Genomic DNA, 57,514 nt, shown 5'->3' with positions numbered 1-57,514 from the left:
GCTCATGTTGATTTACCCTGCAACACTCCTGCTCTGGTCTGCTGTGTCCGGTAAGGTCGCGCGACCCCTCAAACAGCACAAATTTCAGAAGGAGTAGCGGCCGTGTCCCGTACCCGGTTCACCCGTCGTCTCCCGGCCGCCATGGCGGCGGTCGGCCTCACGCTTGCCGTCTCGGCGTGCGGCGGTGAGTCGTCGACCAGCTCAGAAGGCGCGGCCGTGGCGGCGGCCGACCAGCTCAAGCCGAACGCGGACCTGTCGCAGCAGACACTCCAGATCACGGTCTGGGACGGCTACACGCCCAAGGAGCTGCCCCAGAGGGTCAAGGAGAAGCTCAAGGTCAAGGACATGAAGGTCGCGCTGCACGCCACCAACGAGGAGGCGATGACCAAGCTCACCGCCCCCGGTGACAGCGGCGTCGACGTGGCGTTCGTGTCGGGCCAGTACGCCCAGGCGCTCAACGCGGCCGGCCTGCTGGAGCCGATCCACCCCGAGCTGATCCCCAACCTGGCCAACCTCTACCCGGAGGCCACCCAGCTCTCCTACGACAAGGGCAACAAGTACTCGGTGCCCTACACCTGGGGCACGACCGGCATCTGTTACCGCAGCGACCTGGTGAAGGCCGAGCCGACGAGTTGGAACGATCTCCTCAAGCCGCCCGCCTGGGCTGACAAGAAGATCACCATGATGACCACCGAGCGCTGGCTGGCCCTGCCCGCGCTCAAGGCGCTCGGCTACTCGGTCAACACCGACAAGGACGACGAGATCGCGAAGGTCAAGGACGCCCTCCTCGCGCAGAAGCCCCACCTGCTCACCTACGACGACACCACGTTCGGCGACAAGCTGAAGTCCGGCGAGGCCGTCATGGTCGAGGCGTGGGACGGCTGGTGCCCGACCACGGACGAGAAGAACAACATCAAGTTCGTGGTGCCGAAGGAGGGCAGCGACCTCTGGGTGGACACCATGGTGATCATGAAGTCCTCCAAGAACAAGGAGGCCGCGCACGCTCTGATCAACTTCATCCTCGACCCCGAGATCCACAGCTGGGCCGCCGAGAACATCAACTACAAGGTCCCGAACAAGGCCGCCATGGAGAAGGTCACGGTCCCGAAGGGCTCGCTGCTCGGCATCAAGCCCGCCGAGCTGCTCAACGGTGAGTCGATCGTCGACCTGGGCCAGGCGTCGACCAAGTACACGCGCCTGTCGACCGAGATCACGGCACAGCAGTAACCACGGTGAAGTCTGAGGTCAAGGCCCGGCCGGTGTCCCGTTGGCGGGGGCGCCGGCTGGGTGCGTTCGTCTTCCTGTCACCCGGTGTCACCTACCTGATCGTGCTGCTGCTGGTGCCGCTGGCGCTGGTGCTCAGCAACACGGTGTTCCAGCGAGGCCGCTTCGGCGGCATCGTCTACGAGTTCACCACCGAGAACTTCGAGCGCCTGGCCGACCCGCTCTATCTGGGCGTGGTGGTCACCTCGCTGAAGCTCGCAGCGCTGACGACCCTGGTCGCGCTGCTGATCGGCTATCCGACGGCGTACGTGATCGCGCAGCTCCCGCGGAAATGGAAGACGGTGGCACTGGTCGCGATCGTGCTGCCGTTCTGGACGAACTTCATCATCCGCGTGTACGCGTGGATCATGCTGCTCAGCGGCCCCGGCCTGGTCAACTCGCTGCTGGGCACGCAGCTGGAGCTGCTGTACAAGCAGGGCACGATCGTCGCCGGGCTGCTCTACTCGTATCTGCCGCTGATGGTGCTGCCGCTGTACGCGGCGATCGAGCGGCTCGACCCGCAGCTCAGGGAGGCCTCGGCGAACCTGGGCGCCTCCGGGTTCACCACGTTCAGGAAGGTCACACTCCCGCTGACGGTGCCTGGCGTGATGACCGGGTGCCTGTTCGTCTTCGTGCCGAGCTTCGGCAACTTCGTCATCCCCGAGATCCTGGGCGGCAGCAAGTCGATCATGGTGGGCAACCTGATCCGCGACCAGTTCCTGAAGGCCCGCGACTGGCCGTTCGGCGCCACGCTCGCGCTGGCGCTCATCGCGGTGCTGATCGTGCTGCTCCTCGCGCAGGCATGGGTGGCCCGCCGTGCGTAGGTCAAAGTTCTTGTATGTCCCGTTCTGGGCCACGTACGTCTTCCTCTACCTGCCGATCGTCGTGCTGGTCGTCATGTCGTTCAACTCCGGCAAGTCGGCGTACACGTACGAGGGCTTCAGCCTCAAGTGGTACGGCGAGCTGGCCCGCGACGAGCGGGTCAGGGACGGCCTGGTCAACACGCTGATCGTGGCCGCGGGCTCCACGGTGATCGCCACGGTGCTGGGCACACTCCTTGCCGTCGGGCTGGCCAGGTACAGCAGGTCGAAGTTGCTGGACGCCATCGCGCTCATGCCGGCCGTGCTGCCCGATCTGGTGATCGCGATCGGCCTGCTGCTGTTCTACGGCGTGATCGCGCTCACGCTCGGCCTGTACTCGGTGGTGCTCGCCCACGGCCTGTTCTCGATGTCGTTCGTGGCGGCGGTGGTGCGCACGAGGCTCGCCAACTCCGACACCTCGCTGGAGGAGGCCTCGCGCGACCTGGGCGCCGGGCCGGTGGAGACGTTCATCAGGATCACGCTGCCGCAGCTCGCGCCGGGCATCGTCGCGGGCGCGCTGCTGGCGTTCACGCTGTCGCTGGACGAGTTCGTGATCGCGTTCTTCACGATCGGCAACAGCGAGCAGACGCTGCCGATCGTCATCTACTCAATGATCCGTTTCGGAGTGACCCCGAAGATCAACGCGCTGGCCGCGATCCTGCTCCTCGTGAGCTTCACGGCCGTGATCGCCGGGCAGCGTATGACCAAGATCGGTGAGGCTCGTGCTCAAGATTGATGGCATCACCCGCAGGTTCGGTGACGTCACCGCGCTCGACGACGTGTCGCTGGAGATCGGCCAGGGCGAGTTCTTCGCCCTGCTCGGCCCCTCGGGCTGCGGCAAGACCACACTGCTGCGCATCATCGCCGGGTTCGAGACGCCCGACGCGGGCTCGGTGACCCTCGACGGCGACGACCTGCTGTCCAAGCAGCCGAACCGGCGGCCGATCAGCCTCATGTTCCAGTCGTACGCGCTGTTCCCCCACATGACCGTGGCCAAGAACGTGGCCTACGGGCTTGAGCGCGAGCGGCTGCCCCGCCAGGAGATCAAGCAGCGCGTTGGTGAGGTGCTGGAGACCGTCGGGCTGTCGGCGCACGGCGGCCGCAAGCCCGCCCAGCTCTCCGGCGGCCAGCGGCAGCGGGTCGCGTTGGCCCGCTCCATCGTCAAGCGGCCCCGCCTGCTGCTGCTCGACGAGCCGCTGTCGGCCCTGGACAAGAAGGTCCGCGCCGACATGCAGCTGGAGCTCAAGCGGCTGCAGCACGAGGTCGGCATCACGTTCGTGGTCGTCACGCACGACCAGGAGGAGGCCATGTCGCTGGCCGACCGCATCGCGGTCTTCGACCGCGGCAGCGTGCGCCAGGTGGACGAGCCGGTCGCGCTCTACGAGCGGCCCCGCACGCCGTTCGTGGCCGACTTCGTCGGCGCCAACAACCTCTTCCACGGCACGGCCGGCGGGCCCGACGGGATCAACACCGACGAGTTCGGCATGCTGGCCGGCACCCCGCTGGAGGAGCTGGCAGCGGGCGCCAAGGCACTGCTGGCGGTCCGGCCCGAGAAGGTCGAGCTGGCCGACGAGAACGCCACGCGCGGCCTCAAGGGCAGCGTCCTGGACGTCAGCTTCTACGGCGGCGTGTCGCACATCTCCGTGGACGTGCCGGGCCGCGCCAAGCCGCTGCTCGTCGCCGTGCAGGGGGCGAGCTCGATGGAGGTGGGCGCCAAGGTCAAGGTGCGCTGGAACGCCGAGGACGCGGTCATCATGGCGGTCTATCCATGATGTCAGCGGGCCAGGTCGTTGCCCGTGGCCGCGCGCGCGTACGACAGGATCAGCTCGGCCGCCTCGGCCGGGCCGATGACCGGGTGCCTGGCCGTGATGCGGTAGCCGTACGCGTCCTCCAGCGCCACCAGGTTGCGTGCGATGGTCAGCGAGTCGGCGCTCAGCTTGAACACCCCGAGCGCCGCCCCGGTGTCCAGGATCGCCTGGTACATCGACACCTGGCGGTCGTAGAGCGAGGTGAGCAGCACCCCGTAGACCCGGTTGCGGCCCGCGGCCCCGCCCAGCTCGTTGAGCAGGCGCACGTCGGGGTCGAGCGGCCCGGTCGGCAGCCCCGACCTGACCGTGACGACCAGCTTCTCGACCGGGTCGGTGAGCGCGGCGAGGTGCCGCACGCGCTGCTCGTAGAAGCGCTCCATGCCCGCGTGCTGCGCCTCGACCAGCAGCTCGCTGAGGTCGGGGTAGTGGTAGAGCACCGCGCCGGAGGTGAGCCCGGCCTCCTCGGCGACGTGCGAGAGCTGTACGCCGTCGATGCCGTGGCGGATGATGGCCCTGCGCGCGGCCTCGATCAAGTCGATGCGCCGGTCACTACGGCTCTTGCGCTGTGCCACCCGCACCACCCTCACTCGTTTGGCTGCTGTTCAGTTGGCCGTGACCATAGTGCCCGTTACTTGACCTCCACGCTAGATGAGTTCTTGAATTCCTCTTCAAATCGATGAGTTCCCCCGGAGTCTCGATGTCTCTCACCATCCTGTTCATGCCGGAAAGCGCGTACGGCCCGACCAACAACTGCATAGGCATCGGCGACATCCTCCGCCGCCGCGGCCACCGCGTCGTCTTCGCCGCCGAGGCGTCGTGGAAGGGCAAGCTCGAGGCGCTCGGCTTCGAGGAGGACCTCGTGGACCTCGCCCCGCCGCCCGAGAACGCGGAGGAGCAGGACCCGGGCCAGTTCTGGAAGGACTTCATCCGGGAGACCGCGCCCGAGTACCGCAAGAGCACGCTGGAGCAGCTCGAGACCGTCACCAAGCCCATCTGGGTCGAGCTGATCGACGGCGTGAAGTACTGCGAGCCGCAGCTCAAGGCCATCATCGAGCGGGTGAACCCCGACGTCATCGTCGAGGACAACGTGATCACGTTCCCGGCGCTGCTCACCGCGGGCAAGAAGTTCGTCCGCATCGTCTCCTGCAACCCGCTCGAGGTGCGCGGCGAGAACATCGCGCCGGTCTTCTCCGGCCTGCCCGCCGACGACCGCTCCGAGTGGGACGCCTTCCGCGCCGAGTACGACCGCACCCACCGCGAGCTCTGGAGCGCCTTCAACGAGTGGTGCGTCGAGCAGGGCACCGCGCCGCTGCCCGACCTGGACTTCATCCACCAGGGCGACCTGAACCTCTACGTCTACCCGGAGGCCCTCGACTACGCCGACGCCCGCCCGCTCGGCGCGTCGTGGCACCGGCTCGACTCCTCCGTGCGCGAGACCGACGGCGAGTTCACGCTGCCCTTCAAGCGCAACGAGGGGTCGCTGGTCTACTTCTCGCTCGGCTCGCTCGGCTCCTCCGACGTGGAGCTGATGCAGCGGGTGATCGACGTCCTGGCCACCACGCCGCACCAGTACATCGTCTCCAAGGGCCCGCTGCACGGGGAGATCAAGCTGGCCGACAACATGTGGGGCGCGGAGTTCCTCCCGCAGACTAAGATCATCCCACTGTGTGACTTGGTCATCACCCACGGCGGCAACAACACGACCACAGAGGCGCTGCACTTCGGCAAGCCGATGATCCTGCTGCCGCTCTTCTGGGACCAGTACGACAACGCCCAACGGGTCGATGAACTCGGCTATGGTGTCAGGCTCTCCACCTACACCTTCACGGACGACGAACTGAAGGGGGCGGTCGAGCGGCTGCTCGGGGACACCGAGCTGCGTGCCCGGCTCGCCGTCGCGGGCGAGGATATCCGGCGTCGCGACGGCCTGCGCAAGGCCGCCGACCTGATCGAGCAACTTGGCGAGTGACATGCGTGAACTGATCAACCCCGCCACCGGTCTGCCGTGCGCCGAAATTCCGGACACGCCGGTGGAGGGAGTGGCGGCGGCCGTACGCACGGCCCGGGCGGCCTTCGAGGAGTGGTCGCAGGTCACCCCCGCCGACCGTGCCCGGCTGCTGCTGCGGGTGGCCGACCTGGTGGAGGCCGACGCCGAGGAGCTCACCAGGCTCGAGGTGGAGGAGACGGGCAAGCCCGCGGCGGTGTTCAGGGACGGCGAGCTGCCGTTCGCCGCGGACAACCTGCGCTTCTTCGCCGGGGCCGCCCGCTCGCTCGAAGGCTCGGGCGCCGGGGTGTTCAGCCCCGGCTACACCTCGGTCCTGCTGCGCCGCCCCGTCGGCGTGGTGGGCTCCATCGCGCCGTGGAACTTCCCGTTCGTCATGGCCGTCTGGAAGATCGGCCCGGCGGTGGCGGCCGGCAACGCCGTGGTGATCAAGCCGGCGCCGCAGACGCCGCGCACGACGCTGCGGCTGGCCGAGCTGTTCGCCAAGGCGGGCGCGCCCCACGGGCTCGTGCAGGCGGTCACCGGGGACGCGGAGGTCGGCCAGGCGCTGGTCACCGACCCCGGCGTGGACATGGTCAGCGTCACCGGCTCCACGGAGACGGGGCGGGCGGTGATGACCGGGGCCGCGGCCACGCTCAAGCGGGTGCACCTCGAGCTCGGCGGCAAGGCGCCGGCGCTGGTCTTCGAGGACGCGGACCTGGCGGAGATGGCCCGCGGCGTGGCCATGGGGGCGACGTACAACACCGGGCAGGACTGCACTGCCGCCACCCGCGTGTACGTCGCCCGCGAGGTGTACGCGGACGCGGTCGAGGCGCTCCGGGCAACTCTTGCCAAAATAACCGTCGGTGACCCCTGGGACCCGGCCACGGACATCGGCCCGCTGATCTCCGCCGCGCACCGGGAGCGGGTGCACGGGTTCGTCTCCAGGGCCGGCGGGCGCGTGCTGCACGGCGGCGCCGCGATCGAGGGCCCCGGCTTCTTCTACCCGCCCACGCTCGTGACCGACGTCGCGCAGGACAGCGAGATCGTGCAAGGGGAGCTTTTCGGACCGGTGCTCGTCGCGCTACCGTTCGACGGCGAGGACGAGGCGGTCAGGCTGGCCAACGACACCAGGTACGGCCTGGCCTCGTCGGTGTGGTCGCATGACGTCTCCAGGGCCATGCGCGTTTCACATCGGCTCGATGTGGGCGTGACCTGGGTGAACGACCATCTGCCCATCGCCAGCGAGGCGCCGCACGGTGGGGTGAAGGGCAGTGGGTTCGGCAAGGACATGAGCCAGGAGGCGGTCCAGGAGTACTCGGTGACGCGGCACCTGATGGTGAAGCACGCGGCGCCGGCCAACCGGGATTCTTTCCGGCCAGCCTGAAACGTGTACGGCGCTATGTTGCCCAAAGTGAACCCTTGGGCACATGTGATGAGATATGTTCGGTTGGCCGATCTGGTACGGGTTGTGTTCCAATTACCCAGCCGGACAGAATCCCATGCGCCATACGCGTGTCTGATTTTTCGAGCACGTACCGGCGAGAGGTAGCGAGAGTCAGTGAGGACGAAAGACCCCAGGCACACGAGGTCAGGGGAGTACACAGGCGGACGTTTCCGGCTGGGGAACTGGCGTGTGCGCTCCAGGCTGGTCGCGCTGATCCTCATCCCCACGGTCGTGGGTGTGCTTCTCGCCGGCGTGCAGCTGGCCGACGCCATCGGCACCAGCGCCGATTACCGCCGTCTGACCCAGGTCGCCGAGCTCGTGCAGCGCATTGGGGCGCTCAACCACGAGCTCGGCAAGGAACGCACGCTCACCGCGTGGTACGTCGCCGACCGCAGCCGCGGCCAGCGCCTCGTCCAGCTCAAGACGCAGCGGCAGGCCACTGACGCCGCCAAGAAGCAGGCGCTCAGCGCGGCCACGGCCATCGACGCCACCCACTCGGCCCGCGTCCGCGAGGGCGTCGCGAACATGCGCCGCTGGCTCGAGGGCCTCGACAGCCTCCGCACGTCGATGGTCTCGAACGTGCCGCCGCGCGCCGCCATCAGCATCTACACCACCATGATCAGCACCTTCTCCGCGATCCAGGGCGACCTGGGAGACGGTGTCAGCGACGAAACCCTCCAGCGTGAGGTGGCCTCGATCGGCGCGCTCCAGCAGGTCAAGGAGGAGATCTCGCGCCAGCAGATCATCTTGATCGTGGCGCTCGTCGGGCGCCAGCTGGACAGCGACGACCTGTCGGACCTCCTGGGCTCCTGGAACAAGCAGCAGGCCGAACTGGCCGCCTTCGAGCAGGAGGCGGACCCCGCGGACCTGAAGGCGTACCAGCAGCTCATGCGGGGCCCCGAGATCGACCTCGCCGACGCCATGCGCCAGCGCGCGCTCGCCCAGGTGCGCGCGTACAACCGGATCAAGGACCTCGACGTCACCACCCACCGTGACCTGAGCAACTGGTTCGACAGCACCAGCCTGTCCGGCAACGCCCTGCGCAAGGTCGAGGACGGCCTGGCCACCAAGATCGTGGCCAGGACCCGGGACCTGAGCGACACCGAGCAGCGCAACGCGATCATCTCCGGTGCGATGATCCTCGTCCTGCTGCTCCTCGTCCTGATCTTCACCACCCGCGTGGCCGGCTCGCTGGTCCGCCCGCTGCGCCGGCTGCGTGCCGAGGCGCTCCAGGTCGCCACGACCCGGCTGCCCGAGACCGTCCGTGTGCTGCGCGAGTCCGGTGACGGCGCGCACGTGCCCGAGGTGCCGTCGGTCGGCGTCAACACCCGCGACGAGATCGGTGAGGTGGCGCGGGCGTTCGACGAGGTCCACCGCGAGGCGATCCGGCTGGCCGGTGACGAGGCCAAGCTGCGCGCGAACGTCAACTCGATGTTCGTCAACCTCTCCCGCCGCAGCCAGACGCTGGTCGAGCGGCAGCTGCAGCTCATCGAGGGCCTGGAGCAGGGTGAAGAGGACGAGCAGCGGCTCGCGAACCTGTTCAGGCTCGACCACCTGGCCACCCGCATGCGCCGCAACAGCGAGAACCTCCTGGTCCTCGCCGGCCAGGAGGCCGCGCGTAAGTGGAGCGAGCCGGTGCCGCTGGTCGACATCGCCCGCGCCTCGCTGTCCGAGGTCGAGAACTACGAGCGGGTCCAGATCCAGATCCCGTCCGGCACGCTGATCGTCGGCCCGGCCGTCACCGACGCCGTCCACCTGCTCGCCGAGCTGATCGAGAACGCGATCTCGTTCTCCCCCCGCGAGAGCAAGGTCACGGTCACCAGCACGCCCGCCGAGGGCGGCGTGCTCGTGTCGATCAACGACATGGGCATCGGGATGAGCCCGGAGGAGTTGTCGGAGGCCAACTGGCGGCTGGCGAACCCGCCCGTCGTGGACGTTTCGGTGTCGCGGCGCATGGGCCTGTTCGTGGTCGGCCGGCTGGCCTTGCGGCACGGCATCCGCGTGCAGCTCAGCCAGCGGGAGACCGGCGGGCTGAGCGCGCTGGTCATGCTGCCCGACATGCTGATCAGCAGCGGGGTCGGCGTGCCGCAGCAGGGCGGGCAGTACGAGGCGTTCACGACGTTCGACCCGAGCATGTTCGGTGAGCCGTCGCAGAACGGGTCCCGCGCCGCCGACGGGCCCGAGCAGGTCGTCGACACGCAGTGGCCGGGGTCGCTGCCGGTGCCCGGGAGCGCGGGCTGGTCCGCGTTCGGCGAGCAGCCCGCGGCGTTCAACGAGCGGCCGGCCGATGATCGCCCGTTCGAGCAGCCCTTCGGCGAGCAGCCGTCTTTTGGCGAGCAGCCGTCTTTCGGTGAGCAGCCGTCTTTTGGCGAGCAGCCGTCTTTCGGTGAGCAGCCGTCTTTCGGTGAGCGCCAGTCGCCTTTCGCGGACCAGCCGCAGGGCACGCCGGGGGCGCAGGGCGGCGACCAGCCGCGCTGGCCGTCCTTCTCCGACGAGACGCCGCAGCCGGCCCAGCAGTCGTTCGAGGAGCCGCGCTGGCCGTCGTTCGCCGAGGAGACGCCGCAGCCCGCGCAGGAGCCGTTCGCGGAGAACCGGTGGCCGTCCTTCGCGGAGCCGCCGCCCCTGCAGGACGACGAGCCGCGCTGGCCGTCGTTCGCCACCGAGCCGCCGAAGCAGCCGCAGGAGGAGCCGCAGTGGTCGTCGTTCGCCGACCCGCAGCCGCGCAGGTCGCTGTTCGAGGCGGAGGATCGGCCGCGGTCGCAGCTCGGTGACGGGTACCGCCCGCCGTTCGCGGATGAGCCCAAGCCCGCCGACCAGTTCGAGCAGAACGGGCACTCGGACTTCGACAGGTTCGGTCCCGGCGCCTACTCCTCGCAGGACATGACCGGGCCGCTCCCCGTGGTGCGCAACTCGCCCATGGAGGAGCAGGGCGACGAGTTCCTGCCGATCTTCTCGTCGGTCGGGTCCGACTGGTTCCGCCGGCCCGATCCCGAGGTGCTGGGCGCGCGTACCGAGCAGCCACCTCCCGCGAAGGAGGAGGCGCCCGAGATCACGGCCGTGCACCCGGCCGTGCCCGCGGACGCGGCCCCTCCCACGGCCAGCGGGCTGCCCCGGCGCAAGCCTGGCGCGTCCGGGGCGGGCGCGACGTGGTCCTCGCCCGCGGACTCCGGCTTCCAGGCGGCGCAGGCCGCCGCGCAGCCCGCGCAGGGCGGTACCACGCCCTCGGGTCTGCCCCGTCGCGTCCCCAAGGCCAACCTGGTGCCCGGCACGGCCAGCCTCGCCGAGCCCCAGGCTCCGTCACCGGCGCCGCAGGTCTCGCCCGAACGGCTGCGCAGCCGGCTCTCCAGCTTCCAGCAGGGTGTCCGGCAAGGCCGAGCGTTCACCCGCGGAGAAGAGAATGAGGAGGACAAATGAGAGAAATGAGCCAGGGAGCGCGCGGCATAAGCTGGTTGATCACGGACTTCGTGAACAACGTGCCGGGTGTCGCGCACACGGTCGTGGTGTCGTCCGACGGCTTGCCGCTGGCCTTCTCTGAGGGTTTTCCCAAGGACCGGGCCGACCAGCTCGCCGCGGTGGCCTCGGGTGTGATCAGCCTGACCCAGGGCGCTGCGCGGGTCTTCGAGGGCGGTATGGTGACGCAGACCGTTATCGAAATGCAGCGTGGGCTCTTGATGATCATGTCCATCAGCGATGGGTCCTGCTTGGCCGTCCTGGCTGCTCCCGACTGTGACATGGGGTTGGTGGCGTACCAGATGACCTTGCTGGTCGAGCGGGCCGGCCAGGTGCTGACGCCGGCTGTACGCGCCGAGCTGCAAGCGGCCCGCCCCCGCTAGCGGGGCGGTGACAGGAGATCATGGTGTCAGGTCAGGGTTGGGCTGGTGATAGTACTCCGCCGCATCCGGCGGCTCCCCGTCCGCAGAAGCCGAGCTCCCTGGTACGGCCCTATGCCGTGACCGGGGGGCGTACCGCGCCGCGGATGAAGTTCGCCATGGAGGCATTGGTGTCCTCCGTGACGTCGGAATATCAAGACATTTCTCTACTTAGTCCGGAGTATCAGGCGATCATCCAGCTGACCCGGAACGTCCGGTCGGTTGCCGAGATCTCCGCCCTCTTACGGCAGCCCCTTGGCGTGGTCCGGGTGCTGATTGCCGACATGGCGTCGGAGGGCCTGATCCGTGTGCACCAGCCTGCGCTGGACGCCGGAAAGCCGGACCTGAACTTGCTCGAAAGGGTGCTCAGTGGACTTCGCAGGCTCTAGCCCCGGCCTAACTTCGACGAAGATCGTCGTGGCCGGAGGCTTCGGCGTGGGGAAGACGACGTTCGTTGGTGCGGTCTCGGAGATCCTGCCGCTCACCACCGAAGCGGTCATGACGGACGCTTCGGCACACGTGGACGACGTCTCCCTCACGCCCAACAAGACCACCACGACCGTGGCCATGGACTTCGGCCGGGTCTCCCTCGACCGTGACCTGATCCTGTACCTGTTCGGCACGCCCGGACAGCACCGCTTCTGGTTCATGTGGGACGACCTCGTACGGGGCGCCATCGGCGCGGTCGTGCTTGTGGACACGCGCCGCCTCGCCGACAGCTTCCCGGCGATCGACTACTTCGAAGAGGCGAAGCTGCCGTTCGTGATCGGCATCAACGGCTGGGACGGGCAGTTCGCGCACTCGGAGGAGGAACTCCGCGAGGCCTTGTCGATCGGTGGGCACATCCCGATCGTCCGCCTGGACGCGCGGCAGCGGGAGTCGGTGAAGGCCACCCTGATCACCCTGGTGGAACACGCCCTGACCCGCCACATGCACACCCCGGTGTAGTCTCCCGGCGGCGATGCAGGTTTCTCGGCGGCCCCCCACGCGCGTGGGGGGCCGCCTCGCGTTTCGGTGCTGATCGGCCTTCAGAGGGTCTTGACGGTGCCGCCGTCGATGACGTGGTCGGCGCCCGTGATGTTGGCGGCGACATCCGACAGAAGGAACGCGATCAGGGCGGCCACCTCCCGGGGCTCGGTGATCCGGCCGGTGGTGATGCCGAACGCCGCCGGGATCTGCTCGAGGAAGGCGGCGTGCTCGGCTCCCGCCAGAGCCGCCACCTTGCCGCCGAAGCCGTCCGGATCGTCCCAGATGGCGGTACGGACGACGCCGGGCGAGACGGTGTTGACCCGGACGCCCCGCGGCCCGAACTCCTCGGCGAGGGACTTGCCGAGCGCGGCCAGCGCGGCCTTGGCGGCGCTGTAGGCGACGGGGCCGGCGGCCGGGAGCCTGGAGTTGATGGACGAGACGTTGACCACCGATCCACGCCGCTCGATCAGGCTGGGCAGGGCGGCCCGGGTGACGCGTACGGCGCTGAGCAGGTTGATGTCGAAGATGGCGGCCCATTCGGCGTCACCGGTGTCGAGGAATCCGACGGGCTCGACGGCGTCGCCGCCGCCGACGTTGTTCACCAGCAGGTCGATGCCGCCCAGCTGGGCGAGCGCCGTCTCCATGAGGGTGGCGACCCCGTCCGCGGTGCTCAGGTCGGCCGGTACCGCGACGGCTCCCGACTTCTCCAACTCGGGGGTGACGGTGCGGGCGGCGCCGACCACGCGTACCCCCTCGGCGATCAGGGTTTGCACCGTGGCCAGCCCGATGCCCCGGCTGGCACCGGTGACGACGGCGGTCTTGGCGTGCAGGTTGAGCTCCATGAGCTGCTCCAATTCTTGAACTGCAGGTACAAAAAATAGGCATGCTGAAGGTCCCGGCATGGCGGGCGGGACTCAGAGGGAGTCGATGACCGCGTCGATCACTCTGTCGAGGCGGTCCGGCCCGTCGGCGACGCGCGCGATCAGGCGCATGCCGACGACGGTGTTCAGCAGCAGGCTCCCGAGCGCGTGAGCGTCGCGGTCGGCGGCGATCTCTCCGCCGCGCTGGCCCTCTTCGATCAGCGCGCGGAAGGCGTCCTCGGTGCGGTCGAGCATGCGGCGTACGAGTCGCGCCGCACTCTCGTCCGCCCGCCCCAGCTCCGCGGCGGTGTTGACGGCCATGCAGCCGCGCCGGTCGGGATCGGCCAGGTCCAGCTCGGCCAGCAGGCGCAGTGCCCCGCGCAGACGGTCTTTCACGGGTCCCGGCTCTTCCAGCATCTCGATCAGCGCCGCCGCCTGGCTGTCGCGGTAACGGCCCAGCGCCGCCTCGAACAGGGCGTGCTTGCTGCCGAAGGTGTTGTAGAGGCTGCCCTTGCCGATGCCGAGCGCGTCGACCAGGTCCTGTGGTGTGGTGGCGCCGTAGCCCTTACGCCAGAACACGTCCATGGCCTGGTCGACGGCCACGTCCGGATCGAACTGCTTCGGCCTTCCCATGGCCATGACCGTAGCACTTTCTTGACCTGGAGGTCAAAATCCGATCCCTTGACCTCTGCCAGGCCGGTCGGTGATGATCAACGGCGACTCCCGCCGAAAGGTGATCACGTGCGATTAATCGCAGGCGCAACCGCCGCCTTATCCGCCGCCCTGACCGCCGTCCTCCTCGTTCCCCAGCCCGCCTCGGCGGCCACCCAGCTCATCGGGAACGGCGCCTTCACCAGCTCCACCACCCCCTGGGCCGCGATCGGCCAGACGACCGTCACTGCCGAGTCCGGATGGATGAAGGTGGCCGTGAAACAGGTCGTCGCGAACCCCTGGGACGCCATGGTGGCCGCGCCCACCACCGCCGCCCTGAACCCGGGCAAGAGCTACACGCTCTCGTTCGACGCCTACTCCACCACCGCCTTCAAGGCACGTGCCACCGTGCAGTACACGGCCACCCCGAGCGCCAACCAGTTGCTGGCCACGGACGTGCAGCTCACGACGGAGAGCAAGCGCTACAGCATCCCGTTCACCGCCGCGACCGCCACCGACACGGCCGCCGAGGTGACGTTCCAACTGGGCGGGTCCGGCGGGGCCCCGACGGTCCGCTTCGACAACGTGTCGCTGCTGGAGACGCAGACGACGCGGCCGACCGCCCTCTACGTGTCCCCCCTGTCGAACCCGGCCAGGTGGGCCGGCGACCCGGCGAACGACGGCGACACCGCGAAGGCCATCGCCGCCGACATCGCGAACGAGCCGATCTTCGAGTGGTTCGGCGGCTGGTTCGGCGACATCACGAAGGCCGTGGACGACTACGTCGGCGCGGCGCAGGCCCAGGACAAGCTGCCGATGCTGGTGGCGTACAACATCCCCAACCGGGACGCGTGCGGCGGGCAGTCGGGCGGCGGCGCCGGTGACGCGACCGGGTACCACAACTGGATCACCGAGTTCGCCAAGGCGATCGGCACCAGGCACGCGATCGTCGTGCTGGAGCCCGACGCGGTCGCCGCCGCCGAATGCGTCACCAAGTTCGGCAAGGACCCCGAGGACCAGTACCGGATGCTGCTGGACGCCACCCAGGTGCTGCGCGCCCAGGCCCCCAACGCTTGGGTCTACCTGGACGCGGCCAACGCCACCTGGCACGCGCCCGACAAGATGGCGCCGCTGCTGGTCAAGTCGGGCATCGCCAACACCCGCGGCTTCTCCGTGAACGTGTCCAACTACTTCACCACCGTTGACTCCGAGACGTACTCCGTCGCGGTCAACGGCTACCTGTCTGGCACCGTGGGCACCAAGAAGTACGTGATCGACACCAGCCGCAACGGCAACGGTCCTTATGAGGACGACACGCCTGGGGACAACTGGTGCAACCCGCCCGGTCGCAAGCTCGGCACCCCTCCGATCAGGCAGTTGAGCGGCGCCGAGTACCTCTTCTGGGTCAAGGTGCCCGGTGACTCCGACGGCCAGTGCGGCATCTCCGACGAGCCGGCCGGGACGTTCGATCCCGACCTGGCGATGGCACTGATCAACGGCTGACCTGTATTCAGACGGCCGGGCCCGCTCAACGGCCCGGCCGGTTCATCGGCCCCGTTCCGCAATGTGGCGGGCCAGGAGGGCGCGGGCCGTCGCGGCCATGGCCTCGTCGACCATCTCGCCCTCGAACGTCACCGCCCCCGCTCCGCCGGCCTGGGCCGCCTCCACGGCCGCGATCAGCCGGGCGTGACGGGCCAGCTCATCGGGGGAAGGGGAGAACGCCGCGTTGATGACGGGGATGTGGGAGGGGTGGATCGCCATCATGCCCTCGTACCCGAGCGAGCGGTTCTGCTCGGCGAAGGCACGCAGCCCGTCCATGTCGCCGATGCTCGTCCACAGGCCCGCCACCGGGTTGGGCGTCCCGGCCGCGCGTACGTCCAGGAGCACCCGGGAACGCAGGCCCAGCGTGCTCTCCAGACTCCATCGGTAGCCGACGGCGCGGGCCACGTCGCCGCCGGGCGCGGTCACGGCGCCGAGGTAGGCGACGCGGGGGGCCGCCCGGGCGATCTCGTACGCCTCGCGCAGCGCGCAGGCCGTCTCCAGCAGCGGCACCAGGGCGAGGTGCCCCGGCGGCAGGCCGTGTTCGCGTTCGCACCAGCCGAGCAGCCGGTCCGCGACCCGTACGTCCTCGGGGCCGGCCACCTTGGGCAGCACGATCCCGGCGAGCCTTTCGTGCGCGACGGCACGCAGCTCCTCGGCCCCCGCCCAGCCGTCCAGCGGGTTGGCGCGGACGAACAGGGCCATGCGCCCGTCGAACGCGGCCACCGCCGCGGCCACCCGGCGACGTGCCTCGGCCTTGCCGTCCGCCGGGACCGCGTCCTCGAGGTCGAGGATCGCCGCGTCCGCCCCCGCCGCCTCCGCCTTGGCCAGCCAGTCCGTCCTCGTGCCCGGGACGAAGAGCAGGGAACGGAGGGGGAGCCGCTCAGATGACACCTTGCTGCTCCAGGTCGGCCAGCTCGTCCTCGCCGAGCCCGAGCCAGCCGTGGTAGACGAGGCGGTTGTCCTGCCCCAGCTCGGGGCCGGTGCGCCAGACCTTCCCCGGTCGGCGGTGGAAGTGGGGGATCACGCCCTGCATGCGTACGGGGCCGAGGTCGGCGTCGTCGACGGTGATGATGTCGCCGCGTTCGGCGTAGACCGGGTCGGCGACGATGTCGGCGGCCGTGAACACCCGGGAGGCCACCACCTCGGCGCGGGCGAACTCCTCCAGGCACTCGTCGGTGGTCCGCGCGGCCACCCACTCCCGCAGGCCCTTGTCCAGGGCCTCCCGGCCCGCGTGCTGCTGTGCCGAGGTGGCGAAGTCCTCCTCGGGCAGGCCGAGCAGGCTGGCCACGTTGCGTACCGAACGGAGGGTCGCGGACGTCACGGTGATCCATTCACCGTCGCGCGACCGGTAGGTGTTGATCACCGCGGCGGGCGCCACGGCCAGCTGGTTGCCCGCCCGTTCGGGCACGGCGCCGAGCTGGTCGTACGTGATGATCTGCCACTCGATCAGCCGGTACAGGGGCTCGAAGAGGGCCAGGTCGATCCACTCGCCGTCGAACTCGGGGTCGCTCGCCCGGCGGTGGAGCGCGGCGAGCACGGCGTACGCACCCATCAGCCCCGTGACCGCGTCCCCATGGGAGAACCCGGTGTGCACGGGAGGCCCGTCGGGGAACCCGGTCAGGTGCACCACCCCGCTCCTGGCCTCGCCCATCTTGCCGAAGCCCGGCTCGTTCGCGCGCGAGGAGGTCGCCCCGAACCCGGAGATCTGCAGCAGGATCGCCGCGGGGTTGATCCGGTGCACGGCCTCCCAGTCCAGCTCCCAGTCACGCAGCCGCCCGGCCCGCAGGGTCACGATCACGACGTCCGCCCAGGCGACGAGCCGGTGGGCGATCTCCCGTCCGGCCGCGTGGTGCAGGTCGAGGGTGACGGAACGCTTGTTGCGCCCGGCGACCTTGAACCACAGGGGTACGCCGTCCCGTACGGGACCCATCGCGCGGGCGGCGTCACCGGCGCCGGGGGCCTCCACGTGCACCACGTCCGCACCCTGGTCGGCGAGCATGGAGCCGGCCATCGGCCCGGCCACCACGTGCGCGAACTCCACCACCTTCAGCCCGCGCAACTGCCCCTGACCGGCCCCGCCCGTGTCCTGCCCTGTGCCTGTCACCCGCGCTCCTTCGCCTCCCGATCGCGACTGCGGTCGTTTCATCCTGCCGAGGCGGTGAAATGCGTGTCCAGCACAAGAAAGCCATCATTCAATGCGCTTTCCACATAAATCCTCACCTCGCACGCCCGCGGCGGATCACCACACTGCGCCGCCGACGCGCGCTGAGGTCCCTCGGGGGTGGTCGAGTCCGGGCGGCGGGGACGTGGGGGCGGCGTCAGTCGCGGTTCCAGGAGACGCCCAGGGGCAGGTCGCGCAGTTCGCGGCGGAACGAGTCGAGCAGGTCGAGGAACGCGCCGGTCGCCAGCGGCAGCGTGCGGCGGGCGCGGACGACGACGTCGAGGCGCCGGTCCACGACGGGATCGGCGAGCGGCCGGTACACCAGCGGCGACCCCGACCCGATCAGCGGCAGCACCAGGGCGGGCATCGCCGAGACGCCGAGCCCCGCCGCGACGAGCCCGCCCACCGTCGCCACGCTCCCCGCCTCCGCCGCGAGCGTCACGGAAGCCCCGGCCTGGGCGAAGGCCGCGTCCGTGAGCCGCCGCACACTCGACTCCGGCCCGACCGCGAGGAACGGCTCCCGCGCCAGTTCCTCCCACGTGACGTGCTCCTGCGCGGTGAGCGGGTGGTGCTCGGGCAGCACGGCATGGAAGCGGTCCCTGATCAGCGGGCGGTGTTCGAGCTGCTCGGATGCGGCGCCGACCGTGGAGATCGCGAAGTCCGCGTCTCCCGAGAGGACCCGGCCGAGCACCACCTGCTCCAGACCGTCCATGATCCGCAACGCCACCATGGGCCGCCGCCGCCGGAAGTCGGAGATCACCTGGGGCAGCAGCACCGCGGCCACCGACGGCAGCGTGGCCACCGCCACCACGCCGGACTCGCCGAGCAGGTAGCGCTCCAGCTCCTTCATGCCCGAGCGGTGGGCGGACACGATCTGCTCGGCCACCCGCAGCGTCTCCACCCCGGCCGCGGTCAGCTGCACGTTGCGGGTGTCGCGCTCCAGCAGTTGCGCGCCGAGCAGCCGCTCCAGCTCCGCCACCGCGCGGCTGAGCGACGACTGCGACACGTGCATCTCGGCCGCCGCCGCGGTGAAGCTCGACGCTCTGGCCACGGCGGCGTACGCGGCCAGGAGCCGCAGGTTCGCCTCCATGGCGGTGAGCATAGACCGACACTGTTGCGCAGAACGCATGGATAAATGTTGCTTTGATGCTGGACCTGGGTTTTCGGCGCTCGGAAACTCTTCCGTAACACTCCGGCACGTCACCCCCAGCGAGCCGGGCTAGGAAGAAGGCGAACATCGATGCTGGCAGCCCTGGGATTCACCACGATCGTTCTGTTCCTGCTGCTCACCATGACCAAGCGCGTGTCGGTCCTGATCGCTCTGGTGCTGATCCCGGTCCTGGCCGCGCTGGCCGGGGGCTTCGGCGGCGAGCTGGGGAAGATGATCCTCGACGGGCTGGGCAAGGTCGCGCCGACCGGCATCATGATCGCGTTCGCGGTCCTGTACTTCAGCCTGATGATCGACGCCGGCCTCTTCGACCCGCTCATCTGCGGCATCCTGCGCCTGGCCAAGGGCGATCCGCTGCGCATCGCGGTCGGCACCGCCGTGCTCACCATGTGCGTGGCCCTCGACGGAGACGGCGCGTCGACGTTCCTCATCACGGTCTCGGCGCTGCTGCCGGTCTACCGGCGGCTCGGCATGAGCCCGCTGGTGCTGTCGGGCGTGGTCTGCCTGGGCGCCGGGGTCATGAACCTCATCCCCTGGGGCGGACCCACCGCCCGGGCGATGGCGGCGCTGAAGCTGGACAGTTCCCAGGTGTTCACGCCGGTCCTGCCCGCGATGGCGGCGGGCATCGTGTGGGTGCTGGTGGCGTCGTACCTGATCGGGCTGCGGGAACGCCGCCGCCTCGGCAAGCTGCCGTCCGCCGACGTGCCGGAAGAGCGCCTGGTCGGCGAGGGACCCGGCACCCAGCGGGCACCCGTGCACCCGGCTCTGACCGTCTTCAACCTGGTCCTCACCGTCGCCCTGCTGGTCGGGCTCGTGCTGCAGGTGATGCCGTTGCCGGTGCTGTTCGTGGTCGGGTTCGCCATCGCGCTGCTGGTCAACCACCCGACCTGGGAACGCCAGCAGGAGCTCCTGGAGCGGCACGGCAAGAGCGTCGTCCTGGTCACCACGATGATCTTCGCGGCCGGGGTGTTCACCGGCATCCTCACCGGCACCAAGATGATCAGCCACATGGCCTCCGCGTTCGTCGGCGTCATCCCCGACTCGCTCGGCGGGCACCTGCCGGTGCTCGTGGCGATCACGGGCATGCCGCTCAGTCTGGTGTTCACGCCCGACGCGTACTACTTCGGCGTCCTGCCGGTGCTCGCCGAGACCGTCAGCGGTTTCGGGGGCACGCCCGCCGAGGTCGCCAGGGCGGCCATCCTCGGCCAGATGACCACCGGGTTCCCGCTGAGCCCGCTCACCGCCTCCACGTTCATCCTGGTCGGGATGAGCGGCGTGCAACTGGGCGAGCACCAGCGCTTCATCTTCAAGTGGGCCTTCGCCACCACGCTCGTCATGACCGCGGTCGCGCTGCTCACCGGCGCCTTCTCCCTCTGAAACACCCTCCTCCCGACCTCAGAGGATCGCACGTGAGACCTGTCAAGATCATGGCCGCGCTGTCGGCCGCCTTCACCCTGACCTGCGGCCCCGCCGCCGCCACGACCGACACGCCGCTCCCGCCCGACCCCTTCTTCTCCTACGACCGCCCCGCCGAGTACGGCGTCCACAAGGAACGCATCACCGTACCCCTGCGTGACGGCAGCCACCTGGCCTGCGACCTGCACCGCCCCGCCGCCCCCGACGGCACGCCCGCCCCGGGCCGCTTCCCCGGCATCGTCTACGACTACAACGCCTACAACCAGCTGGAGGCCCAGGGCCGGGCCGCCGCGTACTTCGTCACCAGGGGTTACGTCGCGGCCGTCTGCAACGCCCGGGGGTCGGGCGACTCGCCCGGCCACCTCGACCCGTTCAGCCCCCAGGAGCAGCGCGACAACTACGACCTCATCGAGTGGCTGGCCGCCCAGCCCTGGTCCACGGGCCGGATCGGGCAGACGGGCGTCAGCTACGGCGGCCACTCCTCCCTGCTCGTCGCCGTCAACAAACCGCCCCATCTGGCCGCCGTCATCCCCGTGGACGGCATCAGCGACTGGTACGAGAACACCATCTACCGGGGCGGCATCTATTCGGCCCGGATCCGCGACTGGCAGCGCGCCACCGCTCCCGACACCCTGGTGACCTACGCCCAGCACCCGCTCTACGACGACTTCTGGCGCGGGCGCAGCGTCAAGTCGCGGTGGCAGGACCTCGACGTCCCCGTCCTGGAGATCGCCGGCTGGTACGACCGGTACCGCCAGGGCATGGTCGAGAACTTCCAGGCGCGCGAGCGCAACGTCTGGCTGGTGTCCGGCCCCTGGGTGCACGGCTGGCCGGCCGGGCAGCCGGCCGACATCGGCAACGGCGCCTACCTCGCCTGGTGGGACCGCTGGCTGGCCCGCCGCCCCGGCGCGCCGCTGCCCGCGGCCAAGGTGACCTCGTACGAGGTGCCGGGCGCGGGCTGGCGGCAGTTCGACAGCTGGCCGCCCGCCGGGACGCGGCAGGTCCGGCTGGGCCTGTCCGCCGACGGCAGCCTGTCAGCCGTCCCGGGGGCCGCGGCGACCCGTACGTTCGAGGTCAACACCAAGCCGGCAGCGGGCGGGCCGGGCCAGCGGCTGGAGTTCGCCACGGGGCCGTTCCCGCGCGACCTGGTCCTCGCCGGTGACGTCCAGGCCAAGGTACGGGCCTCGTTCACCGCGACCGACGGCAACCTCGCGGTCGTGGTGCAGGACGTCGCCCCCGACGGCACCGCGACCCGCATCACCCAGGGCTGGCTGAAGGCGAGCCACCGCTTCGGCCACGACCGCGCCGTCCCGGTGAGCCCGGGCAAGACGTACGACCTGGAGATCCGCACCTGGCCCACCCACTACCGCGTCGCGGCCGGGCACAGCATCCGCGTCACGGTGTCCAGCGACGACTACCCGGAGATCGACTCCGACGCCCCGGCGGGCCAGGTGTCGCTGAGACTCGGCCACGGCGGCTCGAACATCCGGCTGACCACGCTCTGACCTCCGCCGCCGTCCCGGTAGCCTGAACGTGGCCATCGCCGAACAGGCACTCGCGGCCGTGCGGGCGGGGATCTTCACCGTCGTGCCGGACGGCTGGGCCACCGGGATCACGCGGCGCCAGTGGCTGGCGACCGGCACCCAGCCAGACATGCCCACCGCAGACACCCGGCCATGACGCGCTGATGACGGCTCCCCTCGCCCGCTGAGCTCATCTCCGCCGGAACATATGGCGCTACTCTCGCCTCAGAGCTGAACGCCACATCGCGCTTGACGTTTCACCTGTCGAGTGCCGCCGCCATGTGATCGAGGTCGGCGAGGAGGTCGGCGAGGCGTTCCTCCGGGACGGCATCGGTCATGCGCTGGTCGATGGCGTAGACGGCGGAGCGTGCCGCCGCGAGGCGACGGTGGCCCTCCTCGGTGAGGTGGGCGGGCAGGGCGCGACCGTGGTCGGTGGTAACCGGCCGGGTTATCAGGCCGGTGTCCTGCAGTCCGCGAAGGACGACGTTCATGGACTGCCGCGTGACGAAGGTGCCGCGGGCCAGCTCGGCGTTGGACAGGCCGGGGCGCTGGTCGAGGAGTTCGAGGCAGGCGTACTGCGGCACGGTCAGGCCGTACTCGCGTAGTGCCCTGTCCATCGCGCTGCGCAGGGTCGCGGCGGTGCGCTTGAGGCGATATCCCAGGCGCTCGGTCACGTCGGCGGCCGGGGCGTGGCTGGAGGGAGTCCCATCATGCATGTCAGGAGTTTGACATAGAAGTACGGCACCGCCTATCTTCCTGGTATGTCAAAGTCCTGACATAATGTGATCGAGGAGTACTTCATGACTATCACCGTCAGCGGGCCGGACTTCATCGCTCTCCAGGTGCGCGATGTCGAGGCGGCTGCCGCTTTCTACGAGCAGCACCTCGGGCTGCGCCGGGCGCCTGCCTCGCCGCCCCACGCCGTGGTTTTCACCACCGAGCCCGTTCCGTTCGCCGTCCGCGAGCCGCTGCCGGGAGTGGATCTCGACGCCGTCGAGCGACCCGGCCTGGGGGTCGCCCTGTGGTTCCGGACCACTGACGCGCAGGCCCTGCACGACCGGCTCCACGCCGCCGGGGTCCCCATCGTCAAGGCACCTGAGGACGGCCCGTTCGGCAGGATGTTCACATTCGTCGGCCCTGAGGGCTACGTCATCACCGCGCACGGCGGCTGACCATGACCGCCATCGCCATCACCCCACTGTCGAGGTGGATCCGGTCGTCGGGGATGCCCGGCCGGAGTGACGTGCGAGGGTCGGCGTGCTCGGTGGACGGCGGGCCCTGGACGTAGGTCATTCTGGCCGTGGGGCTCTGCTGAGCTTGCCCCGGGCCACCAGTTCCAGCGCGAGCGCGACCGCCACCGACTCCACTACCAGCAGCGCGACCAGGACGAACAGCTGCACTGCCCCGGCCAGCAGCGGTGATGCGCCGCCGAGGAGCATGCCGATGAACGCGCCGGGAAGGGTGACCAGCCCGACGGTCCTGGTCTGGTCGAGCGCAGGGATCAGTGCCCCGGCCGCCGATGGCCGGGCGATCTCCAGCCGGGCATCCCGGTCCAGAAGCCCGATGGACAGCGCTGCTTCGACCTCTCCGTGCCGTAGTTCCAGCTCCTCCAGCGAGCGCCGCCCGGCGAGCACCGTCGCGGTCAACGCGCCTCCGATGAGGATGCCGGTGACGGGGATGAGCGCGATGCCTTTGAGCGGGACCAGCCCGACGGCTATGAGCGGCAGCACGACCGGGAACACGCCCGCGCCGATCGGCACGGCAGCCCACCACCAGGTGTGGTTCTTGGTGATCCGGCGGCCGGCCGTGCGGGTCGCCACCGCGAACATCACGGCCAGGAAGGCGAAGAGCAGCGGGCGCGAGTCGAATGTCCATCGGATGACGGCGACGACGGCGGCCAACTGCACGGTCGCCCGGAGGCTGGCGGTGAGGATGGCGCGGGCATGCCCGAGCCGGGCCAGCGCCGCCACCCCGGCGCCCACGACCAACAGCGCTGCGAGCGCGACGCCCAGAGTCGGGTTCACCGGGAGCAGCGTGGATGCCGATGCGGTCATGGAATCACCCCAAGGGCTCGCAGAGACATCAAGGCTTGGTCTCCGGGTCGGGCTCGGCCCAAAACTCCGCATCGCAGAGTGATCGGCACGATGCGGCATTGACAGGCACTAAGGATAGGCTTACCTTACATCGGGTGTGATCAGCTATCTACCCTCCGAACCGGGACATCGAGCCAAGGGAGCATCGTGACTGCCGAAGCAGCCGTCGATACCGCCCATCCATCCCCCGCCTACGAGTCGGTCCGTGAGTCGGTGTTCGACTGCGTGGGAAACACCCCGGTCGTCGCGCTGCGGCGGCTCTTCCCCGAGCCCGGCGTCGAGGTGCTGGCCAAGCTGGAGTTGATGAACCCCGGCGGCAGTATGAAGGACCGGTCGGCACGCCACATCATTGAGACCGGGCTCGCCGAGGGTTCCATCCCCCCGGGGAGCACGGTGGTGGAAAGCAGCTCGGGTAACTTCGGCATCGCGCTCGCGATGGCCGCGCGCATTCGCGGGTTGCGGTTCATCTGTGTCGTCGACCCCAAGACGACCAGCGCCAACCTGGCGCTGTTGCATCAGCTCGGCGCGACGGTCGAAATAGTGTCCGAGCCGGACGAAGCGGGCGGCTACCTGCACACCCGGATCCGGCGCGTCAAGGAGCTACTGGCCGAGGTCCCCGGCGCGATCTGGATCAACCAGTACGCCAACGACCGTAACTGGCAGGCCTTCTACCATGGCACTGGCGCCGAACTCGTCGAACAGCTGGTCCGGCCCCCGTCCTACCTGTTCGCGCCGGTGAGCACCACCGGCAGCATCCTTGGCTGCTCCCGCCGGCTCCGGGAACATTTCCCCGACCTGCGCGTGATCGCGGTCGACGCGGTCGGATCGGTGATCTTCGGCAGCGCACCCGCACGCCGCGAGATCCCCGGCATCGGGTCGAGCCGCGTCCCGGAACTGTTCCGGCCCGACGAGATCGACGACGTCGTCCATGTCGACGACGTGGAGGCCGCAGAAGCCTGCCGCGATCTGCTGGCCGCTGAAGGCATTTTCGCCGGCGGGTCGAGTGGCGCGGTGGTTGCGGCCATCCGGCGCGCCCTTCCCCGGCTGACCTCGCCCAGCCGCGTGCTGGCCATCTTCCCCGACCGCGGCGACCGCTACCTCGACCTCGTCTACGACGACGACTGGCTGGAGCGGATGCGCGCCGACAGGGCCCGGGCAACCGCAGCAGCCGGCTGACCCCTCGTCACCACCGCCTCGAAACCGCGCATTACCACCCCATTGCGAGGAGAATTCCATGACCGTTTCGACGACGCAGGCAGACGCAGGCAAGCCCCGCATCCTCTACCTCAGCCGCGGAGACGTCGCCTCGGTCGGCGGCGACCGTTCCGACCTCTACGTCCAGGCCCTGAACGACGCCCTGCAACTGCACGCCGAGGGCAAGACGGTCCAGCCGCTCAAGCCGTACCTGCGGGTGAACGGCAAGGAGGGGCACATCGCCGACCGGATCATCGCGATGCCCGCCCACGTGGGCGCGCCGGGAATATCCGGCCTGAAGTGGATCGGCAGCAAGCACGACAACCCGACGCGCGTCGGCCTGGAGCGTGCCAGCGCGGTGATCGTGCTGAACGACCCCGCCACGAACTACCCGATCGCCATCCTTGAGGGCAGCCTGATCAGCGCCTTGCGGACCGCCGCGGTGACCGTGCTCGGCGCCCGGCACCTGGCGCGGAAGGACTTCACCGACGTCGCGCTGATCGGCTGTGGTGTCATCGGCACCGCCCAGATCACCGCCCTGCTGGAGCAGTTCGGCCACATCACCACGGTGCACCTGTACGACCGCCAGCGGGCGGCCGCCGACGCACTCGCGGCCCGTATCACCGCGGAGTACCCGCAGGTCACCGTGAAGGTGGCCGACAGCGCCGAGGACGCCGTGCGCGCGGGCGACGTCGTGGTCCCCTGCACCGTCACCGACCAGCCCTACATCGAGGCCGCTTGGCTCAAGCGTGGGGCCTTCCTGTCCAACGTCTCCATCATGGACGTCCACAAGGACGTCTTCCTCGCCGCGGACAAGGTCGTCGTCGACGACTGGGAGCAGAGCAACCGCGAGAAGAAGATCATCAACCAGCTCGTGCTCGAAGGGAAGTTCTCGCGCGAGGCGCTGCACGCCGAGCTCGGTGAGATCCTGGCCGGGACGCGTCCCGGCCGCGAGAACGACGACGAGCTGATCGTGCTCAACCCCATGGGCATGGCCGTCGAGGACATCGCCTGCGCCGCCGAGGTGTACCGGCGGGCGGTCGACCAGGGCGCGGGCACCTGGCTGGACCTGTACTGACCATGCAGGTACTGAGGGTGCAGGCGATGACGTCCTCCGACCCGACCGAGCTGGTCCTGCGCGACCTGGTCGACACGCTGCTGCAGGAGAACGTGGCCGGGGCCGCGGATGCGGTGACGGTCGCGGACTCCGCTTCGGTGCCCGGGGCGGAGCTGGGCGACGGCGAACTGTGGTGCCGCATGGGCGCGCTCGCCTTCCGCGGGCGTGCCGGCGGCGCGCTCCAGAGCCTTCGCCTCTCCCGTGGGCCGGTCTGGCACATCGGCGCTGACGGGCGGACGCGGGAGCTCACACCGAGCGAGGTCCTGACCACCCTCCACGCCGGCCGGGACGGAAGCGGCGTACGGACGGCCGAGGTCGCCGCCGACCTCCAGGCCGCCGTCGACCACGCGGCGATATCGCTCGGCGGTTACGCCACGCTGCCCGACCGGGCCCCGAGGCCCGGCGGGCTGCTGGCGGGCGAGCGCATCGCGGCGACCAGGAACCGGCCGTTCCATCCGACGGCGCGGGCGGCAGCCGGCTGGTCGGCCGCTGAATTGGAGCAGTACGGCCCCATGCGCCAGGCGGCGCTCGGCATGGACTGGGTCGCGGTGCGCCGTGACTGCCTTCGACTCGGTACCGGTGACGCGTCGGACGGGCTGGCCCAGCTGCTGCTGACCGACCGGGAACTGAAGGTGCTGGCCGAGGACGCGCGCCGTGCTGGCGCAGGGGTGGGGGAGTACCAGCCGGTGCCGGTCCACCCGTGGCAGTTCGAGCACGTCCTGCCGCGGGAGTTCGCCCAGGAGCTGGCGGACCGGGACATCGTACGGCTGAGCAGAGGGCTCGGCGGCTTCCACCCGACATCCTCGCTGCGCACCCTCACCACGTCCCCCGAGTCGGCCCTGCACCTCAAACTGCCCCTCGGCGTCGCCACCCTGGGCGCCGCGCGGCTCCTGCCGCCCCGCTACCTGGACAACGGCGAGCGGGCGCAGGAGTGCATGACCTCCCTGCTCCGGTCGGATTCCGACCTCGGTGCCCTGGTGCGGGTCTGCGACGAGCGGACGTGGTGCGGCTGGAGCGGTCCGGGCGTCGACGACGAGTTCGCCGACCGGCCGGGCCACCTTGCCGCCCAGATCCGCAGCTATCCCGCGGGCCTGTTCGACGACCCGGACGCGCTCGTACTGCCGATGGCTGCCCTGGCCGCTCATGAGTGGGACGTCCTCACCCCGGCGCTGACCGTGGCCGGTTTCGACACCATCGATCCGGTCGGCCTGTTCCGCACGATCGCCGAGGCCTTCTGCGCGATGGGCCTCAGGTTCCTACGGGCAGGGGTCCTGCCGGAGCTGCACGGCCAGAACGTCGTCGTCGTCCTGGCCGACGGCGCGGTACGGGAGTTCGTCCTGCGGGACCACGACACGCTGCGTCTGTGCCCGGAGCTCATGGACGCGGCCGGAACGGAGGATCCCGGGTACCGCATCAAGCCCGGCGCCCCCCAGTCCCTGAAACTGTCAGAGCCCCGCGCCCTGCTCGCGTACCTGCAGACCCTGGGCTTCCAGGTCAACCTGTACGGCATCGCCGACGCCCTCGCCCGGCACCACGGTCTCGACGAGCGGCTCCTGTGGTCCGAGTTGCGCGCGGCCGTCGCCGCCTGCCGGGACCGACTGGACCTGCCCGCGCACGTCGCCGCGCTCGTCGACGCGGAAGTGCTGGCGGCCCGGGAGTGGCCCAGCCGGGAGATCCTGGCGCCGCTACTGCGCCAGGGCCGCTCCTCCGGTGTCAGCATGCCGGCGGGCACCGGACGCGTACCCAACCCGCTGATCCCGGTCCCCGCGGCGGTGACGTGATGGCACGGACGTCAGGCATGGCCCGCTCCGCCGATCGGCGGGCTTTCCGGATCCTGTGGTTCGGTCAGTTCGCCGCCGTCGCGGGCCTGACCGTCGTGGTTCCACTCCTGCCGTTCTACCTCGCCGGCTTCGGGCTGCCGGATGGCGAGGTGGCGTGGTGGACCGGGGTCTCGCTCGCCGCGCCCGCCGTCGCCCAGCTGGTCACCGCCCCGCTGTGGGGCATGGTCGGCGATCGGTACGGACACAAGGCCATGGTGGTGCGGGCCCACGCCGGACTCGCCCTGGCCGTCGGGCTGATGGCGCTGGCCGATACACCGGCCGAGTTCCTCACCTGCCGACTGCTGCAGGGCGCCTGCGGCGGGGTCGTCGGCGCCACCGCCACGTACGCGAGCACGGTGGTCGCACCGCACCGCCGGGGGCGCGCCCTGGGCAGCCTCTTCGGCGCGACCGGCGCCGGGTCGTTGCTCGGGCCCCTGGCCGGCAGTCTGCTCGCCGACCGGTTCGGCTTCGACGCCCTGTTCGGCGGTGTGGCCGGCCTGCTGTTCGTCGCCGCCGTCCTGGCACTGGCCCTGCTTCCCCGCCGCACGGCGGGCCGCCCGGAGGCGACCGCCGAGGTGGAGCGGCCCGCCTTGCGGGACGTGCTGGGCCGGATCCTGGGCGACCCGCGCAGCCGTGCGCTGATCCTGGCGGGGCTGTTGGGCCAGGCGGCCGTCTTCGCCCTGGTCGTCGTCTTCGCGCCGCAGGTGGAGCGCATCACCGGGTCGGTGTCCTCGGCGACGGTCTGGGTGGGCGCGCTCCAGGCCGCCACCTGGGCCGCGTCCCTGGCCGGCGGCCCGTGGTGGGGCATCCGCAACGACCGCAAGGTGGCGCCGGTGAGTTTCGCCATCGCCGCCACCTGCTGCGCCGTGGCTGTGGCCCTGCAGGGCCTGCCCACCTCACCGGAGCTGCTGGTGCCGCTGCGGATCGTGCAGGGATTCTGCTTCGCCGCGCTCGCCCAGTCTGTGCTGCACGTGGTCTGTCACGTCGTGCCCGAGCAGGCCCGCGGGACCGCGCTCGGCACCGCCAACGGCCTGCTCGACGTGGGCCAGGTCTGCGGGCCGCTACTGGGAGCCCTGGCAGTCGGACTGCTGCCCCCGTCCGCAACCTTCGCCGCCATCGGCTCGCTGCTGATCGCGGCGGCGGGCCTCGCCGCACTCGGCGCACGCCGACGGCAGGCCCACCACCGTCCCCGGGCGGCTTACGCCGTCGCGGCACTGTCCGAGGTGAAGCAATGACGTCAACCGAGTCCGCCACCAGCACCACCGCGGCGCGCGCGGGCGCCGAAGAGGCGGCCCACCAGCGGCTGCTCAACACCTACCTCCGGGAGTCCGGCACGCCGCTGGGCACCACCGGCGACGACCTCGGGCGGATCGACCTGCCCGCCGCGGGCGCCGCGCTCGTCGTGGCCCTGCGCCACCACTCGGTGTTCGGCCATCACGCGTACGGCGACCAGGTGTGGCTCGAGAAGCGGGACGGTCGCCGTGTCCCCCTGGACCACGACGCGCTGGTGCGACTGCTGCTCGATGAGGTGGAGGCTGTCGCCGCCAAGGTGTTCGGGCCGGTGCCTGATGGGTCGGAGCGCAAGCGCGCGCTCGCCGAGCAGATCGAGAGCAGCATCGCGGCCACCGCGCGGTACCTGCGGACCCGGCGCACCCGAGCTGCGGACGACGCGCACGCACTTACCCGCGAGGCCGAGCAGTCGCTGCTCCTGGGCCACCCCTTCCACCCGACGCCCAAGAGCACCCAAGGGTTCGGCGACGACCTGGAGAAGTACGCACCGGAACTCGGCGCGGCGTTCGTCCCTCACTGGTTCGCCGTCGACCGGCGCATCCTGCTGGAACGCAGGGTGGCAGCGGGAACGTGGATCCCCGGCCCCGTGGCCGCCGCGGCCGCGGAGGTGCTCGGCGCGGACCACGGTCACGCACTGCTGCCGGTGCACCCGTGGCAGGCGCGGTACCTGCTGGCCAACTCCCGAGTGGCGCAGCTCGTCGCCGACGGGCTGCTCGTCGACCTCGGCGCGCTCGGCCCGGAGGTCTACCCGACCTCCTCGGTGCGTACGGTCTGCGACCCCGCCTTCCCGACCTCCTTCAAGCTCCCCCTGCATGTGCGGATCACCAATTTCATCCGCAACAACCCGGTGCCGCACCTGGGCCGCGCCACCGACGCCAGCGCTGTGGTCGCCGAGCTCGCGCCGGAATGGGCGCACCCGGGCTTCTCCGCGCTGGTCGAGACCGGCTTCCGTACCGTGGACCCGGCCGTGGTCGGCGACGATCTCAGCGCGGACTTCTCCGTGCTGTACCGGGACAACCCGTTCACCGACGGCTCGGCCGCCCCGCGCGTGATCGCCGCCCTGCTCGAGGACCGGGACGGCGATGTGCCGGACCTGATCCACGAGGTCCGCCGCTGCGCCCCGGACCCCGATGTCACGCCCGGCGCCGACCACGTGGCCGCCTGGCTGCGCCGCTACTTGGGCATCTCCCTGATCCCGCTCCTGGAGATCTTCGACCGCGACGGCGTCAGCTTCGAGGCCCACGCGCAGAACTCGCTGCTGCACACGGACGGTGGATGGCCGACCCGCTTCTGGGTCCGGGACATGGAGGGCACCAGCGTGAGTCGGCAGCGGCTGCGCCCGGGGGCCGTACCGCCGGACAGCCCGCTGCTCTACGACCACGATGAAGCGTGGATGCGCCTGCGGTACTACGCGGTCACCAACCACCTCGGCCATCTGATCAGTGTGCTCGGCCAGTACACCGACGCCGACGAAGCCCTGCTGTGGCGCACGGCGCGCGAGATGCTCGCGGCGAGCGGCGGCGAGGCGGCGGCCGACCTGCTGCAGCGGCCGGTGCTGCCCGCCAAGGCCAACCTGCTCAGCTACTTCGTCGGACGAGGCGAGAACCCCCTGTACGTGGACGTCCCCAACCTGCTCTTCGAGGTGAACCGATGACCCCTCCGCCCCTCGACCTGGTGGTCGCCGCGCTGCGCGCACCGACCTACGCGGACGTCCGGCGCCGGCTTTTCCGCCAGCTGCTGGAGTCGCTGGTCTACGAGGACGCGATCCGCGTGACCACCACCGACGACGGCGCGTCCGTCGTGGACGGTACGGACGAGCAGGGGCACCCCGTCCAGTACGTGTTCACCGCCCGCCGTCGGTACGGCTTCGACCGCGTCTCCCTCGGCCCGGAGCCGGTCCGGCGGGTGGCCGACGGCGAGAGCGCCGAGGCGGACTCGCTGATCCGGTTCCTGGGAGAGGTGCGGCAGGCGCTGACCGCCGACCCCGAGTGCCTGGCCCGGTTCTGCCGGGAGCTGGAGGCCACGCTGGTCAAGGACGCGCTGGCCCAGTACGTCCGCATCGAGCGGGGCGATGTGCTCGCCGAGCACGACTACGACACCCTCGAGGGCACGGTCACCGACGGGCACCGCTACCACCCCGCCTACAAGTCCCGTATCGGCTTCGACCTTGAGGACAACCTGACCTACGGGCCGGAGTTCCGCCACCCGATCCGGCCCCTGTGGATCGCCGCGCACCGCGGGATCTCCCGGGTGGCCACCGCAACCGAGCTCGCCGAGGACGCCTTCGTGGCCGCCCAGCTCGGCGAGGTCACCCTGCGGGACTTCCGGAACCGGATCGCCGCGGCGGGAGGTGTCCCACAGGACTACACCCTGCTACCCGTCCACCCCTGGCAGTGGCGCGAGCAGATCGCGCCGACGTGGGCGGACCAGCTGCGCCGCCAAGAGGTCATCCTGCTGGGCGAGGACCCGCACGCGTTCGCCGCCCAGCAGTCCATCCGTACCCTCAGCTGCAGCGACATGCCCGAGCGGCCGTACCTCAAGCTCGCCCTGTCCATCGTCAACACCTCCACCAGCCGCGTGCTCGCCCCGCACACCGTGGGCAACGCCCCCGTGGTCTCGGACTGGTTGCGCGGCGTGGTGGCGCGCGACGCGTTCCTGCGCGACGAGTGCCGACTGGTCGTGCTCGGCGAGGTCATGGGCACCGCCGTCGACCCCGCACCGGCCGCCGACCTGGTCCGCTCGGACACCTACGGCACCCTCGCGTGCATCTGGCGGGAAAGCCTGCACCCCTTCCTCGAGCGGGACGAGCGGGCTGTGCCCTTCACCGGTCTGACGGCCCGTGAACTCGACGGCACCCCGCTGATCGACCCGTGGGTTCGCGCGCAGGGCGTGCGGACCTGGCTGCGCCACCTGGTGCGTGCGTCCGTCCTGCCGCTGCTGCACCTGCTCTTCCGGCACGGCATCGCTCTCGAGTCGCACGCCCAGAACATGGTGCTGGTGCACAGGGACGGCGTGCCGCAGCGCGTGGCGCTGAAGGACTTCCACGACGGTGTCCGCTTCTCCCGCACCCACCTTGCGGAGCCGGAGGCTTGCCCGGTGCTGGCCGCCCCGCCGTCCCACCATGTCAACGCCAACTCCTTCCTGGAGACCGACGACCTCGACCAGGTGGCCGACTTCCTGCTGGACGCGTTCTTCTTCATCAACATCGGCGAGCTGGGCCTGTTCCTGGCCGACGCCTACGACCTCGACGAGCAGGAGTTCTGGACGGTCGTCCGGGACCAGATCCGCGCCTACCAGAAGCGATTCCCCGACCTGGACGCCCGTTTCGAGCTGTTCGACGTGTTCAAGCCGGCCATCGAGGTGGAGAAGCTGACCACCCGCCGGCTGCTGCCGGACACCGAGGTGCGGGTGCACGCAGTGGCGAACCCGCTGGCGGAACCGGCCACGCGGCGGCAGCCGGACAGCGTGGGGGGCCGCTGATGCTGAAAGCCAACGAGGTCAAGCGCAAACTCCGGGACGGGCAGGAGGTCTACGGCCTGTTCTGCTCGATCCCCGCGCCCGCCCTGGTGGAGATGATCGGCTGCGCCGGCTATGACTTCGTCATCCTTGACAGCGAGCACACACTCGTCGACCCCGAGGGCCTGGAGAACCTGATCCGCGCCGCCGAAGCGGTTGGCCTGACGCCGTTCGTCAGGGTCCCCGAGTCCGACCCGGGTGCCATCCTGCGGGCGCTGGACGCGGGCGCCATGGGGGTCGTCGTACCGCACATCCGTTCCCGGGCCGACGCGGACGCGGCGATCCGGGCAGCCCGGTACGCACCGGAGGGGATGCGCAGCCTCAACGGCGGGCGCGTCCCCGGCTTCGGCCTGATCGACCTCACCGAGTACGTGCGACTGGCCAACGACGAGGTCATGGTCGTCGCGATGATCGAGGATGCCGAGGGCGTCGACGCGCTGCCCGAGATCCTGGCCGGCGAAGGGATCGATCTCGTCCTCGAAGGCGCCGCCGACCTCTCCCAGTCGTACGGAGTGACCTGGCAGACCCGCCACCCGAAGGTGGCCGAGGGGTTGCAGCGGATGCAGGCAGTGTGCGCCGAGTACGGCGTGCCGTACTGCGCCATACCGCGCGCCCGCGAGGACCAGGATGCGTGGCGCAAGGCCGGCGTCACCGCCTTCGTACTGGGCGAGGAGCGGGGACTGGCCGCCCGCGCCCTGCGTGTGCACCTGAACGAGCACCGCCCGCACGAGAAGGACGGGGGAGCGGCATGACCGACGTACTGACCAAGGGGATCGCCGACCGGGCGGGCCGCGACGAGCCGGTGTGCCTGTACGCCTACGACCTCGACGCGCTGACCGACCACGTGGAGCAGGTCGTCGCCGCCCTGCCCGAGCGGTGCCGGATGTTCTACGCGATGAAGGCCAACAGCGCGGCACCGATCCTGCGCACGCTCGCCCCCGTGGTGGCCGGATTCGAGGTGGCCTCCGGCGGTGAGGTGGCCAAGGCCCGGGTGGTCGGCGCCGACATCCCGGTGATCTTCGGCGGACCGGCGAAGACCGCCCAGGAGATCGCCGAGGCCCTGCGGCACCGGGTCACCCGGTTCCATGCCGAGAGCGTGCTCGAACTGCACCGGATCTCGCAGGCCGCAGTCGAGGCCGGAGTCACGGCCGACGTCCTGCTGCGCGTGAACCTGGCCGGGCCGTTCCCCTCCGCGACGCTGGCGATGGCCGGGCGGCCGACCCAGTTCGGCATCGATGAGAGCGTTCTCGCCGACGCGGTCGAAGCTGCCACGACCCTGCCCGGCCTGCGACTCGCCGGCTTCCACCTGCACTCGCTGTCGAACAACCTCTCTCCGGAGGCGCATCTGGACATGCTGCGCCTGTACCGGGAGAAGGTCATGGGCTGGGAGCGCGAGTTCGGCATCCGGTGCGAGGTACTCAACGTCGGCGGCGGCATCGGCGTCAACTATGCCGACCTGGATGCCCAGTTCGACTGGGCGGCCTTCACCCGCGGGCTGGCCACGCTGGTGGAGACTTTCCCGGCGCACTGGCGGGAGATCGACTTCGAGTGCGGCCGCTTCCTGACCGCCGCGTGCGGCAAGTACGCCGTCGAGGTCCTGGACATCAAGCGCAACCACGGCGTGTCGTATGTCCTGGTGCGCGGCGGGACGCACCAGTTCCGGCTGCCGTCGTCGTGGCAGCACAGCCACCCGTTCACCGTGCTGCCGGTCGACGTGTGGCGCTCGGCGGCACCCCGGCCCGAACTGCGCGACGAGCCGGTGACCGTGGTGGGCGAGCTCTGCACCCCCAAGGACGTGCTCGCCCGCGATGTTCGCTTGTCCCACGTACGTGTGGGGGACGTGCTGGTCTTCAGCCATGCGGGCGCCTACGGCTGGGAGATCTCGCACCACGATTTCCTCTCCCACCCGCACCCGGACCACGTGTTCGTAGCGGACGGTGGGGAGCGCCGCTGACCAGCTTTGAGGGTCAGACGGTGGCGTGGCCGCGGACCAGGCGGCCGACCTCGGCGCGCAGGTGTACGAAGTCCGGGTGCTCGCGGGTCGTGATCTGGTCCCGGGGCGCGGGCAGGTCCACCTTGAGGTCGCCGACCACGTGGGCGGGGGCCTTGGACAGCACCACCACGCGGTCGCCCACGTAGACGCTCTCGTCGATGTCGTGCGTGATGAGGACGATCGTCATCTGGTGGTGGCCCCGGACCTTCAGCACCAGGTCCTCGAGGTCCTCGCGGGTCTGGGCGTCCACGGAGCCGAACGGCTCGTCCATGAGCATCAGCGTCGGACGGTACGCCAGCGCCCGCGCGATCGCCACCCGCTGCTGCATGCCCCCCGACAGCTGGAACGGGTATTTACGCGCCGCGTCCGCCAGCCCGACCGACTCCAGAGCCTCGTGGGCGGCCTCGCGGCGCTGGCGCTTGTCCATGTTCTTGCGGCGCAGCGGCAGCGCCACGTTGTCGGCCACCGACATCCACGGGAACAGGGAACGGCTGTAGTCCTGGAAGACCACGGCCAGGTTGTCCGGTGTCTGGCGCACCACGTTGCCCTCGACCTTGATCTGCCCGCCGGTCGGCGTGATCAGCCCGGCGATCGAGCGCAGCAGCGTCGACTTGCCGCATCCGGAAGGCCCGACGATGCACAGGAGCTCGCCCTCGGCGACGCTGAGGCTGAGGCCCTCGATGGCGCGGTGCTCGTTGGGGCTGCCGCCGCCGTAAACGTGGGAGAGGTTGTCTATCTCGAGCAATGGATTTCCTCGGGGGGCGAGACCATGGACAACGCGAAACACTCTATCGGAGCGGATAAATCTAGGCGATCGTACTCTCATTCGCTGGTGAGCTGCTGGGCGGCGTGGTGCCAGGCGAGCACCCGCCGCTCCACGACCAGGAACAGCTCGTTGAGCACATAGCCCAATACTCCGAGCAGGACGATCCCGCCCCACATGAGGGGCAGGTCGAACATCTGGTAGGCGGACGTGAGCTGAAATCCGATGCCGTTCACGGTGCCGGGCAGCAGCTCGGAGAAGACCATGACGATCAGCGAAAGCGAAAGGGCGAGCCGCAGCCCCGCGAACATCTTGGGCAGCGCGGACGGCAGGATCACCCGGTAGAGCCGTTCGGCCCTGGACAATCGGAACGCCTGGCTGGTCTGCAGGTGCAGCGGCTCGACCGAGCGGGTGCCGTCGGCGGTGTTGAGCAGCACCGGCCACACGATGCTGAACGTCATGAACGCCAGCTGCATCCGCAGCCCGAACCCGAACACCACCAGGAAGACGGTGACCAGCGCGGGCGGCGGGATGGCCCGCAGGAACTGCAGCACCCCGTCGAGATAGTCGTACGCCCGCGTGGACAGCCCGACCACCAGTCCCAGCACGACCCCCGCCAGCGCGCCCCCCGCGAACGCGGCGGCCATCCTGCCCACGCTCGGCAGGATGTTCTCGAGGGCGGCGTCGGTCAGGAACAGGGTCTGGAGCGGCCCCGAGAACCACATCTCGTGCATCCTGGCCACGATCCGCGACGGCGGCGGGAAGAACGTGTTGCCCGCTACTTGCGTGGCCGCCTCCCAGGCCAGGACCAGAACGACCAGCACCAGCGACCGGAACGCCGCCGTCCGCATGCCCCTGGTTCTCATTCCGACGCTCCCAACCGGGCGTGGTGCCAGCGGAACGCCCGCCGCTCGGCGGCCACGAGCAGCGCGTTCACCAGCACCCCGAACAGCCCCACCCAGAACACCGCGGCCAGGATGTCGGTCATCCGCGCGGGCACGGCGATGCCGGCGAAGAAGATGAACACCCCGATGCCCTCGCCCCGCCCGGCCACGATCTCCGTGCTGACGGTCAGGATGAGCGCCACCCCGGCGGCCAGCCTGAACCCGGTGGTGATGAAGGGCGCCGACGACGGCAGCGACACGCGCAGCAGCACCGACGCGGGTCCGAAGCCGTACGACCGCAACGACTCCTTGGCCATGGGGTCGACGCCGCGCAGGCCGTACATCGTGTTGTAGAGGATCGGCCACAGCGAGGCGTAGACCACCAGCGTGACGCGCACCTGCAGCCCCGTGCCGATCAGGAGGGACACCAGCGGGATCAGCGCCACGGAGGGGATCGGCCGCAAAAACTCCACGACCGAGCGGGTGGCGGCGTCGACGATCGGCACACTGCCGAGCAGCAGGCCGAGCGGCACCGCGAGCAACGCGGCGAGGCCGAGCCCGATGGCCCAGGCGAGCAGGCTCGTCAGGGCGTGGGCGCGGAAGGCCGGATCGGACACCAGGGCCGCCGCTCGCCCGAGGATCTCCGTCGCGGGCGGCAGGAACTCGCGGTCGGCGAGTCCCGTACGGCTGACCAGCTCGATCAGGGCAGCGAAGGCGAGAGCCCCGGCCACCCGGCGGCGCCGGCGCGTGGCGGCGGACGCCGGGCGGAGGCGGGACAGGGTCTGAGCGCTCACCCGGAGGTGGTGGGCGACATCAGCGACTTGACGTCGATCGCCTTCGAGAGCCATTTGGCCTCCAGCATCCAGTCGGCCACCCGCTGGAGCCGGACCGGGTTGTCGCTGCTGGAGAAGTACGGGAACGTGACGGTGGCGGCCGTGGACGCCTCGATCTGCGTGAAGTTCGGCAGCACCTTGGCCACCACCTCACGGTTGTTCTCCATGAGCTTGGCCGCGTTGTGGATGGCTCGCTGGAACGCCGCCGCGGTCTTGGGGCTCTTGTCGTACCACTCCTGCGTGCCGACGTAGCCCGAGATCGGGAACTCGGCGGCGGGACCGGACGCCGGGTCGAGGATCTTGCGGGCGCCCATCGAGGAGGTGGCCGCCGTGACCATGGGCTCGCCCAGGTACGCGGCGTCGATCTGGCCGCCCTTCCACGAGGGCATGATGTTCTGGAACGTCACCTGGACGTACTTGATCTTGGACGGGTCGACGTTGTTGGCCTTGAGCACCTGCGTCAGCGCCAGTTCCTGGAAGTTGTGCAGGACGTTCACGTTGATCGTCTTGCCTTCGAGGTCCTTCGCCGTCTTGATGGGCGAGTTCGGCAGCGCCATGATGCTGAGCGAGTCGGGGGCGGCACGCGAGCCCTCGGCGAGGATGCGCAGCTTGAGCGCCTGCTTGTCGTGCGCCTGGAACATCGACACGTAGTTGCCGAACATGGCGTCGATCTCCCCCTTCACCAGCATGGGGATGGCCTCTGGCGCGGCCTGCACCACCTGCGGGGTGACCTCCAGGCCCTCCTTCTCGAAGAGCTTCTGGTCGATGGCGACGTAGAGGGCGGCGCTGTCGATGGCGGGCAGGGTGGCGACCTTGATCTTCGTCTTCTCCAGGCCGCCGGCGGACGCGGACGGCGGCGCGCTGGCAGTCGGGGAGCCGCCCGTGCTGCACGCAGCGGCGCCGAGTGTCAAAGCTAACCCGATGATGGCGGCCCTGGCGGGACGGCCAAGCCTCATGTCAGGGACTCCCTTCAGGTGGAGCCAGGGGGGGACCGGGTGGCTTCTGCTCCCGGGGGCTGTGTGCCTGACGCACAGCAGGGATCGACCGTAACACCAAATCTGCGGTCATTATCGCGAAACTAACACTTGTAGTTGCAATGTCCGATTGCGGCTCTATCGTGAAAAATTGAAGACCAGATGAAACTGCTGTTTGTCCGGTTTGGGAAAGGAGGTGTCGGTCGGGGCTTCAGTTACTGATGGGGCATGCTATTCGATCTTTTCCGCGAGTCAAGAGGCGCCTCGCGGAGCGGTCTCGCACTGCCTCTTTCCCCAGATAGAGGGCTGTTGCGCCGATTCCATTGAATTTTCCGGACAATCGGGGATAAACACCTCAAGAGGGCACTGATGGTGGTTGGCCCTGGGCAACTGCTGTGCTCAAATGACGCTTATCTCGACGTACATATTGCCCCACCTGCATTTACCTGCATGGCCACCGAGAATTCCCCTCCAGGGGCGAGAGGTTGCGAAGGCAAGTGAGAACGCAGAGCGCTGAAGCTTCCGCTGACCGCGAGCCGCACGGGCATCAGAAGCGACGGTTGTCCAACCCTCCTTCTCGCAGATTCGGGCTGGGCAACTGGCACGTGCGATCGCGCCTTGTCGCGCTGATCGTCGTTCCCACGGCCGTGGCCGTGGGGCTGGGCGGACTGAACGTGATCACCTCGCTCAGTGACGCCAACACCTACCAGACCCTCAGGGAGGTCGCCGAGCTCAGCGAGCAGCTCGGGACCGTCACCCATGAGCTGGCCTTCGAACGCGACGAGACCGCCCTCTACATCGCCCAGGGCCGGCCGGAGAACCGCGAGGCACAGCTCCGCACCACCTACAGCGGGGTGAACGCCCTCATCGACGAGGCCAAGCGGCGGGCGCAGCTGCTCACGGACACCCATGCGGACGCCGTACGACCGGTGCTGCGGCGCCTGGACGAGATCCCGACGCTGCGCGACACGGCCGTCAAGGGGAAGATCCAGCCCCTCCCGATGATCCAGAAGTACTCGCAGATCATCTCTGCCCTGCTGCAGTTCCACGACCAGGTCGGCCAGGTCGCGGTGGACGACGAGGTCTCACACAGCGCCAGCTCGATGTCCGCCATCGCCCGGGCCAAGGAGGAGGCCTCCAAGCAGCGCGGTGTCCTGGCCAGCGCGCTGGACAAGAAGGGTTTCGACAGTGGCGAGCTCGACGCCCTCACCGACGCCAAGTCGCGCGAGGAGAGCGAGGAGACGCTGTTCGCCACCCTGGCCAACCTCGACCAGCTCGAGCTCTACCGCAACACGGTCGTGGGCAGGGACGTCGACCAGACCGACCTGTTCAGGCTCCGGGCCATGGCCCAGTCCGCCGAGGGCAAGGACCTGAGCATCGGCGTGCGGCCGGACAGGGACGTGGCCACCTGGTTCGACGTGAGCACCGGCAAGATCGACGCGCTGCGCAGCGTGGAGAAGGAGCTCTCCTCCTCCGTCATCCTGCGCGCACGCGCCCTGGAGGAGGGCGCCAACCGCTCGGCGATGATCTCCGGCGGCCTCATCCTGCTCCTGCTGCTCGTGGTGGTCGCGATCATCTCGCTCATCGCCCGCTCGCTCATCAGGCCGCTGCGCAAGCTGCGCGGCGAGGCGCTCGACATCGCGGGCCACCGCCTGCCGGAGACCGTGCAGCAGCTGCGTGAGAACGGCGAGGGCTCGATCGGCCCGGTCATCCCCATCGGCGTGGACACCCACGACGAGATCGGCGAGGTGGCGCGGGCGTTCGACGAGGTGCACCGCGAGGCCGTGCGGCTGGCGGGCGAGGAGTCCAGGCTGCGCAGCAATGTGAACGCGATGTTCGTGAACCTGTCGCGGCGCAGCCAGACGCTGGTCGAGCGGCAGATCACCTTGATCGACGGGTTGGAGCAGGGCGAGCAGGACGAGCAGCGGCTCGGCAACCTGTTCAAGCTGGACCACCTGGCCACCCGCATGCGGCGTAACAGCGAGAACCTCCTGGTGCTCGCGGGTCAGGACCCGCCCCGCCGCTGGAGCCAGCCCGTCAAACTGGTGGACGTCGCCAGAGCCTCGCTGTCGGAGGTGGAGAACTACGAGCGGGTGGTGCTCCAGGTGCCTGACGGCGTCTCGGTGGCGGGTCAGGCCGTCAACGACGTCATCCACCTGCTGGCCGAGCTGGTGGAGAACGCGCTGTCGTTCTCGCCCCGCGAGACCAGGGTGACGGTCTCCGGCAGCAGGATCGACGGTGGCGGCGTGATGTTGTCGATCACGGACTCCGGCATCGGCATGACGCAGGAGGAGCTGGCGCAGGCGAACGACCGGCTGACGGACGCGCCGAGCGTGGACGTGTCGGTGTCGCGGCGCATGGGCCTGTTCGTGGTGGCCAGGCTGGCGCACCGCCACGGCATCAGGGTCCAGCTGCGCCCGCACAGCTCGGGCGGCCTGACCGCGATGGTGCTCATCCCCGAGAACATGCTCGGCTCCCAGGCCCCCGACTTCACGGGGACACCGTCCTTCTCCGGCAACCAGCCGCCCGCCTTCGCGGGCGCGGTGGCCGGCGGGCCCAGGGACGAGCCGTACTCGGGACCCCACCCCGCGCCGCCGGCCACGGACTGGCCGCAGGCCCCGTACCAGCTGGGGCCAGGCCACCCGTCGTTCCCGTCGAACCCGGACCACAACTGGCCGGCGCCCACGCAGCAGTGGCAGCCGGAGCCCGGCGGGTGGCCGGCGGAGCCCCGCGTCGGCGGTGGCTACGACAGCGCCGACGTGTGGACGCCGCCCCGCGGCCCCGCCTGGAACGGCGACCACGCCCTGCCCAGGCGGCCCGTCCCCGAGCCGCCGCCGGGCGGCTGGGGCCGTGACACCATGCCGCCGCAACGGCCCGGATTCGACTTCCAGGAGGGCGAGTCCGGCGCCACCGGCCCCATCCCGGCCGTTCCACCCGCGTCTGCGGGGGACGACTACCTGCCGATCTTCGCCGCGGTGGAGTCCGCGTGGTTCGGCCGCGACAACGGGGCGAGCTGGGGCTCGAGCAAGGCAGATGAGGGATGGAGCGCGGCGGAGGCGGCTGTGGAGCCCGTACGTGACGGTCAGACGGCGTCAGGCCTGCCCAAGCGGGTGCCGAAGGCGAACCTGGTGCCCGGCTCCGCCGACTCCTCGGCGGCGCCGAAGGGCGTGACACCGACGCCGTCGGTGTCGCCGGACCGGATCCGCAACCGGCTCTCCAGCTTCCAGCAGGGCTTCCGGGCGGCGCGCGACGACATCAGCGAGGGCAGGGCGTATCCCTCTGGCCCGAGGAACAACGACAGGGAGGAGGGAGCATGAGCGAGCGAAGCGAGCGACCAATCAAACACAGCCGATTGTCGTTCATGCGACCGACGAAGGAGGGCGCATGAACGACTTGAGTCATGCGGCACGTGGAGTCGACTGGCTGATCACCGACTTCGTCAGCACGGTCCCAGGCGTCGCGCACGCGGTGGTCGTCTCGTCGGATGGGTTGCCGTTGGCGGCTTCGTCGGGTTTTCCGGCTGATCGGGCTGATCAGTTGGCTGCGATCGCGTCGGGTCTGGTGAGCTTGACGCAGGGTGCGGCCAGGGTGTTCGAGGGTGGTGCGGTCAATCAGACGATCGTGGAGATGCAGCGCGGGCTGATGCTGATCATGTCGATCAGTGATGGTTCGTGTTTGGCGGTGCTGGCGGCCCCGGACTGTGACATGGGGTTGGTGGCGTACCAGATGACGCTGATGGTCGAACGCGCCGGTCAGGTGCTTACCCCGGCTGTCCGTGCCGAACTGCGCGCCAGCCAGACCAGGTGATGTACGTGTCAGACCCCAGATGGAACAGCGGCGGTTGGGCGCCTCCGCCTGTGCCCCAGCCCCAGTCGCAGCTGAATCCTGACCCCGCCTCGCCCGTCCGCCCGTACGCGGTGACAGGTGGACGGACGGCGCCGCGGGTCAAACTGGCGATGGAGGCCCTGGTGTCCTCGGCGACCGCCGAGCACCGGGAGTTCTCGCATATCACGCCGGAGTACCAGGCGATCAGCCAACTGTGCCGGCAGGTCCGGTCCGTGGCAGAGGTGTCGGCTCTGCTGCGGATCCCCCTCGGCGTGGTACGCGTGCTGATCGCTGACATGGCTGCCGAAGGTCTGGTCCGTGTGCATCAGCCACAGCTGGACGAGGGCAGGCCTGACGTTAATCTGCTCGAAAGGGTGCTCAGTGGACTTCGCAGGCTCTAGCCCCGGCCTCACCTCGACGAAGATCGTGGTGGCTGGAGGTTTCGGGGTGGGCAAGACGACGTTCGTCGGCGCGGTGTCGGAGATCATGCCGTTGACCACGGAGGCTGTGATGACAGACGCCTCCGTGGGGATCGATGATCTTGGCATGACGCCGTTGAAGTCGACCACGACCGTCGCCATGGACTTCGGCCGGGTCTCCCTGGATCGCGACCTGATCCTCTACCTGTTCGGCACGCCCGGGCAGCACCGGTTCTGGTTCATGTGGGACGACCTGGTACGCGGCGCCATCGGGGCCGTCGTGCTCGTCGACACCCGCCGTCTCGCCGACAGCTTCCCGGCGATCGACTACTTCGAGGAGGCCCAGCTGCCGTTCGTGGTGGGCGTCAACGGCTGGGACGGCCAGTATCCGCACAGCGACGCCGAGGTGCGCGACGCCCTGACCCTGGCCCCGCACATCCCGCTGGTGCGGCTCGACGCCAGGTCCAAGGACTCCGTCAAGGCCGCGCTGATCAATCTGGTCGAGCACGCGCTCTCGGTGCGCATGGCCGTGCCGGGCTGGGGTGGTTGATTTCCCGTTCGCGAGCGCGTTGACAGCCGCGGCACTCTCCTGATCACAATGGCTCCCGCCGAGCATCGCAGGAGCATCATGTCCCGTGGCCGCACCACATGAACGTGAGAAACCCGCTGACCGGGGAGGACGACAGGACGCTCGCCCCGGTCCCGCCGGACCGGCTCGCCGCCATCGCGGCCGATCTGCGCAAACGTGCTTCGGGCCGGCCGGCCGGCGAGGCCCTCTCCCGGTTCGGCGCCGCGCTGGCCGATGACGACGACCTGCTCGCCGCGCTGGTGGCCGACACCGGCAGGGTGGGGGAGTCGGTGCTGGAACGGCAGATCGTCGCCGCTCTCATCGACCGCTGGGTACGCCAGGCGCCCGCCCTTCTCGAGCCGCCGGCCGAGACCCCGGCCTCCCTGCCAGGTGTCTTCGTGGGGGGCGACGCGGTGCCGTACGAGCTGGTCGGGGTGATCAGCCCGTGGAACTTCCCCCTGCTGCTCGGCCTCATCGACGCCGTGCCCGCGCTGGCCGCGGGATGCGCGGTGCTGGTCAAGCCCAGCGAGGTGACGCCCAGGTTCATCGAGCCGCTGATGCGACTGGTCCCCGACGAGCTGCCGCTCGAGGTCGTCGAGGGCGACGGCGAGACGGGCGCGGCACTGGTGGACCTGGTGGACGCCGTGGTCTTCACGGGCAGCGTGGAGACGGGGCGGCTCGTCGCCCGGTCGGCGGCGCGCGCGTTCGTGCCCGCGTTCCTGGAGCTGGGCGGCAAGGACCCGGCGATCGTGCTGGCCGGGGCCGACCTGGAGCGGGCGGCGTCGGCGATCCTGTGGGGCGGCACAGCCAACGCCGGGCAGTCGTGCCAGTCGATCGAGCGTGTCTACGTGGCGCGTGAGGTCCACGACGAGTTCCTGGCGCTGCTCGTGGACAAGGCCGCTCGGGTCGGGCTGACCTGCGAGGGCGGCCCCATCGGGCCGATCATCGGCCCCGGGCAGGAGGACGTGATCGCCGCGCACCTGGCCGACGCCGTGGCCAAGGGCGCGACCGTGCACACGGGCGGCGAGATCGAGCGGCACGGCGGCGGTCACTGGTGCCGCCCGACCGTGCTGTCCGGCGTCGACCACGGCATGCTGGTGATGACGGAGGAGACGTTCGGCCCGGTGCTGCCGGTCATGGCCGTGGACGGGGCCGACGAGGCCGTCGCCCTGGCCAACGACTCGGTCTACGGGCTGTCGGCCGCGGTCTTCGCCGCCACGGAGGCGCGGGCCATGGCCGTGGCGGCCCGGCTGCGTGCGGGCGCCATCAGCGTCAACGACGCCTCGCTGACCGCGCTGGTGCACGAGGGGGAGAAGCACTCCTTCCGCCTGTCGGGGCTCGGCGGCTCCCGCATGGGCACCGCCTCCATCCGCAGGTTCCTGCGCCGCAGGGCTTTCCTGGTCAACCGATCCGACGCCGCCGACCCGTGGTGGCACACGACGAAGGAGTAGCTCCGGATGGGACTTCGCGCGGACATGCCGCTGCTGGCCCGCCACGAAGGCGAGTGGGAGGGCGAATACCTCCATCTCGACCGCGACGGGACCCCGATCGACCGGCACCGCGTCCGGATGACCTGCGCGATCCGGGACGACGCCGTCTACCACCAGACCAACCGTTACACCTGGGACGACGGGCGCACGGAGGTGCACGAGTTCCCGGGGACGTACCTCGGCGGCGGGCGGTGCGGGTTCGACACCGAGCGGATCAAGGGCGAGTTCTGGGAGCTCGACGCCAGCACGATCTACCTCACCTGGCAGTACCAGGCCGAGGGTGAGGACCTGCGGCTCTACGAGATGATCGTGCTGAGCGAGGACGGCAAGTCACGCAGCCGCGTCTGGCAGTGGATCAAGGACGGCGTGTGCGTGAAACGGACTCTGATCAACGAGCGCCGCGTGAGCTGAGGAGGACCCTTCAGCTTCTCGCGCCCCGGTGCCATGACAGCACGACGCGCTCGAAGCCCAGGAACGCGGCGTTCAGCAGGATGCCGAGCAGCCCGAGCAGCACGATTCCCGCCCACATGGCCGGGATGTCGAACTGGCTATGCGCCTCCAGCATGCGGTGCCCGATGCCCTCGCTGCTGCCGACCAGCTCCGAGATGATCATCATGATCAGGGCCAGCGAGACGCTCAGCCGCAGACCGGCGAAGATCTTGGGGGATGCGCCGGGCAGGATGATCCGGGTGAGCCGCTGCCACGGGCTCAGCCGGTAGACGGCGCCGGTCTCGATGTACTGGCGGTCCACCGTGCGGGCGCCGTCCATGGAGTTGATCAGCACGGGCCAGACGACGCCGTACACGATGGAGGCCAGCTGCATCGGGGTGCCGATCTTGAACAGCACCAGGAACACCGGCACGAGCGTGGTGGGCGGCACCGAGCGGCCGAAGTGCAGCAGCGGCTCCACCAGGGCCGACAGCCAGCGCGAGCGGCCGAGCGCGACGCCGATCGCCACCCCCGCCGCGCACGCGGCCGCCCACCCCGCGAACAGCCTGCCCAGGCTGGGCAGCAGGTCGGCCACGGCCTCGTCGGTCAGGAACGCCCGCGTCACCGGGCCCGAGAACCACAGCTCGTGCAGCCTGCCCACGATCAGCGACGGCGGCGGGAAGTACGCGGCCTGCGCCGAGCGGGTGGCCAGCTCCCAGCAGGCCACGGCCACCGGCAGCAGCCAGTACCACACCAGCCGCCTGCCGAAGGAGGACCGCCGGACCGCGACCGGGGCGCTCACGCCGCCACCCTTGGACACACCGGCGCTCATGCCGCCTCACCCTCTCCCACAGCTCGGGGCCTCATGAGGCGGCCCCGCTACGCGCCCGGTGCCAGCGGAACACGCGCCGTTCGGCGGCCGTGAACAGCAGGTTGGCGGCCAGCCCGATGAGCCCGGCCCACAAGGGCGCCGCCAGCATGCGGTCGAGCCGGTTCGCGCTGCCGGCCAGCGACTGGAACGCGCCGATCCCGCCGTCGCCCGGCGCCAGCAGCTCCACGCTCACCGCGACGATCAGCGTGACCGACACGGCGATCCGGATGCCGGTCGCGATGAACGGCGCCGCGCTCGGCAGGCTCACCCGCAGCGCCACGGCGACCGGCCCGAAGCCGAAGCTCCGCAAGGTCTCCTTGGCCAGCGGGTCCACGTCGGTCAGGCCGTACAACGTGTTGATCAGCACCGGCCACGTGCAGGTGTAGACGACCAGCGCGGTCTTGGCGTCCTGGCTCTCGGTGAACAGGAACATCGCGATGGGGATCAGCGACACCGACGGGATCGGCCGCAGGAACTCCACCAGCGGCCGCACCGACCGCTCCACGAACGGCACCGTCCCGAGCAGCAGCCCCGCGGGCACGGCGACCGCCACCGCGATCGCCAGCCCGCTCGCGCACGCCGCCAGCGTGGCCAGCACGTCGGCCCTGAACTCCGCCTCCAGCGGCAGCTCCGCCGCGGTGGCGAGCACGGCCGACATGTGCGGCACGACCTCGGGGACAAGCCCGATCCGCCCGGCCAGCTCCGCGAGGGCGATGAAGGCGGCGATCCCGAGCGCTCCGAGCGCCGCCCGCCCGAGCCGGTGTTCGATCATCCGCTCACGGGCGCGAACAGCTGCGCCGCGTCCACCTTGGACTTGAGGTAGCCGTAGCCGTGCAGCAGGTCGGCCAGCTTCTGGACGCTGGCCTGGTCGGCCTGCATCGAGAACGTGCCGAGCGTCATCGCCGCCGCCGCGTCCGCCGGGATCTGCGTGTACGTCGGCACCACCTCGTCGATCGCCTTCCTGTCGGAGCCCGCGATCTGCTGGGCCTTGGCCAGGGCGCGGTGGAAGGCGGCGGCCGTCTTCGGGTTCTTGGCCAGCCAGTCCTCGGCGACACCCCACCCGTCGATCGGCACGCCGGCCGTCACGCCGCTGGTGGTGTCGATGATCTGTGTCGCGCCGCCCTTCTTCGCCGCGGTCAGGAACGGCTCAACCAGCCAGGCCGCGTCCACCTTGCCCGAGGACAGCGCGGCGAGCTGGTCGGCGAACTGCACCGGGACGTACTTGACGTCCTCCGGCTTGAGCCCGGCCGCCTGCAGGTGGGCGTTGGTCAGTGTCTGGCCGAGCGCCTTCAGCACGTTGACCGCGATCGTCTTGCCCTTGAGATCGGCGGGCGCCTTGATCGGCGAGCCCTTGGCCACGACGACGCCGGCGACGTTGGGGGCGGCCTCCTGGCTGTGCTGGAAGAGCTTGAGCTTGGCCGCGCCGGAGTCGTTGATCGCCATCAGCGACACGTAGCTCGTCAGGAACGCGTCCATGCTGCCGTTGAGGATCTTCGGCATGACCGCCTGCGGAGCCTGGATGATCTCCGTCTTGACGGTCAGGCCCTCCTCCTTGAAGAAACCGCGCTTCTCCGCGATGAACAGCGGCGCGGACGACGGCACCGGCACCACGCCGACCAGCAGCTGGGTCTTCTCCAGCCCGCCGGAGGACGCGGTGCCGCCCGCGCTTGTCTGGCCGCCGCCGCCTCCTCCTCCGCCGCACGCGCTGATTGTCAGCGCGATCGCCATACCCGCGACTACGAACCTGGCCAGCTTCATCGCCACTGCCTTTCCAGTCATGAGGGTTCACGGACTACCGGTGGCCTGCCTGTGCCAGACGAGCACGCGGCGCTCGGCCAGTACGAACAGGGAGTTCACGACGTAGCCGAGGGTGCCGAGCAACGCGATCGTCGCCCATACCCCCGCCCCGTCGAAGCTGCGCTGCGCGTTCAGCAGCTGGTAGCCGATGCCGTCGGTGCCGCCGATGAGCTCGCTGATCACCATGAGGATCAGCGCCAGCGACAGGCTCAGCCGCAGCCCCGCAAAGATCTTAGGCGAGGCGGCGGGGAAGATGACCATGCGCAGGCGCTGCAGCCTCGACAGGTTGAAGACCGTGGCCGTGTCGGTGTACGTGGGGTCCACCGACCTGACGCCATCGATCGAGTTGAGCAGCACCGGCCAGACCACGCCGAACACGATGGTCGCCAGCTGCGTGGTCAGCCCGGCGTGGAACAGCACGAGGAACACCGGCAGCAGCAGTGGAGGAGGCACGGCCCGGCCGAACTCGATCAGCGGGTCCACGTAGTCGGTGGCCGTGCGCGAGCGCCCGAGCAGCATGCCCGCCACGATCCCGATCAGCGCGGCCAAGACCCAGCCGCCGAACATGCGGCCGAGGCTCGGCAGGATGTTCGCGATCGCGTCCTCGGTCAGGAACGCGCGGGCGGGCGGACCGGAGAACCACAGCTCGTGCATCCGGGCCGCGATCTTCGTGGGCGGCGGGAAGTCCGTGTCCCCGATCGCGCGCCCGGCGATCTCCCAGACGGCCAGCACCACGGGGACCACCCAGAGCCTCACGGGTTCGCCCCCGTCCGCGCGTGGTGCCAGCGGAACAGGCGGCGCTCGCCGGCGAGCAGGATCACGTTCGCGAGCACGCCGAAGACGCCGGCCCAGAACGTCGCCGCCATCATGAGGTCCATCCTGTTGCCGCTGCCGGCCACGTTGACGTAGACGCCGATTCCGGCGACGCCGCCGGCCACCAGTTCGGCGCTGACGGCCAGGACGAGCGCGATCCCGGCGGCGATCCTGATTCCCGTCGCGACGAACGGGGCCGCGCTGGGCAGGCTCACCCTGGCGAGTACGGCCAGGTGGCCGAAGCCGAAGCTGCGCAGGGTGTCCTTGGCCAGTGGGTCCACGTCGTGCATGCCGTACAGGGTGTTGATCAGGATCGGCCACATGGACGCGTACACGATGACCGAGACCTTCATCAGCTCATCCACCGGGATCAGCAGGATGGCGAGCGGGATGATGGCCACGGAGGGGATCGGGCGCATGAACTCGAGCACGGGCCGGATCGCCCGCTCCACCGGTGACAGTGCGCCGAGCAGCACGCCCGCGGGCACGGCCACCGCGATGGCGATCAGCAGGCCGAGCGCCCAGTTGGTGAGCGTGGTGCCGACGCCGGCCAGGAACGCGGCGTCCGCCGGGAGGCGCGCGGCTTCGTACAGAATGGCCGAGGGCGGCGGAAACAGGAGGTTCTCGCTCAGGCCGAAGCGGATGACCAGCTCTCCGGCCACGAGGAACACCGCGGCGCCGACGGCGCCGCGGTGCAGGCGCGCACCGGTCATCCGCCCGCCGGCGCCGCGATGAGCGGCTTCACGTCGATCGGGCCCCTGATGTACCTGTACTCGAGCATGAGGTCGGCCACCTTCTGCAGCCGGGCCGCGTCCAGCATGCTCGGGTACGCGCCCAAAGTGATCGCCGCGGCGGTCTTGGCGTCGATCTTCGTGTACGTCGGCAGCTGGGCCTCGATCTCCTTGCGGTCGATCGAGGCGAGCTGCTGCGCCTTGGAGATCGCCCGCTGGAACGCGGCCAGCGTCTTCGGGTTCTCCTTCGCCCACTCCTCGGTGGCCATCCAGCCCGCGATGGACAGATCCGCCGTCTCGCCGGTCATGGTGTCGGCGATCGTGCGGAAGCCGAGCTTGCTCTTGTTGGCGGTGATGAACGGTTCGGTGATCCAGCCCGCGTCCCCCTGCCCGGTGCTGATCGCGTTGCCCATCTCGGGGAACGGCTTCTCCGCGAACTTGACGTCCGTCTCGCTGAGCCCGGCCGCCTTGAGCTGCGTCGTGACCGCCAGTGTGGCGATGTTCCTGAGGTTGTTGACCAGGACGGTCTTGCCCTTCAGGTCCGCCACCGTCTGGATCGGCGAGTCCTTGGGGACCATGATCTCGAAGGTGTTGGGAGCCGCCTGGTACATGTCGGCCACCAGCTTGAGCTTCTTCCCCTGGCTGACGGCCAGGAACATCGAGACATAGTTGGTCTGCGTGATGTCCAGTGCGCCGCTCTCGATCTGCGGCAGCGCGGCGGCGCCGCCGGTGATCGTGACCGGCTCCACCGTCAGGCCCTCTGCCTGGAAGTAGCCCTTCGCCTTGGCGATGTAGAGCGCCACGGGATCGGGAATGGGCAAGGCACCGACCTTGATGGTCGTCTTCTCCAGGCCGTCGCCGCCGGCTGGCGCGCTCGGGGGCGCGCCGCCCTCGCTGCAGCCGGTGAGCGCGAGGGCGGCGGCGAAGCCGAGCGCGAGTGCGGAACGACGCAGTCTGCGTGCCATGGGGGGTTCTCCTGTTGGGATCGGGAGAGCGAGACACGTTACTTTGCGTGAGCGTACCTGAGGAGTGATCGAATTGGCAGGCGCATAAGCTTTCAGGCGGGCCGTGGCAGGTAGCGGCCCACCGGCCGACCGACGATCTTGCCGGCGTCCAGCACGTGGTTGCCGCGCACGAACGTGTCGGTGACCTTCGCGGTCAGCTCGACCCCCTCGAACGGCGTGTACTCCTGCGTTGACTCCGAATCCTCGGCCCGCACGGTCCAGGTGTGCCCGGGGTCGACCAGGCAGATGTCGGCGTCGAAACTGGGCGCGATCGTGCCCTTGGTGCGCAGGCCGTACCGCTTGGCCGGGTTCCACGATGTCAGCGCGGCGATCCTGCCGTACGGCAGGCCCCTGCGGCGCCCTTCGGTGATCAGTCCGGGCAGCAGGTACTCGGCGCCGCCGAACCCGGCCTTGGCCAGGAAGACGTCCTCGCGCGGGTCGCCGAACTTGAGCTCGTCGCGGCAGCAGGCGTGGTCGCTGACCACCCAGTCGACAGTGCCGTTGAGCACGTGCCCCCACAGGGCTTCGACGTCCTCGCGCGGCCGGATCGGCGGGTTCACCTTGCCCCCGATGCCGCTGGCCGTGTCGATGTCGGCGAGCAGGTGACCGATCGTGACCTCGCGGCGGAAGTCGATGTGCGGGAACGTCGCCGCCATGCGCACGGCCGCGTCCAGGGCTTTGGCGGAGGACAGGTGCAGGAGATTGACATTCGCCAGCCCCGTCTCGTGGGCGAGGTAGGAGGCGATGAAGACGGCCAGTCCCTCGGAGTGCGGCGGGCGGGAGGCGCTGTAGGCGGCCAGCCCGCTCAGGTCTCCGGCTTCCTCGACGAGCTTCGTGTACGCGGTCATGATCTCGGCCGTCTCGCAGTGCAGCGACAGCGAGATCTCGCTCGCCAGCTCGGGCAGGCGTTCCCTGGCCGCCTGCACGCCGCGCATCACGAACTCGAAGTGCGCGTAGTCGTAGCGCTCGCCCTCCGGCAGCATGAGGAACGCGCGCTGGTCGTCGGAGCGCCCGTGCAGCCCGTGCCCGCCGTAGAACATGAAGATCTTGAACGACGGGACCCCGAACCGCTCCACCAGCTCGGGCAGCTCGCCGATGTGTCCCCTGGACATGGGCGCCAGGTGGAACCCGTAGTCGATGTAGGCCCTGCCCTCGGCCTGCCCGAGCACCTCCGGGAAGAACTCGGCGTAAGGGCCGCCCCTGTTCAGGTAGTACTGTCCGGTCCGCATGTACGTGAGCGCGGTCGTCACGCCCCCCTGGGCGCTCGCGCGGCTCTCCCACTCGGTGTCCTCCGGCAGCGGGTTGTAGATGCCCCAGTGCTGATGGGCGTCCACGACTCCGGGGAAGGCCAGCTTGCCGCCGCCGTCGATCACCTCGCCGGCCCCGGTCAGCCCGGGCTCCACCCGTACGATGCGGCCGTCCGAGACGGCGATGTCCGCGTCGACGGGCTCGTCCCGCTCGTGGGTCACGACCTTCACGTTCTTCAGCAGCAGCTCTGTCACAGGGATGGTCTCTCCTAAGCGATGCGGTGGGCGTCGCGGTGCCAGGCCAGCACGCGCCGCTCGACCATGAGGAACAGGGAGTTGAATGCGAAGCCGAGCACGCCGAGCAGCAGGACGCTGGCCCAGATGGCCGGCATGTCGGCGTTGCCGCTGGCCAGGTTGAGGAGGTAGCCGATGCCTTCGGTGCTGGCCTTGAGCTCGGAGATGACCATCAGGATCAGGGCCAGCGACACGCTCAGGCGGAGGCCCGCGAAGATCTTCGGTGCCGCGGCGGGCAGGATGATCCGGAAGAACCGCAGGTGGGCGGGCACGCCGAAGACGGCGGCGGTATCGATCTTCAGGTCGTCGAGGTTACGTGCGCCGTCGATGGAGTTGAGCAGGATCGGCCAGATGATGCCGAAGAGGATGGTCGCGACCTGCACCTGCGTGCCCATCTGGAAGAGCACGAGGAAGACCGGGAGCATCACGGGGGGCGGCACCGCCCGGCCGAACTCGATCAACGGCTCGACGTAGTCGGCCAGCCAGGCGGTCCTGCCGATCGCGACGCCGAGGGCCACGCCCACGACCACGGCGACGGCCCAGGACCCGATCACCCTGATCAGGCTGGGCACGAAGTTGCCGACGGCCTCCTCGGTGAGGATGTACGGTCCGGAGAACCACATCTCGTACATCCGGGACAGGATCACGGTCGGTGCGGGGAAGTACGGGGTGGCGAGCGATTTCGCCAGCAGCTCCCAGCCGGCGAAGACGACTGGGACCAGCCACAGCCGCTTGACCAGTGTGCGGATCATGCCTCTCGCCACCTGAAGAGCCGGCGCTCGGCCCGCATGAGCAGGGTGTTGACGACGATTCCTATCGCGCCGGCCCACAGCAGCACCGCGACGACGTCGATCATCGCGTCCATGCCGATGCCCGTGCTCGCCTCGATGAGGAAGCCGCCGATACCGCTCGAACCACCCACGATGTACTCCACGCTGATGGCCAGGATGAGGGTGATGGAGGCGGCCAGCCGTACGCCCGTCGCGATGAAGGGCGCCGCGCTCGGCAGGGAGACGCGCCAGATCACCGCGCCGACTCCGAAGCCGAACGAGCGCAGCGTCTCCTTGCCCACCGGGTCGACGTCGCGCACGCCGTACAGGGTGTTGATCAGGATCGGCCAGGAGGCGGAGAACACGATCAGCGCGATCTTGGCGTTGATCTCCGGCTGGAAGAAGAACAGCGCCAGCGGGATCAGCGCGACCGAGGGAATGGGGCGCAGGAACTCCACGAACACCCGGGTCATCTCCTCGACCACCGGGACCGTTCCCAGCAGCAGGCCGATGGGGACGGCGACCAGGATGGCGAGCGGCAGCCCGATGGCCGCGGTGATGAGCGTGCCCCCCAGGTCCTCGAGGAAGTCCGGGTCGACGGCGAGCTGGGCCGTCCTGGCCAGTGTGTCCGCGGCCGGCGGCAGCCATTTGACCAGGCCCCACATGCCGAGAATCTGCCAGGCAAGCAGAAAACCCGCCACGCCGGCGGCGTGACGGGAGATCTTGAGGAGCTTGGCGCGCGCGAGCGGGACCCGCTCGCGCCGCGCCGGACTGATCGTGCTCATCATCCCTGAGAGGCTGAGTAGATCATTGAGTTGACGTCGATCTTCTGCTTGAGCATGCCCGCGTCGAGCATCAGGTCGGCCACCCGCTGGATGCGCTGAGCGTTCAGCGAGGTCGGGTAGTTGCCCAGGTTGATGGTGGCGGCGGTCTCAGCCGGGATCTTGGTGTAGGTCGGCAGGATCTTCGTCACCGCGCTCCGGTCGGTGGCCGCGATCTGCTGGGCCTTGGCCATGGCCCGCTGGAAGGCCGCGAGCGTCTTGGGGTTGTTCTGGGTCCACTTCTCGGTGGCCGCCCAGCCCGTGATCGGCAGGCCGTCAGTCGGGCCGGACATGGTGTCCACCAGCATGGTGGCGCCGAGCTCCTTCTTCGCCTGGCTGACGTAGGGGTCGGTCATCCAGACGGCGTCCACACTGCCCTTGTCCAGCGAGGGGATCCACTGGTCCGTCGGGACCACGACGTAGTTGACGTCCTTCTTGGGGTCCAAGCCGGCGATCTTCAGGTGGGGGCTCATCGTGAGCGTGCCAAGACCCGCGGCGACGTTGACGCCGATCTTCTTGCCCTTCAGGTCGGCGACCTTCTTGATGGGCGAGTCCTTCTTCACCATGATGCCGAACGCCTTGGGCGCACCCTGGTAGGAGTCGGCGATGTACTTGAACTTCTCGGTGCCCGCCTCCTGGATGGTCAGGATGGTGGCGTAGCTGCCGAGCACGACGTCCATCTGCCCGTTGGAGAGCTTGCCGAGGACCGCCTGAGGAGCCTGGATGGCCTCCTGCTTGACGTTGAGGCCCTCCTCCTTGAAGAAGCCGCGCTCAAGGGCGATGAACAGCGGCGCCGAGTCCGCACCGGGGTACTGGCCGATCAGCAGGTCGGTCTTCATACCGGCGGCGGCGCCAGAGCTTCCTCCCTTGTTGTCCGAGCTTGAGCACCCAGTTGCGACGAGGGTGGCAACAAGCCCAACCAGGGCAGTACGCCCTAATGCACCGAACCGCATTGCGGGGTCTCCTTTTGAACCGGGGGGTGACGCTGACGGGGGTGTTCAACAACGCTGGCACCCTAGCGCAGGCCGTAGTTCCGGAGGGAGCAAGGCCATCGGAAATTAACAAGATATATCCACATATATGACCATTTTGATTCATTTGTCCGATTGTTCTGGGGTCCCAGCCTTGACTATTGATGCCTGGGGAAGGTGTTGTGATTTGCGTAATATGTAGGGCTGTGTATCGACTGTGATCTTTGCGGCCTTGGCCGATCTCTGGTTGATGTGCTCCAATTAGCTCTCGCCCCAAGGGTGCGTCGGCGTCACACGGTAACCGTGTGCATGACGTGATCTTCGTGCACAGAGCATCCGAGGAGAGGTTGCGGAGGCAAGTGAAGACTGTTGTCCCCTCTGCGGGCGGTGATCAGGGCTTAATAGAGGAAGCCCCACGACGTGCGTCCCGCGGGCCGAAGACGCCTGTGCCGAGGGGCGCAGCCGGCAGGCGAGCGGGGGGCCGCTTCTCCCTGCGTAACTGGCGAGTGCGCTCCAAGCTGCTGGTCCTGGTCCTCATTCCGACCCTCGCGGCGCTCGTGTTCGGTGGCCTGCGGGTCACCACCTCGATCGCCACCGCCGGCGAGTACGCCAAGGTCAACGAGGTCGCCGTACTGGCGAGCCGGCTGACCGCCCTCGCCCACGACGTGGAGCTGGAGCGCGACCTCACCGCTCGATACGTCGCTCAGGGACGCAGGAGCGGAAACCAGGCTCCGTCGGATGTCGCCGCTCAGTACGAGACCGTCAACAAGCTCGTCACCGAGGTCAGGCCCGGTGTGGAGACGCTGGCGAAGTCCGACAGCGCCCAGGCGCCGGAGGCCCTGCGCATCAAGAACCGCCTTGACGAGCTCGCCACCTCCCGTAAGACCGCGATCGAGTCCCAGCTTGACGTGAACTCCGTTATCGGGCTTTACGACCGGACGATTTCGGACCTGCTCTCGCTGAACGATCAGATCGACCAGGGCGCGGTCGACAAGGACCTGTCCGCGATCGGCGCGGGCTTCGCCGCCCTCGCCAGGGCCAAGCAGTACGTATCCACCCAGCGCGCGCTGCTCGTGGCGGCCCTGGCCACCAGGGAATTCGGCCCGGATGAGCTCGACGCTTACATCGCCGCCCGCGCCCAGAAGAACAGCGAGCTCGCCACCTTCAGGTCGCAGGTCCCGCTCGAGCTCCGCCAGGGGTACGACGACATCGTCAGCGGCAGGGCCGTGGACCGCGCCGAGGTCATCTCCGCCAGGGCTCTGTTCCTGCAGGACGAGGGCCTCCCCGTGTCGGACGTCAAGCTCGGGCTCACCCGTGACGGCAAGAGCTGGTTCAGCGCCATCAGCGAGACCATCGACGGGATGCGCAAGGTCGAGCAGCAGGCGGCCGACTCCATCGTGCTGCGCAGCCGCGCCCTGGAAGGCGCCGAGCAGCAGAGCGCGGTGATCGTCGCGGGCGCGATCGTGGTCCTGCTCATCCTCGTGCTGCTGGTCACCGTGTTCATGGCGCGCCTGCTGAGCGGCCCGCTGCGCAGGCTACGCAGGGAAGCCCTGTTCATCGCCGGCCGCAGCCTGCCCGACACCGTGCGCCAGCTCCGTGAGGCCGAGACCGTCAGCGACAATGTCGACGTTCAGCCCATCGGCGTCGCCTCCAACGACGAGATCGGTGAAGTCGCGCGGGCGTTCGACGAGGTGCACCGCGAGGCCGTGCGCCTCGCCGTCGAGGAGTCCAGGCTGCGCAGCAATGTCAACGCGATGTTCGTGAACCTGTCGCGGCGCAGCCAGACGCTGGTCGAGCGGCAGATCACCTTGATCGACGGGCTGGAGCAGGGCGAGCAGGACGAGCAGCGGCTGGGGAACCTGTTCAAGCTGGACCACCTGGCCACCCGTATGCGGCGTAACAGCGAGAACCTGCTGGTGCTCGCGGGTCAGGACCCGCCCCGCCGCTGGAGCAAGCCGGTCAAACTGGTGGACGTGGCTCGCGCGTCGCTGTCGGAGGTCGAGAACTACGAGCGGGTGGTGCTCCAGGTCCCCGACGGCGTCGCGGTGGTCGGCCAGGCCGTCAACGACGTCATCCACCTGATCGCGGAGCTGGTGGAGAACGCGCTGTCGTTCTCGCCCCGCGAGACCAGGGTGACGGTCTCCGGCAGCAGGATCGACGGCGGCGGCATGATGCTGTCGATCAGCGACTCCGGCATCGGCATGACGCAGGACGAAATGGCGCAGGCCAACGACCGGCTGACGAACGCTCCCACCGTGGACGTGTCGGTGTCACGCCGCATGGGCCTGTTCGTGGTCGCCAGGCTGGCGCACCGGCACGGCATCAGGGTGCAGCTGCGCCCGCATGGCACAGGCGGCCTGACCGCCATGGTCCTGATGCCGGAGGCGCTCCTCGGCACGCAGTCCCCTGCGTACACGGCCCCCAGCGGCACCGGCATGGGGACCCTGGACTCGTACGACGAGGGCTTCGGCGCTCGCCAGCCCATGCAACCCCCGACGCCGCCACCCGCTACCCAGTGGGGCGGGGGAGGCTACCAGCCGGGACCTGGGCACCCCTCGTTCCCCTCTCAGCCGTCATTCCCGTCCTCGCCGGGCATGAACGTGGGCTGGCCGTCCGAACCGCGCGGCAGCAGCGGCGGCGGCTACGACACCTCAGACGTCTGGGTGCCGTCGCGCAACTCCAACAGCCGGCCGGGTGATTGGGAGCCCGACAACAACTCCTTGCCGAGGCGCTCCTCCTTCGGCGGCGACCAGATAGACGTGGGGCAGCAGCCGAAGTACCACTTCCCCGAGACCGAGTCGGCGGCGACCGGCCCCATCCCGGCCGTGAAGCCTGCCTCCTCGGGCGATGAATACCTCCCGATCTTCGCCTCGGTCGAGTCGGCCTGGTTCGACCAGGGAGCCGAGAACGGTGGCACCTGGGGCTCGGAGAGGGCCGATGCGGGCTGGAGCGCGGCCGAGGCTGTGGTCGAGCCGGTGCGTGACGGTTCGACGGCCGCGGGGCTGCCCAAGCGGGTGCCGAAGGCGAACCTGGTGCCCGGCTCGGCCGACACCGTCTCGGCCCCCAAGGGGGTCGCCCCCATGCCGTCGGTGTCGCCGGAGCGGGTGCGCAGCCGGCTTTCGAGCTTCCAGCAGGGGTTCAGAGCGGCACGTGACGACATCAGCGAGGGCAGGACGTATCCCGCCGGTCCGAGAAGTGTTGAAAGCAGGGATGAGCGCGCATGAATGACTTGAGCCAGTCGGCACGTGGGGTGGACTGGTTAATCACCGATTTCGTCAGCAGCGTTCCGGGTGTCGCGCACGCGGTGGTCGTTTCGTCGGATGGGTTGCCGTTGGCGGCTTCGTCGGGTTTTCCGGCTGATCGGGCTGATCAGTTGGCTGCGATCGCGTCGGGTCTGGTGAGCTTGACGCAGGGTGCGGCCAGGGTGTTCGAGGGTGGTGCGGTCAATCAGACGATCGTGGAGATGCAG

General features: G+C 69.6%; 54 protein-coding genes. 31 read left to right on the top strand and 23 right to left on the bottom strand.

Features of this window, described 5'->3' with window-relative positions; translation table 11 throughout:
- Positions 1–102 precede the first annotated feature (102 nt).
- Genes ABN273_RS47835 through ABN273_RS47820 form a run of 4 tightly spaced genes read left to right on the top strand, consistent with a single transcriptional unit; the run spans position 103 to position 3,895 of the window.
- A complete protein-coding gene (locus ABN273_RS47835; RefSeq protein WP_349456272.1) occupies positions 103–1,227 on the top strand; it encodes a polyamine ABC transporter substrate-binding protein in 1,125 nt (374 codons plus the stop codon).
- Between the two features lie 5 nt (positions 1,228–1,232).
- Positions 1,233–2,087, top strand: a complete 855-nt coding sequence (locus ABN273_RS47830; RefSeq protein WP_349456271.1) for an ABC transporter permease — start codon at positions 1,233–1,235, stop codon at positions 2,085–2,087.
- Positions 2,080–2,859 (top strand): ABC transporter permease, encoded by a 780-nt coding sequence (locus ABN273_RS47825; protein ID WP_349456270.1) that lies wholly within the window; start codon positions 2,080–2,082, stop codon positions 2,857–2,859. Before ABN273_RS47830 ends, ABN273_RS47825 begins: the two co-directional genes overlap by 8 nt.
- On the top strand, positions 2,846–3,895 hold the full coding sequence (locus ABN273_RS47820; protein ID WP_349456269.1) for an ABC transporter ATP-binding protein: 1,050 nt from the start codon (positions 2,846–2,848) through the stop codon (positions 3,893–3,895). Before ABN273_RS47825 ends, ABN273_RS47820 begins: the two co-directional genes overlap by 14 nt.
- A 2-nt stretch (positions 3,896–3,897) precedes the next feature.
- Here the strand turns inward: ABN273_RS47820 and ABN273_RS47815 are convergent, their stop codons facing one another.
- Complete coding sequence (locus tag ABN273_RS47815) at positions 3,898–4,503, bottom strand: TetR/AcrR family transcriptional regulator (protein WP_349456268.1); 606 nt, start codon at positions 4,501–4,503, stop codon at positions 3,898–3,900.
- 125 nt (positions 4,504–4,628) lie between these two features.
- On the opposite strand from ABN273_RS47815, the gene ABN273_RS47810 reads away from it, so the two are divergent.
- From ABN273_RS47810 to ABN273_RS47785, 6 genes are all read left to right on the top strand, one after another.
- Positions 4,629–5,900: a glycosyltransferase gene (locus ABN273_RS47810; RefSeq protein ID WP_349456267.1), complete on the top strand. Its 1,272-nt coding sequence runs from the start codon at positions 4,629–4,631 to the stop codon at positions 5,898–5,900.
- A 1-nt stretch (position 5,901) separates the two neighbouring features.
- Positions 5,902–7,299 (top strand): aminobutyraldehyde dehydrogenase, encoded by a 1,398-nt coding sequence (locus ABN273_RS47805; RefSeq protein ID WP_349456266.1) that lies wholly within the window; start codon positions 5,902–5,904, stop codon positions 7,297–7,299.
- 249 nt (positions 7,300–7,548) lie between these two features.
- Positions 7,549–10,773, top strand: a complete 3,225-nt coding sequence (locus ABN273_RS47800) for a sensor histidine kinase (RefSeq protein WP_349456265.1) — start codon at positions 7,549–7,551, stop codon at positions 10,771–10,773.
- Positions 10,770–11,192, top strand: a complete 423-nt coding sequence (locus tag ABN273_RS47795; protein ID WP_090935862.1) for a roadblock/LC7 domain-containing protein — start codon at positions 10,770–10,772, stop codon at positions 11,190–11,192. Before ABN273_RS47800 ends, ABN273_RS47795 begins: the two co-directional genes overlap by 4 nt.
- 20 nt (positions 11,193–11,212) lie before the next feature.
- The gene (locus ABN273_RS47790) at positions 11,213–11,617 is read left to right on the top strand and encodes a DUF742 domain-containing protein (protein WP_055507219.1); all 405 of its coding nucleotides are present in this window, start codon (positions 11,213–11,215) and stop codon (positions 11,615–11,617) included.
- The gene (locus ABN273_RS47785) at positions 11,598–12,176 is read left to right on the top strand and encodes a GTP-binding protein (protein ID WP_349456264.1); all 579 of its coding nucleotides are present in this window, start codon (positions 11,598–11,600) and stop codon (positions 12,174–12,176) included. The genes ABN273_RS47790 and ABN273_RS47785 overlap by 20 nt, the downstream gene beginning before the upstream one ends.
- Before the next feature lie 80 nt (positions 12,177–12,256).
- Here ABN273_RS47785 and ABN273_RS47780 read toward each other — a convergent pair whose 3' ends face one another.
- Both ABN273_RS47780 and ABN273_RS47775 read right to left on the bottom strand, forming a co-directional pair.
- On the bottom strand, positions 12,257–13,039 hold the full coding sequence (locus ABN273_RS47780; RefSeq protein WP_349456263.1) for an oxidoreductase: 783 nt from the start codon (positions 13,037–13,039) through the stop codon (positions 12,257–12,259).
- 72 nt (positions 13,040–13,111) lie between these two features.
- Complete coding sequence (locus ABN273_RS47775) at positions 13,112–13,690, bottom strand: TetR/AcrR family transcriptional regulator (protein ID WP_349456262.1); 579 nt, start codon at positions 13,688–13,690, stop codon at positions 13,112–13,114.
- A gap of 108 nt (positions 13,691–13,798) precedes the next feature.
- Here ABN273_RS47775 and ABN273_RS47770 point away from each other — a divergent pair, with 108 nt between their 5' ends.
- On the top strand, positions 13,799–15,211 hold the full coding sequence (locus tag ABN273_RS47770; RefSeq protein ID WP_349456261.1) for a glycoside hydrolase family 6 protein: 1,413 nt from the start codon (positions 13,799–13,801) through the stop codon (positions 15,209–15,211).
- 42 nt (positions 15,212–15,253) lie between these two features.
- Here ABN273_RS47770 and ABN273_RS47765 read toward each other — a convergent pair whose 3' ends face one another.
- The 3 genes from ABN273_RS47765 to ABN273_RS47755 all read right to left on the bottom strand — a co-directional run bounded on the left by ABN273_RS47765 (position 15,254) and on the right by ABN273_RS47755 (position 18,501).
- Positions 15,254–16,141: an HpcH/HpaI aldolase/citrate lyase family protein gene (locus ABN273_RS47765; RefSeq protein WP_349456260.1), complete on the bottom strand. Its 888-nt coding sequence runs from the start codon at positions 16,139–16,141 to the stop codon at positions 15,254–15,256.
- A complete protein-coding gene (locus ABN273_RS47760) occupies positions 16,131–17,354 on the bottom strand; it encodes a CaiB/BaiF CoA transferase family protein (protein ID WP_349456259.1) in 1,224 nt (407 codons plus the stop codon). Before ABN273_RS47760 ends, ABN273_RS47765 begins: the two co-directional genes overlap by 11 nt.
- 214 nt (positions 17,355–17,568) lie before the next feature.
- The gene (locus tag ABN273_RS47755; protein WP_349456258.1) at positions 17,569–18,501 is read right to left on the bottom strand and encodes a LysR family transcriptional regulator; all 933 of its coding nucleotides are present in this window, start codon (positions 18,499–18,501) and stop codon (positions 17,569–17,571) included.
- Between the two features lie 150 nt (positions 18,502–18,651).
- On the opposite strand from ABN273_RS47755, the gene ABN273_RS47750 reads away from it, so the two are divergent.
- From ABN273_RS47750 to ABN273_RS47740, 3 genes are read left to right on the top strand one after another with little or no spacing between them, the layout of a single operon-like run.
- The gene (locus ABN273_RS47750) at positions 18,652–19,956 is read left to right on the top strand and encodes a CitMHS family transporter (protein WP_349456257.1); all 1,305 of its coding nucleotides are present in this window, start codon (positions 18,652–18,654) and stop codon (positions 19,954–19,956) included.
- A 32-nt stretch (positions 19,957–19,988) separates the two neighbouring features.
- A complete protein-coding gene (locus ABN273_RS47745) occupies positions 19,989–21,500 on the top strand; it encodes a CocE/NonD family hydrolase (RefSeq protein ID WP_349456255.1) in 1,512 nt (503 codons plus the stop codon).
- 28 nt (positions 21,501–21,528) lie between these two features.
- A complete protein-coding gene (locus ABN273_RS47740; protein ID WP_349456254.1) occupies positions 21,529–21,675 on the top strand; it encodes a hypothetical protein in 147 nt (48 codons plus the stop codon).
- Positions 21,676–21,775: 100 nt separating this feature from the next.
- Here the strand turns inward: ABN273_RS47740 and ABN273_RS47735 are convergent, their stop codons facing one another.
- The gene (locus ABN273_RS47735) at positions 21,776–22,234 is read right to left on the bottom strand and encodes a MarR family winged helix-turn-helix transcriptional regulator (RefSeq protein WP_349456252.1); all 459 of its coding nucleotides are present in this window, start codon (positions 22,232–22,234) and stop codon (positions 21,776–21,778) included.
- Positions 22,235–22,318: 84 nt separating this feature from the next.
- On the opposite strand from ABN273_RS47735, the gene ABN273_RS47730 reads away from it, so the two are divergent.
- A complete protein-coding gene (locus tag ABN273_RS47730) occupies positions 22,319–22,690 on the top strand; it encodes a VOC family protein (protein WP_502911246.1) in 372 nt (123 codons plus the stop codon).
- Here ABN273_RS47730 and ABN273_RS47725 read toward each other — a convergent pair.
- Positions 22,671–22,811, bottom strand: a complete 141-nt coding sequence (locus tag ABN273_RS47725) for a hypothetical protein (RefSeq protein ID WP_349456251.1) — start codon at positions 22,809–22,811, stop codon at positions 22,671–22,673. The genes ABN273_RS47730 and ABN273_RS47725 overlap by 20 nt on opposite strands.
- On the bottom strand, positions 22,808–23,572 hold the full coding sequence (locus ABN273_RS47720; protein ID WP_349456250.1) for an ABC transporter permease: 765 nt from the start codon (positions 23,570–23,572) through the stop codon (positions 22,808–22,810). The genes ABN273_RS47725 and ABN273_RS47720 overlap by 4 nt, the downstream gene beginning before the upstream one ends.
- Positions 23,573–23,758: 186 nt before the next feature.
- Between ABN273_RS47720 and sbnA the strand changes: the two genes are divergently transcribed.
- Genes sbnA through ABN273_RS47680 form a run of 8 tightly spaced genes read left to right on the top strand, consistent with a single transcriptional unit; the run spans position 23,759 to position 34,502 of the window.
- The gene (gene sbnA / locus ABN273_RS47715) at positions 23,759–24,787 is read left to right on the top strand and encodes a 2,3-diaminopropionate biosynthesis protein SbnA (RefSeq protein WP_349456249.1); all 1,029 of its coding nucleotides are present in this window, start codon (positions 23,759–23,761) and stop codon (positions 24,785–24,787) included.
- A 58-nt stretch (positions 24,788–24,845) separates the two neighbouring features.
- Positions 24,846–25,883, top strand: coding sequence for a 2,3-diaminopropionate biosynthesis protein SbnB (sbnB, locus tag ABN273_RS47710; RefSeq protein WP_349456248.1), 1,038 nt, complete (start codon positions 24,846–24,848; stop codon positions 25,881–25,883).
- A gap of 26 nt (positions 25,884–25,909) precedes the next feature.
- On the top strand, positions 25,910–27,703 hold the full coding sequence (locus ABN273_RS47705) for an IucA/IucC family protein (protein ID WP_349456246.1): 1,794 nt from the start codon (positions 25,910–25,912) through the stop codon (positions 27,701–27,703).
- Complete coding sequence (locus tag ABN273_RS47700; RefSeq protein WP_349456245.1) at positions 27,703–28,977, top strand: MFS transporter; 1,275 nt, start codon at positions 27,703–27,705, stop codon at positions 28,975–28,977. The genes ABN273_RS47705 and ABN273_RS47700 overlap by 1 nt, the downstream gene beginning before the upstream one ends.
- The gene (locus ABN273_RS47695) at positions 28,974–30,686 is read left to right on the top strand and encodes an IucA/IucC family protein (RefSeq protein ID WP_349456244.1); all 1,713 of its coding nucleotides are present in this window, start codon (positions 28,974–28,976) and stop codon (positions 30,684–30,686) included. Before ABN273_RS47700 ends, ABN273_RS47695 begins: the two co-directional genes overlap by 4 nt.
- Entirely contained in the window at positions 30,683–32,512 is a 1,830-nt protein-coding gene (locus ABN273_RS47690) for an IucA/IucC family protein (RefSeq protein WP_349456243.1), read from the top strand. The genes ABN273_RS47695 and ABN273_RS47690 overlap by 4 nt, the downstream gene beginning before the upstream one ends.
- Complete coding sequence (locus ABN273_RS47685; protein WP_349456242.1) at positions 32,512–33,300, top strand: HpcH/HpaI aldolase family protein; 789 nt, start codon at positions 32,512–32,514, stop codon at positions 33,298–33,300. Before ABN273_RS47690 ends, ABN273_RS47685 begins: the two co-directional genes overlap by 1 nt.
- Positions 33,297–34,502, top strand: coding sequence for a type III PLP-dependent enzyme (locus ABN273_RS47680; RefSeq protein WP_349456241.1), 1,206 nt, complete (start codon positions 33,297–33,299; stop codon positions 34,500–34,502). Before ABN273_RS47685 ends, ABN273_RS47680 begins: the two co-directional genes overlap by 4 nt.
- 13 nt (positions 34,503–34,515) lie before the next feature.
- Here ABN273_RS47680 and ABN273_RS47675 read toward each other — a convergent pair whose 3' ends face one another.
- The 4 genes from ABN273_RS47675 to ABN273_RS47660 all read right to left on the bottom strand — a co-directional run bounded on the left by ABN273_RS47675 (position 34,516) and on the right by ABN273_RS47660 (position 37,977).
- On the bottom strand, positions 34,516–35,286 hold the full coding sequence (locus tag ABN273_RS47675; protein ID WP_349456240.1) for an ABC transporter ATP-binding protein: 771 nt from the start codon (positions 35,284–35,286) through the stop codon (positions 34,516–34,518).
- Positions 35,287–35,363: 77 nt separating this feature from the next.
- Positions 35,364–36,170, bottom strand: a complete 807-nt coding sequence (locus ABN273_RS47670; protein WP_349456239.1) for an ABC transporter permease — start codon at positions 36,168–36,170, stop codon at positions 35,364–35,366.
- Positions 36,167–36,982 carry an ABC transporter permease gene (locus tag ABN273_RS47665; protein WP_349456238.1) on the bottom strand — a complete coding sequence of 272 codons (816 nt, stop codon included), beginning with the start codon at positions 36,980–36,982 and terminating at the stop codon, positions 36,167–36,169. Before ABN273_RS47665 ends, ABN273_RS47670 begins: the two co-directional genes overlap by 4 nt.
- Positions 36,979–37,977 (bottom strand): ABC transporter substrate-binding protein, encoded by a 999-nt coding sequence (locus ABN273_RS47660; RefSeq protein ID WP_349456237.1) that lies wholly within the window; start codon positions 37,975–37,977, stop codon positions 36,979–36,981. Before ABN273_RS47660 ends, ABN273_RS47665 begins: the two co-directional genes overlap by 4 nt.
- 623 nt (positions 37,978–38,600) lie before the next feature.
- Here ABN273_RS47660 and ABN273_RS47655 point away from each other — a divergent pair.
- The 6 genes from ABN273_RS47655 (at position 38,601) to ABN273_RS47630 (ending at position 44,708) form a co-directional block, all read left to right on the top strand.
- Positions 38,601–41,312, top strand: a complete 2,712-nt coding sequence (locus ABN273_RS47655; protein WP_349456236.1) for a sensor histidine kinase — start codon at positions 38,601–38,603, stop codon at positions 41,310–41,312.
- Between the two features lie 67 nt (positions 41,313–41,379).
- On the top strand, positions 41,380–41,802 hold the full coding sequence (locus ABN273_RS47650) for a roadblock/LC7 domain-containing protein (protein WP_091093466.1): 423 nt from the start codon (positions 41,380–41,382) through the stop codon (positions 41,800–41,802).
- A gap of 50 nt (positions 41,803–41,852) precedes the next feature.
- On the top strand, positions 41,853–42,221 hold the full coding sequence (locus tag ABN273_RS47645) for a DUF742 domain-containing protein (protein WP_349456305.1): 369 nt from the start codon (positions 41,853–41,855) through the stop codon (positions 42,219–42,221).
- Complete coding sequence (locus ABN273_RS47640) at positions 42,202–42,789, top strand: GTP-binding protein (RefSeq protein WP_344986855.1); 588 nt, start codon at positions 42,202–42,204, stop codon at positions 42,787–42,789. Before ABN273_RS47645 ends, ABN273_RS47640 begins: the two co-directional genes overlap by 20 nt.
- A gap of 104 nt (positions 42,790–42,893) precedes the next feature.
- Entirely contained in the window at positions 42,894–44,258 is a 1,365-nt protein-coding gene (locus ABN273_RS47635; RefSeq protein ID WP_349456235.1) for an aldehyde dehydrogenase family protein, read from the top strand.
- Between the two features lie 6 nt (positions 44,259–44,264).
- Positions 44,265–44,708, top strand: coding sequence for a hypothetical protein (locus tag ABN273_RS47630; RefSeq protein WP_349456234.1), 444 nt, complete (start codon positions 44,265–44,267; stop codon positions 44,706–44,708).
- A 10-nt stretch (positions 44,709–44,718) separates the two neighbouring features.
- Here ABN273_RS47630 and ABN273_RS47625 read toward each other — a convergent pair whose 3' ends face one another.
- The 10 genes from ABN273_RS47625 to ABN273_RS47580 form a co-directional block, all read right to left on the bottom strand.
- Positions 44,719–45,558, bottom strand: a complete 840-nt coding sequence (locus ABN273_RS47625) for an ABC transporter permease (protein ID WP_349456232.1) — start codon at positions 45,556–45,558, stop codon at positions 44,719–44,721.
- A 31-nt stretch (positions 45,559–45,589) separates the two neighbouring features.
- The gene (locus ABN273_RS47620) at positions 45,590–46,369 is read right to left on the bottom strand and encodes an ABC transporter permease (protein ID WP_349456231.1); all 780 of its coding nucleotides are present in this window, start codon (positions 46,367–46,369) and stop codon (positions 45,590–45,592) included.
- A complete protein-coding gene (locus tag ABN273_RS47615; RefSeq protein ID WP_349456230.1) occupies positions 46,366–47,376 on the bottom strand; it encodes an ABC transporter substrate-binding protein in 1,011 nt (336 codons plus the stop codon). The genes ABN273_RS47620 and ABN273_RS47615 overlap by 4 nt, the downstream gene beginning before the upstream one ends.
- A 6-nt stretch (positions 47,377–47,382) precedes the next feature.
- The gene (locus tag ABN273_RS47610) at positions 47,383–48,150 is read right to left on the bottom strand and encodes an ABC transporter permease (protein WP_349456229.1); all 768 of its coding nucleotides are present in this window, start codon (positions 48,148–48,150) and stop codon (positions 47,383–47,385) included.
- Positions 48,147–48,920: an ABC transporter permease gene (locus ABN273_RS47605; RefSeq protein ID WP_349456227.1), complete on the bottom strand. Its 774-nt coding sequence runs from the start codon at positions 48,918–48,920 to the stop codon at positions 48,147–48,149. Before ABN273_RS47605 ends, ABN273_RS47610 begins: the two co-directional genes overlap by 4 nt.
- Complete coding sequence (locus ABN273_RS47600) at positions 48,917–49,903, bottom strand: ABC transporter substrate-binding protein (RefSeq protein WP_349456226.1); 987 nt, start codon at positions 49,901–49,903, stop codon at positions 48,917–48,919. The genes ABN273_RS47605 and ABN273_RS47600 overlap by 4 nt, the downstream gene beginning before the upstream one ends.
- A 92-nt stretch (positions 49,904–49,995) precedes the next feature.
- Positions 49,996–51,444 (bottom strand): dihydroorotase, encoded by a 1,449-nt coding sequence (locus ABN273_RS47595; RefSeq protein WP_349456225.1) that lies wholly within the window; start codon positions 51,442–51,444, stop codon positions 49,996–49,998.
- Between the two features lie 14 nt (positions 51,445–51,458).
- Positions 51,459–52,235 (bottom strand): ABC transporter permease, encoded by a 777-nt coding sequence (locus tag ABN273_RS47590; RefSeq protein WP_349456224.1) that lies wholly within the window; start codon positions 52,233–52,235, stop codon positions 51,459–51,461.
- The gene (locus tag ABN273_RS47585; RefSeq protein WP_349456223.1) at positions 52,232–53,041 is read right to left on the bottom strand and encodes an ABC transporter permease; all 810 of its coding nucleotides are present in this window, start codon (positions 53,039–53,041) and stop codon (positions 52,232–52,234) included. Before ABN273_RS47585 ends, ABN273_RS47590 begins: the two co-directional genes overlap by 4 nt.
- Positions 53,038–53,913 (bottom strand): ABC transporter substrate-binding protein, encoded by an 876-nt coding sequence (locus tag ABN273_RS47580; protein ID WP_349456222.1) that lies wholly within the window; start codon positions 53,911–53,913, stop codon positions 53,038–53,040. Before ABN273_RS47580 ends, ABN273_RS47585 begins: the two co-directional genes overlap by 4 nt.
- A gap of 638 nt (positions 53,914–54,551) precedes the next feature.
- Between ABN273_RS47580 and ABN273_RS47575 the strand changes: the two genes are divergently transcribed.
- Positions 54,552–57,269, top strand: coding sequence for a sensor histidine kinase (locus ABN273_RS47575; RefSeq protein ID WP_349456220.1), 2,718 nt, complete (start codon positions 54,552–54,554; stop codon positions 57,267–57,269).
- Positions 57,266–57,514, top strand: a 249-nt coding sequence (locus ABN273_RS47570) for a roadblock/LC7 domain-containing protein (RefSeq protein ID WP_349456219.1), incomplete at its 3' end; no start/stop codon positions are given. The genes ABN273_RS47575 and ABN273_RS47570, both read left to right, overlap by 4 nt.

Origin of the sequence: Nonomuraea sp. B19D2, assembly GCF_040137845.1 — a bacterium.
GTDB lineage: Bacteria > Actinomycetota > Actinomycetes > Streptosporangiales > Streptosporangiaceae > Nonomuraea.
Note: the sequence above shows the minus strand (reverse complement) of the source record. Positions and strands in the feature narration are given on the sequence as shown.

Coding starts and splice junctions, on each gene's coding strand:
- ABN273_RS47725 (WP_349456251.1), bottom strand. CDS start 22,811: ATGACCTACGTCCAGGGCCCGCCGTCCACCGAGCACGCCGACCCTCGC.
- ABN273_RS47780 (WP_349456263.1), bottom strand. CDS start 13,039: ATGGAGCTCAACCTGCACGCCAAGACCGCCGTCGTCACCGGTGCCAGC.
- ABN273_RS47700 (WP_349456245.1), top strand. CDS start 27,703: ATGGCACGGACGTCAGGCATGGCCCGCTCCGCCGATCGGCGGGCTTTC.
- ABN273_RS47690 (WP_349456243.1), top strand. CDS start 30,683: ATGACCCCTCCGCCCCTCGACCTGGTGGTCGCCGCGCTGCGCGCACCG.
- ABN273_RS47705 (WP_349456246.1), top strand. CDS start 25,910: ATGACGTCCTCCGACCCGACCGAGCTGGTCCTGCGCGACCTGGTCGAC.
- ABN273_RS47720 (WP_349456250.1), bottom strand. CDS start 23,572: ATGACCGCATCGGCATCCACGCTGCTCCCGGTGAACCCGACTCTGGGC.
- ABN273_RS47680 (WP_349456241.1), top strand. CDS start 33,297: ATGACCGACGTACTGACCAAGGGGATCGCCGACCGGGCGGGCCGCGAC.
- ABN273_RS47750 (WP_349456257.1), top strand. CDS start 18,652: ATGCTGGCAGCCCTGGGATTCACCACGATCGTTCTGTTCCTGCTGCTC.
- ABN273_RS47660 (WP_349456237.1), bottom strand. CDS start 37,977: ATGAGGCTTGGCCGTCCCGCCAGGGCCGCCATCATCGGGTTAGCTTTG.
- ABN273_RS47670 (WP_349456239.1), bottom strand. CDS start 36,170: ATGAGAACCAGGGGCATGCGGACGGCGGCGTTCCGGTCGCTGGTGCTG.
- ABN273_RS47755 (WP_349456258.1), bottom strand. CDS start 18,501: ATGGAGGCGAACCTGCGGCTCCTGGCCGCGTACGCCGCCGTGGCCAGA.
- ABN273_RS47695 (WP_349456244.1), top strand. CDS start 28,974: ATGACGTCAACCGAGTCCGCCACCAGCACCACCGCGGCGCGCGCGGGC.
- ABN273_RS47730 (WP_502911246.1), top strand. CDS start 22,319: ATGACTATCACCGTCAGCGGGCCGGACTTCATCGCTCTCCAGGTGCGC.
- ABN273_RS47650 (WP_091093466.1), top strand. CDS start 41,380: ATGAACGACTTGAGTCATGCGGCACGTGGAGTCGACTGGCTGATCACC.
- ABN273_RS47810 (WP_349456267.1), top strand. CDS start 4,629: ATGTCTCTCACCATCCTGTTCATGCCGGAAAGCGCGTACGGCCCGACC.
- ABN273_RS47625 (WP_349456232.1), bottom strand. CDS start 45,558: ATGAGCGCCGGTGTGTCCAAGGGTGGCGGCGTGAGCGCCCCGGTCGCG.
- ABN273_RS47795 (WP_090935862.1), top strand. CDS start 10,770: ATGAGAGAAATGAGCCAGGGAGCGCGCGGCATAAGCTGGTTGATCACG.
- ABN273_RS47685 (WP_349456242.1), top strand. CDS start 32,512: ATGCTGAAAGCCAACGAGGTCAAGCGCAAACTCCGGGACGGGCAGGAG.
- ABN273_RS47600 (WP_349456226.1), bottom strand. CDS start 49,903: ATGGCACGCAGACTGCGTCGTTCCGCACTCGCGCTCGGCTTCGCCGCC.
- ABN273_RS47615 (WP_349456230.1), bottom strand. CDS start 47,376: ATGACTGGAAAGGCAGTGGCGATGAAGCTGGCCAGGTTCGTAGTCGCG.
- ABN273_RS47775 (WP_349456262.1), bottom strand. CDS start 13,690: ATGGGAAGGCCGAAGCAGTTCGATCCGGACGTGGCCGTCGACCAGGCC.
- ABN273_RS47605 (WP_349456227.1), bottom strand. CDS start 48,920: ATGACCGGTGCGCGCCTGCACCGCGGCGCCGTCGGCGCCGCGGTGTTC.
- ABN273_RS47630 (WP_349456234.1), top strand. CDS start 44,265: ATGGGACTTCGCGCGGACATGCCGCTGCTGGCCCGCCACGAAGGCGAG.
- ABN273_RS47580 (WP_349456222.1), bottom strand. CDS start 53,913: ATGAAGACCGACCTGCTGATCGGCCAGTACCCCGGTGCGGACTCGGCG.
- ABN273_RS47590 (WP_349456224.1), bottom strand. CDS start 52,235: ATGATCCGCACACTGGTCAAGCGGCTGTGGCTGGTCCCAGTCGTCTTC.
- ABN273_RS47620 (WP_349456231.1), bottom strand. CDS start 46,369: ATGATCGAACACCGGCTCGGGCGGGCGGCGCTCGGAGCGCTCGGGATC.
- ABN273_RS47790 (WP_055507219.1), top strand. CDS start 11,213: ATGGTGTCAGGTCAGGGTTGGGCTGGTGATAGTACTCCGCCGCATCCG.
- ABN273_RS47585 (WP_349456223.1), bottom strand. CDS start 53,041: ATGATGAGCACGATCAGTCCGGCGCGGCGCGAGCGGGTCCCGCTCGCG.
- sbnB (WP_349456248.1), top strand. CDS start 24,846: ATGACCGTTTCGACGACGCAGGCAGACGCAGGCAAGCCCCGCATCCTC.
- ABN273_RS47735 (WP_349456252.1), bottom strand. CDS start 22,234: ATGCATGATGGGACTCCCTCCAGCCACGCCCCGGCCGCCGACGTGACC.
- ABN273_RS47805 (WP_349456266.1), top strand. CDS start 5,902: ATGCGTGAACTGATCAACCCCGCCACCGGTCTGCCGTGCGCCGAAATT.